Raw genomic sequence first — 57,671 nt, forward strand, 5'->3', positions numbered from 1 at the left:
TCGCTGGTTAGTGGCGTCCTCAAGCCCACATGCTCGGCCGAACTGTGGTCCGCCGGCTGCCTGACCTGCGGGATCTCGGTCATCGAGAGCGCCAGCCTCGGCGAGGCCGAATGGCTGGCCCGCAGGCACAACCGCGACTACCACCACGGCGAGCAGGCCGCCGCGACGTACCTGCGGATCCTGTGCAGTCAGTGCGGCGACCGCGATGCCACCACGGTATGCAGTCACAACGGCACGACACCGGTCGCACTCTGCGAGCCGTGCGCGACAACCAGGAGCTCGTGATGCCCACCAGCGACCCGAACTGGGCCAAACACTGGCGCCTGGATCGCTATCGCGGGATCACCCGGTACATCGACGCCGCACCGACCCGCCGGCACATCGAGCAGCTGCGCACAGCCGGGGCGTCGATGCGGGCGATCGCCGACAAGGCTGGGGTGTCTGTCAGCCAGATCAGCAGGATCGCCGGCGGGCAGGAGCAAGTGCGCAGACCGTACGCAGCCCGCATCCAAGCCGTCACCCCGGCCGCGATACTGGCCCGCAGCGGCGCCGAGGACTTCGTACCGGCAGTCGGTGCTCGTCGACGCATAGAAGCACTTCAGGCGATCGGGCACTCCTCGACGACGATCGCCGAAGCCATGGCCGGCGGAGCCACCGCCGACGTCGTCAGAAACATCAAGGGCCACCCGGGCGCCTGGATCTCCCGAACCAACCACGAGCGGGCACTGCGCGCCTACGAGCGGCTGTGGGACACGCCCGGAACCTCACGCCAGACGCTCGGTGCCGCGCGACGTCTCGGCTTCGCGCCGCCACTGGCCTGGGATGACGACACGATCGACGACCCGGGCGGGCAGCCGTGGAGCGGTGAGGAAACGCACGACCTGGTCGACGAGGTCGCGGTGCTGCGCGCGGTGGCCGGCGACCGGGTCGGCTTGACCGTCACCGAGCGAGCAGAGGCAGTTCGGCGCCTGGCCGCAACAGGACTGTCCGACAACGAGATCGGGGTACGGATCAGGGTCACCAGCCGCACCGTGCAGCGGATTCGCAAAGAGTTCGACATCCCGTCGAGCTGGAAGGAGTCAGCCGCATGAGCGGCAAGCGACTGAGTCCGGACCAGCGGGAACTGATGCTCGGCCTGATGCGCGACGGGTTGCCCAGCCAGGAGATCGCGGACGCCATCGGGGTCAGCACGTCGATGGTCCACTACTACGCCATCCGGCACGGGATCGACCGGTCCCGCAAGTCCACCGCTCCAACCGTGACCGCGGAGGCTGCCGCGCCAGATCCGGTCCAGCCTGCTCTGTGCCTGGGCTGGCAAGCCGACGCCTTGTGCACCCAGACAGACCCGGAGATCTTCTTCCCCGAGAAAGGCGGTTCAACCAAGGAAGCCGAACGCATCTGCCGACGATGCCCGGTCGCAGCCGAGTGCCTCGACCAGGCCCTGGCCAACGACGAACGCTTCGGCGTCTGGGGCGGCGTCTCAGAGCGGACCCGCCGACGACTCACACACGCAACCAATCAGTCCTGAACAAGGGAGATACATGCCATGTCCACCCAGAGTGTCACCAACGAGACCACCCTGACCGTCGTCAAGCACCTCATCAACGGCCGCGACGACACCTTCATCGCCACCGCGACCGGCCTGACCGTCACCGCGGTGCAGGACATCAAAATCAGCCACGGTTACCCGGACCTGTCCAAGATGGAATGGTCCCGCGACATCCTCGAAAGGCGAATCAACGAACCCGCTGCCTCGGCCGCGTTACCGTCGCCGACCATCCGGTCGGCCGCGCCACCAGCCGATCCGCGAGGCACGACGCGGAACACTCCACGCCCGACGGACCCGCGACCGACGGTCGTGAGCGCCCGGGAGGTCAAGCCGTCCGCGAACGAGCTCATCGTCGTGGCCTCCAACTCACCCAAGGCACGCACTCGTGCTCTCGGGGTGAAGGTCGCCGCGTTGATCGGTGACCTAAGTCAGCGGCTGGCGGCCGAGGAACGCGAGCGAGTCGCCCAGGCGGCCGAGAAGGCCGCGAACGCCAAGCGGCTGCAGCGGATCGAGGAACTCGAGGCAGAGCTGAAGAAGCTGCGGGCGAAGACGCGCAGCACCAAGACAGCGCCGCCGCTGGGTGCGCCGGCCGCGAAGGTGCGCGAGTGGGCTAGCCAGCAGGGGATCGGATGCCCCGCGTACGGCAAGATCCCGAACACGGTGCGCGACGCCTACGACGCCGCACACGCCGCGGCCTAAGCACCGACGGCGGCATAGCCATGCGACGTGTGTTGACCGGGACTGTGCTCGCACTCCAGCTGGTATTTGCCGGCATCCTGATGCGCGCACTCTTCTCGGCCGGGTTGGGGTGGCTAGTCCCGGGCGTGGCCGTTGGGGTCGCCATGCTCATCGCGCTCGAGCTGCGGCCACGACGACAGTGGATCGTGCTCGACGCCAACGGGCTGCCGGCCACAGGCCGGGATGCCGACCGGTACGCGCAATGGCGGGCAAGCCTGTGCGTGCATGAGCGGGACGCCTGGGACGAAACCCTTCGCCAGATCGTCGCGCAGAACAAGACCGACCGGAGGGATGAGCCATGATCTGCGTCGGATGCCGCGAGCCGCACCGGGCCGGCGACTGCGAGGACGCCCGACGACACGGTGGCGCGCTCCGATCTTGCTGCTGCCAGCACAAGCCGTACGCGACTGCACAAGGCGAACAGCATACGGAGCTGAGCACGAACGAAGAGCCCGAACCGCCCGGTTCGGTGCCAGACGACGCGAGCTGAGCGAGGAAGCTCAGGACGTGGCGGTCCGCCTGTGCGTGAACGGCCGAGTCGGGACGGAAGATTCACCTCTACGACCGGGTGGTGCTGGCCATGGCCGGGCGGCGAACCGTCTGAGCTCAGATCGATCGATCAGGCGCTCGTGTCACGGCCGGTGAGGTCGGAGGCACCCGCCGCTCTTCGCGTGCACCCTGCGATGGCGTGAACTGGATCGTCTCCTCATCCGGTGCTCGAGCAGGCCCGCTTGCCGGTGGCGGTGGCATCACATCGGATTCGGCATACCCATCGAGACCGGTCAGATCAGGGCCTCCGTAGCCGTACTCGGACGGGTCATTGCCATCGGTCCAGACCTGGCGGGCAGGAACGTCGGCGAACACCACTGGCCAGGCAACACGATCGTCGACGTAGCCGTGATCGTGAGCGTAAGCGCGCGACAAGGTAACCCAATCGCCGCGGTTGATTTCCAGATGCTCGGGGGGAACGGCGCGGTAGATCCGCACCATGGTGTCGGGATCGTCGACCGCAACGGTCATCTGACGCAGGGTCTCGTCGTCACAGGTGCCGTACAAATCGGGCTGGTCCAGGATGTCGGGACCGAAGCGGTCCCGCACGGCCGGCAGCTGGGCGCTGTAGCCGTCGTCCTCGGGCGCGCTGTGGCCCATGCGGTAATCGGTCATGGTGACTCTCTCCTGCCAGTGTCTACCTGAAGGAAACCTTGCCCCCTGAAGGACCAACGCGCGCGGTCGGTGGTCACGAGCGGGAAGTTCTCGCAGTGAGCTCCCGGAGCGAGATGGCGGAGATGCGGCGGCGGCACGTCGTCCAGGTCGGCGTCGAAGCTCGAACGCAACATCAGTGCTTTGCCACCGAACTGTCGGTGTATGGCTCACCGGGGGCGTCGACGTATCGGCGCAAGCCATCTTCGAGGGTCCCTGCTGGCGACCCGAGCGCCAGAGCCTTCAGCAGCGTGTTGAGCAGGGTGAGTCTGCCGTGGACCCACGTGATGGCTCCGGGGCGATCGGAGATGTCGGCTTGCTCGATGCCGTGGAGGACGATGGACGTGTCGTAGGCGAGCCCGAGCAGGTAGCACGGCCCCCACTGGTCTCCGGTGCCGTCGACTCGACCGCTTGCAGCGTGCGACCTGACAGGGTCGTCGGCGAGGGCGAAGCGTTCAGCCGCGGGTGGCGTGCGGTACGCGTACACCTCGTGCGTCGGGACGACGTGTTTCAAGACCCATTCGCCGGCGTCGTGGGGTGCGTCGAGCAGCCGACCGCGAATGAAGTGTGCGCTCCGGCGACGGTCGGGGTCGTCGGCGATGAACGCGGCTTCTGTGGGCCATGAGGGGATGCCGCGGTCACGAGCCACATCCGCGATGGCCTGCACCGTGCGTGGTCCACCCAGGACGTCGGTGTCGACGAGACCGCCGGGCGGTGGGTGCTGCGGGGTGTCTTGGGCGGGAATGGTGCGACGGGTGGTCGAATCGGCCTCCAGGAGATCGCCAGGCGTGCAGGCCAGCGCGACACAAAGGCCGTCGAGAACCCGCATCGTCAATCGCCCAGGCACTCCTCGCACCAGCCGGGCCACCTGCACCGAACTCGGCGCATTAGACCCAAGAACCTCGACGAGTCGGCGATGCAGATCAGCGGCGAACCGCACGTCCCTCGCAGCCATCACCGACCGCAGCCGCCATGCCACAACCTCGAAGTCATGTCCCATACTTCGGACAGTAAACGGTGCATAGTGTCAATGCAAGCATAAAACTGACAGTAAATGACCGATAACCGTGATTATGTAAAGTGGACGCATCACGGGCTCGCGCCGTCGTCATGTGCAAGGGAATTCCCTTGCCCGTCCGGCCAGGATCGTCGCACTGCTAAAGAGCTCGCTAACAACAGACTCGTGTAGAGTCGCAGTCATGCGTCGTCCAGCTTGAGCAGGGTGCACTCCCCAAATCTGATCTCTCGCGGTCTTATCGGCTGCGTCAAAGATCGAGTGCACCGTCACGAAACAGCGGCCGCCCTGTGGCGGCCATGCCGCAGATCCGACGTTCTATTGCGTCGCTTGCTCGCTATCTTCTTCGTGACCCCGCCCACTTGATAAGTGGGGGCTACTGCTCAAGGACACTCCTAAATGTTGTCGTCATACATCGGCCGCCGTCCCATCTCTGCCCGCACCGCCTACCTGTGGTGGGAAGGCTCTTGGTCACTCCTGCAGACCATTGCGTTCACGCTGACTCTGCTTTACCAAGTCCAAGTCGCCCACCTCAGTCCCGCCCAACTCGTGCTGGTCGGTGCCTGCCTCGAAGCCAGTTGCTTCCTGTTCGAGGTGCCGACCAGCATCGTGGCCGACGTCTACTCGCGGCGATTATCGGCCTTGATCGGTGCCGTCATCGTCGGCGTGGGGATCCTGATCCAAGGTGCGATGCCGTCGTTCGTGCCCATCCTGGCCGCGCAGGTGGTGTGGGGCTTGGGGTTCACGTTCATCTCCGGCGCGGTCGATGCCTGGATCACCGACGAAGTCGGCGCTGACGCCGTCCAACCGCTGTTCACTCGCTTCCAGCAACAGCACCTCGCGCTCAACTTCGTGGGCATTATCGCTGCCGGGCTCTTGGCTCGAATCGACCTTCGCGTCCCGATGCTCGTGGCCGGGGCCGGTTACGTGCTGCTCGCAATCGTCATGGCCCCCTTACTGCCAGAGACCGGTTTCAACCGCACCCCCGCCTCAGATCGCTCCACCTGGGCCCAGATGACCGAGACCTTCCACACCGGCTTGGCTGCCGCGCGCCGGCCGGGGATCGTTCGATCGTTCGCGATAATTGCGGTCATCACCGGCGCGTCGTCCGAGGTCTTCGATCGGTTGTGGACGGCGCACATCATCAACGCCTTCACTTTGCCGGGAACCGGCGGAGCCAGCGCAGCTACCTGGTTCACCGTGTTCGCGCTCATCGGCGCGCTCATCTCGTTGGCGACAAGCCTTCTCGCCAACCGCTTCGTGGCCGAACGGATCAATGCAGTGCACCCCCGCACGCTGCTAGCCCTACTCGCGCTGATCCAAGCAGGCGGTGTCATCGGCTTCGCCATGGTCGGGTCCCTGTGGCCGGCACTGAGTTCGATGTGGATCCGCGATGCCGCACGAAACCTGCTCTACCCGGTCCAGGCAGCGTGGCTGAACCGCAACATTGAGTCGACGGCCCGCTCGACGACGCTGTCGATGACCAGCCAAGCCGACGCGCTCGGGCAAGTCGTCGGTGGACCCATCCTTGGGGCCGTGGCCTCCCGAGCGAGCATTCCGGTCGCGATGACCATCGCAGGCCTACTAATGGCGCCCGTCGCAGCGATCTATCACCGCATCCGACCGATGCCAGCGACGGGTGCAACAAGCCGGCATCTCGCATAAATGTCTGTCATGACGAGGGTCATCGCGGCGTCGGCGCGAGAAGGGAGCCGGTCGACGATGGCAAGAGTGCGGCGAACTAGGCTTCCGGACTTGAGATGCCGAACACGTGCGGAAGGTAAAGCTGTTGACGATGCACGCTATCCACGACCAGCCGACAATCTTCGACGAAACGGCGACCACCGGGGACAAGTGCGCCACTGCGCCGAGGCAGCGCGCGCCGATGTTGCCGATGCAGCCTGGGCTGCCCGAGCGGCGCACCCACGACTACAAACGGCATGGGACCTCGCCGTTGTTCGCGGCCTTGGAGGTCGCGACCGGCACCGTGACCGCGGCCTGCAAACCACGCCATCGGCACCAGGAGTTCCTGGCGTTCCTGAAGCAGGTCGCCCGCGCGTACCCCGACGGCGAGCTGCACCTGGTGATGGACAACTACGCCACCCACAAGAAGGCCGAGGTCCGCGACTGGCTGGCGGCAAACCCGCGCATCCAGGTCCATTTCACCCCGACCTCCGGGTCCTGGCTGAACCTGGTCGAGGTCTGGTTCGGGATCATCGAACGTCAGGCCATCCACCGCGGCTCGTTCGGCTCGGTCAAAGACCTGAACGCCAAGATCCGCGCCTTCATCGACGGCTGGAACGACCGCTGCCACCCCTTCGTGTGGACGAAGACCGCCGACGAGATCCTGCAGAAAGCCAACCGTCAGACCACTTCAAACACGGGCCACTAGCTCCAGTGCTGCCATCTCGACAATTGTGCGGCGACGAAGCCTCAGGGGGCCATCGCCAACGCCAGCACCAAGTAGCCACAGTCCGCCACGATTGTCGGAGTGCGCAAGGGCGGAGTCACGGAGCCGGAATGGCATGGGGGCAGGAAGTGCTGCTATAGGGACCGCGCGAATAGGGGCGGCACGGGCATCCGGAGAAAGATGTGAACCCCAGCCTCTAGGCGACTCGGGAGAGAAGGAATAGGAGGAACAATGCTCAGATGCCCTGGAAGGAGATGTCGAACCCGACCATGGATGCACCGATGAGCACCGACAGACTCCGTTGAGTATCGGCCACAATGCTGGTTCGGGATGATCTCGTAGACGAAGCAGCTCACCTCCAGCACCGCTCCTACCGAAGCGAGCTGCAGCAGGAGCGTGGTGAAGGCGCACAAGATCATAGAACCTTAAACCCCTCGACTTCCGTTCACCTGGCCTCGATCCACGAAAGGCGAGCAAGCTGGTCAGCGGTCTCCCCCAGCGCTTCGATCGAGTCAACAGTGCCGTAGACGGTCGCGATTGCCGAGCCGGCACCCTGGTGCCAGGAGACATCGTCGCCGTCCTCCTTGTGTACTAGCACTTTTTGGACTGTTGGGTGATTGCGAACCACCTCGGACCGCACGTTGCCGACCACACTCATTCCCACCGGGGCATAGCAAACGTATGTGTAGCTCACCCGAGTGGCACGGCAGTCGCGCAGCTCGCGATGCTCGAGTCCGAACGCCGCGGACAGCAACGCGCTGAGGGTGTCGAAGCCGTGGCTGCGGCGAACGGCGTCCGCACCCCAAGCGCCCAGCCGTCCGTTGACCTCGATCACCCGCGGACCCTCGTCGGTGAGCTTCAGTTCGACGCATCCGACGTTGTTAACCAAGCCGACCGCCCGACATGCACGCATGGCCACCTCGGTGACCTCGTCAAGGCTGGACGGACCGAAGAAAGCAGGAGGTGAGAAGCCGCCACGTTCCCGGTACGGCGCGACCAAAGTGAACTTACCCATGGTACAGATCAACTCTTGGCGGCCGTTGAAGTTCGCAATGTCCACGCCGACGTAATCACCCCACGGCTCGGGAAACGCGGCGCCGATCAGGAGCTGCTCCACGACCAGACCCAATTCACCTGCACCCTTCAGGGCGGCCTCTATCGTCGCGCACTCCTGATCCATCTCATACTGGCTCGCAAGGCTAAGGGTGTGCCGGCTCCCTGTGCCCACGCGGGGCTTGAGGATGACTGGGAAGCCGAGCCGTTGCGTGGCCCGGCGGACCTCATCGAGCGAGCACGCGACGGCGAATCCTGGGGATGGCACTCCTGCGGTGACGAGGCTGGTGCGCTGCCGGTCCTTTCGGATCAGGTTCTCGACGTCGGACAACTCGGTGTAGGCCAGCCCCCTTGCGTGCGCGATCTCGGCGGTCTCGCTCAAGAGGTGCTCGCAGAACGTGATGATCATGTCGAACCGGTATGACTTAACTGCTCGCAAGCATGAGTCGACACCCGGCTCCGCGGCAGCGGCTACCTCGCCGAAGCGCGACAAGACATCGTGCATGGCGAGGTTGTGCGGGGTGCGTGGGAGGACAAACAGGAGCCCGATGTCGAGGGACTGTGCAGCGCGGTAGAGGTCACGAGGCACGACGCTGGCGTCGGCGTCGTACATCACCGCAAGGGTGTGGTGGGGCAACGGATCACTCCGCGACGTACTTGTGCACGCGTGCGGCGAGTTCGTCGGCTGCGGCGTCGACGTCAGTGAGCGCGATCTGGGCGTGGTCGAAACCGAGGACGTCACGCATGATCTCCAGTGCCCAGTCTTCGAAGTGAGCAGTGCCGGTTTCGTCGATTCGGGTGATGCCGTCCTCGCGTTGACCAGCGAGATTGGTCGCTTCCGCGACTGATTCTGGGAGGGAGTCGGGAAGGTCAATGGTGAGCGCGCCCTCGCTGTGCCTCACGGGCCAGCCGCCGGTGCGACCCAAAACACCAGGGGCGTGGAACCGGAGGTCGCGACCGTGCGCCAGGGCCTCGACGGCACCGGCCGCCGCAGCCGCAACGTTGGCCTCACCAGGTACGCCCGGGATGCGGTCGAACTCCTCGGACAGAGTGGCGCGCAGAATGTCGAAGTCGACCTGATCTGTGGCGTCCTTCCCGTCGACTGTGACCCGGAACTCCACTGACCCCGCGAAGTCGGGGCGGCGCAGCCGGGTGCTGGCTGAATGGTGACCGACCAAGGTTACGGCGACGTCGTCATAGGAGACGTCGAGGACCTGCGCCGCACCGAGCTCAAGCGCGGGCACGTTAAGACCGATGTTCCCGATGCCAACCTGGGGTGCGAGGCCCTCGGCCGCCAGCGCAGGGTGCACACTGTCGGGAAATGCAGCGTTCACGACGTGTGGCGACTGACCGGATGAGCGGATCTCCCGCATCGCTGCACGAACCGGTGAGAGATGCATCGGGAGCCACGGCCCGAAGCGCGCAGGTTCCAGCGCCGCGCGCTTATGAGGGGGGATCCGGTACAGATAGGACCATGTCTGCCGACTGACCGCGAGCAGCACTACGTCAGGTCGGAATCGGTCAATGACCTCGGCGAGCTGGCCTGGAACGTAGACGTTTGCGATCCCCCAGCTGACCTCAGGCAGCTTCCCACGTTGGGCGGCGCTAAAGCGCGCCGTGTTGGCTACCTGCCGCGTCGTGACCTCGTCTCGACCAAGGAGATGCAGGACCGAGGGCGTCTCCGCGTTGGCCAAGTAGTGAAACGCCCTCCCCCCGACAGCGCCCTTGCCCACGACCAGGATTCGAGGGGCCTCGCCGACTCGCGCGCTCATGGTGCCCACGTCGCGATCAGGGCAGGAAGGTCGAACAGTGTATCGATCATAGGTACTCCGTAGGATTCGAGCCTATCGGCGTGAGGGTTGAGGTGACGGACGCCGACCCCGAACATTCCGGCGCTCAGAGCTGCTTCGATACCTGACGCGCTGTCCTCAACGACCAAGCACCTATCGGGACGAGCGTCGCACTTACGCGCCGAGTAGTGGAAGAGGTCCGGAGCCGGCTTGCCGGCCTCGACGTCCTCGGCGGAGAAGACACTACCGGCGAAGTACGAAGAGAGCCCGGCCCGGTCGAGCTTCTCCTGGGTTGCGGAGCGGCTTCCGTTGCTGGCCACGCAGATGCGGGTTTCCGCGAGGGTGGACAGGACCTCCCGCGCTCCCGGCATGGAGGTGACGTCGTCAAGGATGGCGTGGTACCAGTCACGGTAGGCCCACTCCCAGCCCTCCGGCAGGGAGTGGCCGACGTGCTGCTCGATCTGGTCTTGGAAGTACTGGTGGGATTGGCCACGGAAGCGTGCCGACACCTCAACGGTCGTCAGCTCCCAACCGAAGTCGGCGAGTACCCGGCGGTCCACCTCGACTCCCGCAGTCTCAGTGTCTACCAGGGTGCCATCGCAGTCGAAGATTATGAGCTCGAGACCCTGCCCACTGGGTCTCTGGTCCACGACAGTCGCCTCACTGACTAGGTGTCCGCGCCCTCGAGATAGACGCCTCTCGTGAACCCTGGCAGACGGTTCGGGTCTCGGCAACCCCCTTACGATAAGGTCGGGGCGATGACGAGCAGCTCCTTGCGGACGTCGCAGGGCGATCCCCTGAACCAAAAGGTCTCGTGGTTGTCCTCGGCGACCACTGACCACTCCGCAGGGCGTCAGCCCAGCCACGCCCTGAACATCGGAATCCTCGCGCACGTCGATGCCGGGAAGACTAGCCTGACCGAGCGACTGCTGTTCGATTGTGGCTCAATCAGCTCGATGGGTAGCGTCGAGTCTGGCAACACCACGACCGACACGCACGCGATCGAGGTGTCGCGCGGCATTACCGTACGCTCGTCAGTCGTCGCCTTCCAACGACCCGGACGTCAGTACAATCTCATCGACACCCCTGGCCACACTGATTTCATTGCGGAGGTCCACCGCTCCCTCCGAGTCATCGACGCGGCGGTCCTGCTGGTCTCAGCGACGAGCGGGGTTCAACCGCAGACGCGTGAGTTGATGCGCCTCCTGCGTAAAGAGGAGGTCGCAACGGTCATCATGGTCAACAAGATCGACGCGGCCAACGCGCGCGACAACTCGGTCGTAGACGAGATCTGCCACGATCTCGATGTCCTGCCTATCCCGGTCGGCCAGCTCAGCAAAGGAGGTACCAAATCGGCGCACTATGCCGTGCCGTACGACGACGCGGATGAGCAGCAGCGCTGCGCGGAATTGCTGGCTGAGGTTGACGAAGGCATCCTTGCAGCCCTCGTCGATGACACTCCGATCACGGGGTCCGAGCTTCGAAAGACGCTGCGGAGACGGACGCAGAGCGGCCAAGTGTGTCCTCTGGTTTTCGGCTCGGCCCTCACCGGTGCCGGTATTGCCGTCTTGCTCGACGTCCTTGACGCCGTGTTGGTGCCGCGCCCTCCGGAATCGACCACACGGGCGACGGTCTTCGCCGTTGAGCGTGACGAGCGCGGACGCGCTGAGGTCCTGGTCCGCAGCTATGGGGGGTCACTCACGACCCGTGATCGGATCGAGGTCCATCGGGCGGTCGGGGGTTCCGAGGAGCTGACCATCACGTCGCTCGGGGTCGTGGGGCCTTGCCACGAGCTTGGCGATCCGTTGACGAGCGGGTACGTCGCGCGGGTGCGTGCGTCTGAAGAACTCCACGTCGGGGACTCGCTTGGCACCCCGGCGGCTTCCGACGGCCACGAGCGACAGCAGGTTCGAGCCGAGCCAGCGCTGACGGTCACCGTACGACCTCGCGACCCGCGTCAGCACGGTGCACTCCACTCCGCGCTGGAGTCGCTGTCCGACGAAGATCCTTCGCTTGCTGCCGACACTGACCGTAGGGGCGAGGCTGTCCTCCACCTTCACGGCGAGGTGCAGCGAGAGGTTGTTGAGACCACGTTGCTCGAGCGCTTCGGACTTGCGACCGTCTTTGCCGAGCCCTCGATCGACTACGTGGAGAGGCCACAGGGTACCGGCACTGGCCTGGAGGTCATTGGTGGGGACTTCCTGGCGACTGTGGGCCTCCGAGTCGAACCCGGTGAGGGCTACTCATATTCGAGGGAGGTCGAGCTCGGATCGATGGCATTGGCCTTCCACGAGGCAGTGGAGGCGACCGTCGTCGAGGCCCTACAGCAAGGGTGCTACGGCTGGCCCGTCGTGGATGTGCATGTCACGATGACGCACTCGGGGTTCTGGCCGCGTCCGTATTCGGCGGCCGGTGACTACCGGGACGTAACTCCGTTGGTGCTCATGCAGGCACTGGGTCGCGCTACCACACGTGTCTATGAACCCGTGCATAAGTTCTGGATCGAGGTTCCTACCGAAAGCCTGGGCTCCGTGACGTCCGTCGTGGCGCGCCATCGAGGGCAGGTAACGGATACCCAGACCAGGGTCGATGGCTGGCTTCTCGAGGGTCGACTGCCCGCAGCTGAGGTGAACGCGCTGCGACGCGCGCTGCCCGCGTCGGCCACCGGGGTCACGTCATGGGTCTCACGACCCGACGGCGACCAACCAGTGATCTCGAAACCGCCGCCTACGCGTCCCAGAAATGACGGGAACCCGTTCGACCGGGTCGAGTACCTTCGCCACCTCTCTCAGCGGTAGCTCTTAGTCGGTCAGGTCGTCAGCGGTCGCGATGCCACCAAGGACACGGAGGTGGTGCTGAGTGAGGTCGGCCGAACCGGCCACCAACCGGTGCCGCTGCAGTCGGCTTTTTGAAACGTCGAGCCGGGTCGCAGAGAGCGTCTGCGCGTAGCTGTTCTCAATGAGGGCGTTGCGAGCCACTGCGTAGTCGCGCAACCCGGCGTCCGTGGCCTCACGTGACGACAGCCGGCCAGACAGCGAGTGGCCCAGCGACTCGGCCTGCCGAAGCGCGTCCGTGATTCCCCGCGCAGTTATGCTGTCCTTGTGGTGGCCGGCGTCGCCAACCAGCGCCCACCCCGGACCGCACGGGCGGCGCACGAAGTTCTTCTGATCCCCAGACCCGTGCAGGCGCACTACCGGATCGCGCCTCTCCAGCTCCCGCCACAGCGCCAGATCGAGCTGTCGCACGGTGTCTAGGTGGTGCTGTAACGGGTTCCGACGTGCCTTGGCGAACGCGGCCTGTGCACCGTACGTCGCCACTAGCCAGGTGCGATCGTGCGTGGGGATCACACTTGCGTAGCGTCCCGACGCCTCGTGGATCTCAACAGCGGCGCGTCCAAGGTCTCGCCACCCCGTATAGTGAACGAAGGTGCGCCGCCCGTCGTCACGCTGTATTGGAGCGCTGACTGCCTTGGCGACCCGGGATCGCATCCCGTCCGCACCGACGAGGACCGCGCAACGCACGTCGTACACCTCGTCCCCGGCGAGCCGAGCGCCGACCACGCGACCCCCGTCCCAGAGTGCCCCAACAAACCGAGTGCGCTGCCGGAAATCGACTCCCAACTCACGCGCCTTGGCGACCATGATCGAGTCGAGGACGTAGCGCCGCGGCGCGAGGGCGAAACCCACCCCATCGAAGAGCGGCAGTGAACCCGAAACCGTCACACCACCCACATGGTGGTTGAGGCTGATGATGGTGGGACATCCGGACGCCAGCACGTCGTCGAGTACCCCAACCCGCGCGAGCTGCACGACGCCCGGCTGGTGGATATAGAGGGTCGACATCGTGTCCGACGGCCACCGAGCGGCCTCAACCATGAGTACACGGTGACCGGACTCGGCCAGGCTGAGCGCGGTTGCTGCCCCTGCGCACCGACCCCCGACCACGATCGCGTCGACATTACTCACCACGGCGGCTCGCCACCTGGGCTCCCAGCGCTGTGCCACGGGGCCAACCACCACTCAAGGGCGACCGCGCGATGGGACCGGAGCGCAAGGGCACCGACAAAACCCGCGGCTCCCGGACCTAGCAATAGATCCAGCACCTGAATCTCGTCTGGCGGTCTTGCGAGGTCTAGATCAAGCATCGATCCGCTCAGGCCCACCCCACTCGCTTTCAACACGGCCTCCTTGCGGACCCAGTATCGCAATAGCTCGTCGTCCGCTGCCTCTTCGGCAGGATGGAGAATTAGGTGCCGGAGCCGGCTGAGGTCTTGGTCAGCCAGCTCGACGTCGACGCCGACGCTACCCACCGTGCTGACGGCGACCACTACCAACCCCGCTGTGTGTGACAGGTTGAAGTCCACGTGAGGTGCTGCGGGGAGCCACGGCTTGCCGTGCCTAGGGTCCCCACACAGGCGGCAGACACGATCCACTACCAGGGCGTGGGGCCGAACATCCAGCTCGACGGCTAGTGCGGTCCTGGCCAGTGTCCACGCAGTCACGAACAGCTCCCGGTCCTCAAGCCGTCGCAGGCGGGCGTTCCGCTGCCATTCGTCGTCGGACAGTACCCTCGACGTCACGCCATGGGCGCTCCCCCGGGTGACCCGTGTCGCCCACAGCTTCACCACCATCCAGACTCACGCCGTACGACGGTACTCACCTCTCGGTGGTGCGTATGAAGCAGGTCATGAGGACCAGGAACGACGTGCACCGTGAAGCGGCCTCGTGCATGTCGCGACCAACCCCGGAGCTGCTCGGCCGAGAGCAGGTGATCCTCGTACCCGACCACGGCGATGACGTCGGCGTCGACGGCAGCACCCTCGTCCACCTGGTAGGTCTCGAGCGCCTGATAGTCGGCGCGGATCGCCGGCACCACGAGTTCGAGCAGCTCGTCGTCGGCCATCACCTCCGCGGGGATACGGCCCTCGCAGGAGACGAGGTCGACGAGCTTTGGCGTGGGCCACCGCCATACACCCCTCCGGACGATATCGGACGGGGAGCAGTGCGCGCTGACTACAAGGCGTGATAAACACGAGGGGTCAAGGCGACGCGCCACCTCAAAGGCGATCACCGCACCAGAACAGTGGCCAAGCAGAGTGACCCGCCGGCCGCGCGCGTGCGCCACGATGGCCTCGCACGCACCGTCGCTCAGCATTGCCAGGTCGGTCAGAGGGGCCTCGTCTAGACGGGCTTCGCGGCCGGGCAGTCGGACGGCGGCGGTCGCTGCCGGCCAGCCGAGGTCGGCGCAGAGCGGTCGGACCGCGGCTGCCCCTGCTCCCGCCTGGGGGAACGCATAGACGACATCCTCAGAGTCGTCCCCCAGGCCGAGGTCGATGTCGACCAGCCAGGGGGCAGCACGGTCACGCACGGTTGCCTTCGAGGGCGAGGGCCTCTAACGACCGCAGATCCACCTTGCCGGCCGCAGTGAGCGGAAGCGCAGCGATGGGCGAGAGGAGCTCGGGAACCATGTACGCCGGGATGCGTGATCGCAGGTAGTCCCGGACGACTCTCACGTCGCCGGGACCTGTCCCGTCGGGCACCCAGAACCCGGCGAGTCGGTTGCCTGCGGGGCCGGATACCGCGACCACGCTCGCTGCGCACACGCCTGGTGCGGTCGCCAGCGCGCTCTGCACCTCGCCGAGCTCGACCCGGTAGCCTCGAACTTTAACCTGGTCATCGAGCCGGCCCAGAAACTCCAGCCAACCGCCTGCCCGCCACCGCGCGCGGTCGCCGGTACGGTACATCCGCTCGCCCGGTCGTGGGTCGAACGGGTCGGCTGAGAACTTCGCACCGCTGAGCGTCGGATCACCGGCGTATCCGACTGCGACGCACTCACCAGCGATGTACAGCTCGCCAGGCTGATCGACCGAGCACTGGCGACCGTCCGCGTCGAGTACGTAATAGCGACAGTTGTCGATCGGCACGCCGTAGGGGATGCTCGCCCACGTCGGATCGATATCGGTCACCAGGAAGTGGTTGGACCAGACGGTGCATTCGGTGGCGCCGCCCAACACGACAACATCGGCCGTGGGCCAGGCCTCGTGCAGTGCGCCAGGCATCGCCATAGGCACCCAATCGCCGCTGAGGAGCACCAGGCGGAGCGTCGAGCCACGCAGGTCATGTAGGGGCAGGAACGGGGTTACCGTACCAAGCATCGCGGGTGCGGAGTCCCACACCGTGATGCGGTCCTCGACTATCACCTCGATTAATGTGTCTGGTTCGACGATCTCTTCCTCAGCGGCCACCCGAATCCGAGCCCCCGACGCAAGCGATCCAAAGATGTCGAAGACCGACAGGTCGAAGCAGAAGGACGTTACGAACAGCAGATGGTCCCGATGGGTGACGTTGTACGTACGCTGAAGCCACCGCACTAGGTTCACCACTGAGCGGTGCGTGACTACGACGCACTTTGGGTGCCCTGTGGAGCCCGATGTCGAGATGGCGTATGCCACCCGCGTAGATCCGCCCCTGACGACGGGGGCGACGGGTGCGACGCGCTCGATGTCCGCGGACGTCAGGACCCTCCGTCGCAGGTCCGGCGGGGATGCCTCGATCGAGGCATCGATGTCGTAGCGCCACCCGAGTGGAATTGGGAACGACTGTTCGTCGCGTTCGTGCACCGTGACGTGACAGCCGTCTCCTAGTACCTCGCGAATCATGGCGGTCATCGTCTCCTGACTGAGCGCCAAGCCGGCTTGGGGTTCGCGTATCGGGTCGATCAAGTCAGCCAGCACGAGCCGCCCTCCGGGGACGAGGAGCTGCGCGGCCTCGTGCAGCACCACTCGCAGGTACTCGACATCTGGGAAGAACTGGACAGTGCTCGCCAACAGCACCGTCTCGAACCGCAAGGGGAAAAGATCGGAGAGGTCGTGCGCAGCACCGACGATGCACGTGAGGTCGGGGAGATCACCGCACTCCCGGCGTACCCGGTCCACGGACGCCTCGGAAACGTCAAGCGCAACGTAGCGCGAAGATCGCGGCGCCAGCGCTCGGACCAGCTCCCCTGAGCCGCACCCGAGCTCAAGCACGTGGCCCACGTGGCCTTCCGGGTGTCCCTGAGCCACGATCGAAGACACCCGCCCGACGTAACCCTCGAGGTCAGTGACGTCAAAAGCTCTGCCGCCGCGCGGCGTGAACCCAGCGGCATCGATTCTGGACTGACTCTCCACGACGAAGTCGAACAGGGCTCCGACGCCCTGCTCCTCAACGAGGCGGCCAGCGTTCCACGCCCGCTGGTGCGCAGGGCAAACCGTCGCTCGGACGCTCGGTACGATCGCGGCGAGTTCCTGGGCAAGCCCGAGTTCTCGCTCGCCGCACACGATCGCAGTGACCTCAAGGTCGGTGAGTAGCGCCAGCAGTCGTTCACGCGGCCAATGGGGGTCAAGGGGCAGGTAGGCGGCCCCCCGTCGGTTGATTCCGACCAGGCTCGCGACCGCCCAGGTGTCACGGCTGCTCAGCAGGGCGACGTACGACGGCTCACCGACGCCAATCGACGCAAGCAGGGCCGCCATCCGGACGCTCCAGTCATCAAGCTGCTCATACGTCATGGACGTGCCGCGGGAGTCTGAAACGGCCAGCGCCGTCGGATTGCGCCGGGCGGCCTGCACGAATAGGTCGTCCAGGGTGGCGTCACCATCGAACTCGACGTGCGTGTCGTTCCAGGACGGGTCGAGAGTCGAAGTCATCTCACCAACTCCCCCACCAGGTCGACCATATGCTGAGGTGTGGGACCGGCCATCAGGGCGCGGATCGAGATCCGTACCCCGAACTGCCGAGACAGGGCAGCCGCGACACGCGCGAGCAGGACCGAGTTACCACCCACGGCGAAGAAGTCGCTGTCGTCGCTGAACTTCTCGTGGTCAAGGACGTCGATCCAGGCACTCCGCACAGCAACCGCAGGATCGGGGGCCGCACCGTCTCGCGGAGGCTTTTCAGAAGAGGCGGCGGTGCTCGGGCGACCAGGCCGCATGGTCAGGGTCATCCGCGCGCGCAAGGCTGCGGTGACGGCGTTGGCGCCCGACACGGTAGTGGGAAAGAGATGATCCCCGTCAACTTCCACGAGGCTGAAGCCTGCAGTCGTGGAAAACGCCCAGGCCCCTACGTCGGCCGTCGTCGCGGCTGCGTCGTCGGTCCCGGCGAAGCCGACGACCGGGCACCCGACCGGCGGCCGCACAGTCAGTGCGTAGATTTCGGCCGCTCGGATGTCCGCTCGGAGCACGGGGGCCACGAGCGCGACGAACTCTGGATGATCGAGTGCGGGATCCCGGCCGTCTTGCAGGCCGCGAACCGTTTCGATGAATTCTCGGTCTCCGAGGTGCCGCATAGCCAACTCCGGGTGGTCGTGGCCTGGCGCCACCGCCCCGCTCACGCCGAGCAGGGCGGGCGGGAGCCCGCGCTCGCTCAGCCGCAACGCGCACTCAAACGCAACCAAGGCGCCCAGGCTGTGGCCGAAGAGGGCGAACGGTCGGTCTACCTCCTCCGACATCTCCTCGATGATCCCGTCGGCGATCTCCTCGACGCTCGTGCACAGGGGCTCCTTGATCCGCCGCTCCCGGCCCGGGTAGGCGAGTGATACGACCTCCACTCCCGGGCCTAAGAGCGCGGGCCAAGATCTGAACACGCCAGCACCCGCTCCCGACCACGGGCAGCAGTACAGACGCCACTCGGCGTCCGGGTTCGAGCCCGATCGAGTCAGCCACTGGTTGGTCACGACGTCACTGCTCCATCCTTGGGTGCCACACGAGATCGACGGTCACCGGCTGACCGCCTACGAGAGACGCCTCGACTGCCAGCTCCTCCCTCAGAGCGGCCGCTGTCGCTGCCGGGAGGGGCGGCTGGGCGTATGGTCCGCGGGCCTGCATCCGCGGCCAGGAAAGGCAGAAGTGGGCGCCGGCCGCCGGCTGTCGGCTGGCGGTCAGTACCGACATGTCCCGGCCGGGCTGGCGCCCTATCCACCACACCTGGCCGAGTTCCGTCGCGGTACGCCACAGATGCTCGGGATCGACGGCAGTGGGAAAGCGGCCGAACCGACTGCTGTCGAAGGTGTTTACCACGGCGCCCTCGACGTCGACTGCAAGCCGCTCGACGACCGTGTCCATGTCGCGGGCACCCTCAACGACCGGGTTAGGCAACGGGGGGACTCGGCAGCCTACGTGGAGCAGCACGTCGTACCGGTAGCGCGTCATCTCGGTGGGTGTCACACCCCGCCGCGGCGAGACCTCCGCAGCGGTGACCCGATCCACCAGCCGCGGCAGGTCATCGGCGAAGTCGGCCGACACTGCGAGCTCGTGGTCAAGCCTCTGCTCGGACAGCACCGCCCCTCTACCTCGGCTCCGCGCGCGCTCACGGTAGAGCGCGGGAAGGTGCAGGGGGTCTCGGACGTCGCCGACGAAGATGTGGCCACCGGGGACGATCTTGCGGGCAAGCGCGCGCAGGATCTCGACAAGGTAAGCAACGTCAGGGAAGTACTGCACCACCGAGTTCAGGACGGCCAAGTCGAATGTACCAGTGACTAGTTCCCCAACGTCGTGCGCTGCCGCGCGCAGCACGTGCACGGTGGACTCTCGGCCTTCCACGGCCGCAAGCTCGCGCAACCGCAGGACGCTGGTGTCAGCAACGTCGCTGGCGACGTAGTGCTCAACGCCCGGGAGTCTCAGCACCTCGCGCATCACCAAGCCGCTGCCTGCACCGACCTCGAGGACTCGTCGCACTGGGAGCGTCTCGAGACGGCCCACGGTCGCCGCCACCCACTCGCGCATCTGCACCTCAGGCACAGCGACTCCTGTAAACCCGTCAATCCAGCCGACGAGGGGGTCATCGGACTCGTAGAGATCCTCAAAGAGATAGGCCCAGTCGTCGAGGCCCATCCGCGTCGGGCGTGGGACCACCTCGATGACCATGGGTGAGTGCGACAAGAGCCGCGAGGAGAGGACCCGCGGATGAGACTCGAGGCGGGACCTTGCCGCCTCGGCGGCTGCTCGTAGCCCAGCCGGGATCTCTGGCGGCGTGCTGATCGGGCCGTAGTTCATACGGGAGCCACCCGTGTCCCGGGCACCACCGACGAGGAGGCCGCACCATCCAGGATCGTTCCCACTGCTGCGAGTGTCGCAGGATCGACCAGGAAGTCGCTACGGTCACTGGCGACGGACACTTCGGTTGTCCCCACGACACCGTCGGGCCCGCGGCCGTCCGGGACGACCACGAGGTCGACCGGGAAATCCTGGCGTGGCCACGCCTCGGCCGCTGCCACAAGAAATGTCAGGTAGTCCCGGAACCGGGTCGCGAGACCCTCGACCAGCCGGCCTGGCCAGCGCTGCGCCTCGGCGGTCTCGGCCAGCATCTCTCGGTGAACGCTCGCGAGGATAGACGCAGTCTCGCGGATGTCGGTGGCATCGACGGCGGACCGGATGATCGACTCCGGCGGGCTTGTGGCACCAAGCTTCACCAACCGTTCGACCTGCGAGGAGAAATCGTTGACGGCCAGTTGAGGGGTCGGCCGCCGCGGATCGAGGGCGATCGTCCGCACCTCACCAAGGTGGATGGACATCCTCTCCACAAAGCCGGTGCCGGCACAGAAGCTAAGCACGACGACAGTGCCGGTTGCAGCGTCCGGTAGGGTCGCGGTCCAAGTCATGGGGTAAGAGGCTCCGATGCTCAGCCGTTGTACACCAAGGGGCTCGGTCTGCAGGACACGCTGGGCCGGATCCAAGCGCCGCATCATCGAGGCGAACGTCGTTTCGTCCGACCGTCCGCCGAAGTCAACGACGAGGACCAGCCCCCCTCCTCGTCCGTCGTGGATCGTCCTCCACACGTTCACGAGCTCCCTGCTTGCCTGGCGGGCACCGACGCCCGCCCCTTTACCAGGGCCACCAGAGCGGTTTGGTCGACTTTGCCGTTGGTCGTCACCGGAAGCAGGTCGACTTGGAGCAGGATGTGCGGAATGGAGTAGCGCGGCAGTGTCTTGGCCAAGCCGTCACGGATGTAGCCCTCCTGGATCTCGTCGTTTTCGACGGTGAAGACCGCCGCCAGCCGGTCATCTACGACAAAGCAGGCGCCGTCGACCACGCCCCCGAGGCCTCGCAGCGCGGTCTCGACCTCGGTGAGCTCAACACGGAAGCTTCCCACCTTGACCTGGCGGTCGATCCGTCCCAGGTGCACTAGTCCGTCGGCGGTCTGCACCACCCGGTCGCCGGTGCGGTACCACCGCGCTTCGAGGCCGGCGGCCCCGTCCGCAAAGCAGGTGGGCGACTCCTCCACGTCCAGATATCCGTCGAAGACCTGTTTTCCTCCGACCCACAGCTCACCGGTCTCAGCCTCGTCACCGTGGGCGTCGGTAACGCGCAGGGTCGTACCCGGGTTCGGCTGGCCGATCGGCACGGTGTCGTTCGATGTACGTGGGCACGGCTCACCTGGCTGCAGGCTGAAAGATGTGACAGTGATGGTCGTCTCCGTCGGCCCGTAGGCGTTGACCACCCGGCACGCCGGTGCCGCACGTCGCCACGCCTCGGCTGTCTCGCGACGTAGCTGGTCGCCCATGAACACGCCGTACTGCAGAGCTGGCATCGAGCCTGGTGAGAGCGTGCGGAACCGGCGCGCGACCTCGGCGACCGAAGGTGGTGACGCCCAATGAGTGATCTGCGCGGACGCGATCCACGCTGCCGGGGCGAGCGCGGCCCGCCCCGGCGGTACGACGAGGGTCGAGCCCGAAGACCACGCGAGGAACAAGTCGTGCACCGACGGGTCGAAGGTGAGGCTGAAGACTTGGGAGACCCGACTGTCCGTCTCCGCGGCGTACTGCTCTACGGCGAAGTCGAGATACGCCGCTAGCTGCTGTCGCCTGATCGGAACGCCCTTAGGACGCCCCGTGCTTCCAGAGGTGAACATGAGGTACTCGGCTGTAGGAACTCGAAGGGGGCGCCCGGCAGTATCGGGCGGACCGCTCCACGTCATCCGCTCCGGCCGCGCGTCCAGCACCGGCAGGCCGGGCAGCACTTCACCCAAATCGGAGCCGTCGCTGACCACCCCGACGCAGCCCGCAGCGATGAGCACCTGCCGAAGTCGCTCTGCCGGCCAGTCTGGGTCGACGGGCACCAGCGTGCTGCCGCTCTTCAAGATGCCGAGGTATGCAGCGTAGGTCGCCGCGGTCTTCTGCCCACAGAGCGCGACAGCCCCGGCGCCATCGAGGTGTGTCTCGACGTGCGAGGCGACCGCGGCGGCCTCGGCAGCGAGGGCACAGTAGGTCACACGCTGATCACCCACCTCCAGGGCGGTCGCTTCCGGATGCGCACGGGCACTTGCTTCGAACCGCTTCCACAACACCCCAGTCGAGGAACCGATGGTCATGCGACCGCCTGCGCTGCACGCGCCCGCATCGCGGTCAGCCACGGCTCGTTGTCCATACCGTCGGCGGCGAAATAGGACGCGGTCGCGTCGAGGGCTGCCTGGATGCTGCGGTCGAGTCGGTCGAGTGACGGGCTCTCAATCGCAAACTTCGCCGTGCGAAAACCGCTGTCGGACAATGGGGCACCGTGGACCGCGACCTCATCGACCGCCTTCACGTCCGGCAGCGTCCGCAGCTGGCGTACGTCCACATGAGAGCGCACGAACCCGTGCCGACGGCCGAACGGGACGTACAGGCACGCCGCGGCACGTGACGCCTGCGCAAAATGCGTGGGCACATCGGGCGACCGACCCAGCGCTAGAAGAAGCGCGATCGCGATCATGTCAGGACCTCCACGCATCGCGAACATTCGAGCTATGTCGCCACCCAGGCGACCGTTGACCTCGATCGCCTCTACAGCAGCATCGCTGACCTTCACCTCGGTGTGGGTGATACGGTCACGCACACCGAGTGCGTCAAGCGACCGTTGCACGCACTCGAACACAGCCGCTGACTGCTCGCCGGGAACCCTGGACGGATATAGGATGCCGGTCTCGCGGACGGCGACCGGCCCAGGATCGGACGCCACCGCAATCGGTAGCTTGTCCACGATCGCCACATGGGTGCGGCTCGTGCCGATACTGACAGTCTCGACGGACACGTAATCTGCGAGGGTCGGCACTTGCGAGGGATGGGCGCCAGAGGGGATCATCGTCTCCAACACAAGATCACCCCATGCGGTGCGGGTGGACACCTGAACTGCCACGTCCACGGGCGTGTGCAGGAAGGCGACACCCGTACTTGAGTCGCTGCACCGCGGTTTAAGAACCGCGGGCAGCCCGAGGCTCTCGACCGCGCTATGCAAGGCGACGGGACTATCAACAGCACGGCATTTGACCTGCGATCCCGCGCGGCGCAGCGCCTCTCGCTGGTGCAGCTTGTCCCAAGGAAACGGAACGTCCGACGGGCCGGGGAGGCCACACCGCCGAGCGATCTCGTCCGTGCTGGTCACCTCGGCGTCGTGGAATGTCGTCACACCGGCAGGCGACGATTGACACACCACGTCTACCAGCATGTCGTCCGAGACGACGTACGTCGGAAGGAGGACACGAGCGGCATCCACGAGCGACGGCGCAGACGCTGCCACGGACTCGCGGATGTAGAGCTGCATAGGGACGACGGTGTGCGACGCGACCACTAGCTGACGCAGAGTGGCTGCTCCGCGGGGACGGTGGACCACTGCGAGCCGCCTTCGGTCACAAGCCATTTTCGGCGCACCGCTTCTTACACGCCTCGACCACGGCGCCCAGGGTCCCATCCAGGAACATCACGTCGATCGGGAACTCGATCTGCAGACGTCCTTCGACGCGGTGAGCTAATTCGACTGCCAACAGGGAGTCGCCACCCAACTCGAAGAAGTCGTCGTCCGTGCTGGATGTGACGACGCCCAGGGCAGAGCTCCACTCCTCCACAACGACGCTCGAAGCATCCTCACTCATGGTCACTGCTGCCTTCCAAGGACGGGTATATCGGTCGTGGCAAGAAGCGAGCCGAAGAGGTCGTCCATCCGATCGAGCATATGGTCGACTTCTTGCGGCGAGAACCGGTGCGAACTCCATGTAATAGCGAACTCGAGCACGTCGTCGACGATGATCGCACCAATCTCGAGCTCGTGAGGTCGGGGCATCTCCGGAGAGCGGTCGTGCCCCGGCGAGTCGACCAGCACCAACGGCGGTCGGCCGACTCCTGTCGTCGCCTCGGTGGACGTCCGACCGAGGTACGTCACCCCCACGCTGCTACTGTGCGCTCTGAGGCGATGTGCTCCGAAGGCTAGGTGGCCGTAACCGATCCCGTTGCGAGGGACGGAGTCCAGCCTCGCCTGAGCGAGGGTCAACCGCTCGGCAGGATCGAGCATGGAGTGGCACGGGGCTATGACGGGGAATTGAGCTGAGAACCAACCGACGGTCCGAGAGACATCGGCGCCGGGAACAATGTCCTCGCGGCCGTGGGTCTCGAAGTCAACCAGGACCTCACCGCCTATTACCATGTCGACTAGGGCGGCACCCGCAGCGGCGAGCACCGTTTCGGTGAGCGAATAGCCGCGGCGGCGGAGGTTGACGCGGAGGCGAGTTACCTCGTCCTGGCCGAGATAGCGGCTGGTCGTCTGTTGCGACGCCACGTCGTTCACTCCGTCCGCGTGGGTGACCATGAGGTGCCCCGTTGCCGTGTCGACGACGTTTCGCCAGTAGGGCAGCTCGTCATCGAATGCACCCTCCAGAGTCATGGCTCGGAGCGCCCGCGCCCATGAAGCGTACCGGGTGGATACCGGGAGTAGCTGCACGGGCAATTCCTCACTGAGCTGCTGCGCCGCCATAGCGACGTCCTCGGCGAGCACCCGCATCGATAGCGGATCCATCACTAGGTGGTGTGCCGCAAGCAGTACCTTGTGGGAACCGTCGGGTAGAAGCACACTGCATGCCGCGAAGAGTCTGTCCTTATCGAGTGCCACATCGGCCTGCGTCAGGCGCACGAGGCGGTCCAGGGCTCGGGCCGGGTCGACGTCTCGGTCTCGGAGGTCGACAGCGCGGACGAGCGGCGCCAGCGAGGCCGTGGTGGCGTTCGGCGGTCGCTGACTCCAGGTCCCATCCTCGCCAAGCGCAATTCGAGTCCGCAGCGCGTCGTGGTGGTCGGCGGCCGCTCCAATCGCCTGCACGACGACAGCAGGATCGAGGCGGATGTCGACGTCGTAGAGGCTTGCGAAGTTGTAGTGGCCTTGTCGCAGCTGCTCCATCTCGAGCAGCCAGAGCTGGATAGGAAGTAATGGCACGTCGCCGCCGACCGAAGTACCCGCCGACGCCACGACGGGCCCCGAGGGCACGGGCGCGGCCTCCGCTCGCTGGCTTAACTCCCTCACCGTCTGGGCGAGGAAGATGTCCCGCGGCCTCAGGCACAGTCCCGCGGCCTTGGCACCCGCCACGACGCGCAACCCAAGCAGCGAGTCACCGCCAAGGTCGAAGAAGTTTTCGTCAAGCCCCACGGAGTCCAGGCGCAGGACGCCTCGCCAGATCTCGGCGAGGATTGCATCCGTCGACGTAGCAACGGTACGCACGGGGTGAGCTGGCGCGGGCAGCCCGCCCACGCCAGCCGACGCATAATCGCGGACCGGTGACCTGAGGACGATCGACTCCACGGCCACAGTGGGATCACTGCTGCACGCCGTCAAGACCGAGCCGAAGTCTTCGAGCAACGACGCGGCACTCTCGGCGTCCCACAGGTCTGACGAGTAATCCATCACCACCACGAATTCGCCGGCCTCCTCGTGGACCGAGAGCGACAGGTCCAGGGCACTGCTCTCGCCCCCGAAATCAAGGTCGCTCACCTGTACCCCTCGAAGTCGGACGCCGACCGCGCCGTTGTCCGGTTGAAGCGTCAGAGCGTGCTGGAAGACAGGGTGTGCCGACAGCGAGCGAGGCGGCGCTACCGCATCAACCACCAGCTCGAACGGGATCTGATCGTGGCGATAGGTCGTAAGTGCACTGCGCCGAACATCCTCGAGCAGTTCGTCGAAGCCAATGCCGGACCGGTAGCAGGAGCGGAAAACGACCTCATTTACGAAGTGACCGATCATCTCGTGGGTCGCCGGGTCCTGCCGACCTGAGGTCCCTCCACCGATACAGAAGGACTGTTGGCCAGACAGCCGACCGGCCAGCAGCTGGAACGCAGCGAGGAGGAACATATACGGCGTCGCGCGAGCCGCACTCGCTTGGGCGCGCAGACTCGCGGACAGGTCGACCGGCAGGCGTAGACGCTGGCGGCCTGTGCGCCCGCTTAGGACCTCGGGTCTTGGTCGGTCGGTCGGCAGTGAGAGCAGCGGGTCCGCTCCGGCGAGATGACCGACCCAGAACCGCTTTTCGGCCAGAAAGTCGCCGTGCTCGGCGGAGGACTGCTCACGCAGAGCATGCTCGTGGTACTGCGGCGCCGGGCTGTCTGGACCGACACCCCCCACACCGAGGTGCCGGTCGTAGGCCGCGGCGAGCTCGTCCGCGAAGATTCCGAACGACCACCCGTCGAATACGATGTGGTGGAAGTCGAGCAATAGCAGGTGCTCATCCACGGCTCGCACCAGCGTGGCCCGCACCAGGCATTCGGCAAAGTCGAAACGCTCGTCGCCTTGACGGGTTGCGATGCCGGCGGCAATCCGGCGCCGTTCCCCCACATCCACACGGGTGAGATCGACCACAGCCACCGGGAACGTGCGGTCGCGGTGCAATAGCACTGGCCCGGAGTCGCCCTGCGTGATTGTCGCTGTGAGGATCGGGTGACGCCGACCAACATCGTCCAGGGCATGGAGCAGGGCGCCTTCGTCCAACTCTCCCTCCAGGCGCACGTGTACCGGGAACGAGTACGCACCAACGCCGAGTTCCTGAATGAAGTGCAGGCGCCGCTGGGCGAACGACAGGGGGAAGCCCTTCGCCGTGGCGATCACCCCGTCGCTCATGCCCGACCACCTACTGACGCGGAAAGCCTTTTCCTGGTCACCTCAGCCGCATAGCCTTTGAAGGACATCACCTCGACGGTGAGCTCTACCGCCTCGTCGGCCGATGCGGCCCGAGCGGTGCCGTCCTGCGGTCCTGCGGTCAGCAGGTTACGCAGTGCTGAGAGGCAGTGCTTTCCTCGCTCAAGCTGAGCGGCGGTCATCTCGACGGTGGAGGGGGTGCTGGCGACCAGGCGGAGGCCCGCCGCAGCGAGCTGACGGGAGTCTCCGCTCGGCTGCCGAGTCGGTGCGACAATCGCCTGCACCGCAGGCAGACCGTCCGCGCCGACCGACACGGCCTCCACGCCATCGACCAGCGCACGGACAAGGTCACGGAGCACGGAACCAGCCCCAAGCTCCACAGCTGGCCGCTGCCCGTGCGCGACGGCCCGGGCCACGGCAAGCGGCCAGTCGACCGGCTCTAGCAACGCCCCGACCACGCGGTCCCGGACGTCGCGCTCATCGGTGATCACCTCGCCGTCAACGCACGAGATCACAGGAACGGTCGAGGTCTGTACAGGGATCGACTCGACCATGGCTCGCAGCGGCAGTACGGCATCGCGCATCAGCGGGCTGTGCGCCGCGACCGTGATGGGAAGCATGTGCGTCGTCGCGTCGAGCCGGGCGACCTCCGCGCAGACCCGCTCGACTGCTGCCACTGCTCCGCTGATCGTGCACTGACCGGTCAGGTTGCGGGTGGCCACAGCGACCTCGCCAGCATCGCCCGCGCATACATCGTCGACCGTGGCGTGGCCCAACCCAAAGACGACAGCCATCGCCCCCGGTTCGCACCTGCCCATGGCCTCGCCCCGACACCTCGCAAGCGCGATTGCATCAGCTGCCTCGATAGCTCCGGAGGCCGACAGTGCCACCACCTCGCCCAGGCTGTGGCCGAGGGCGACAGCGTGCGCCAGACCGGTCCACTGCCGGACAGCGGCGATCGCGGCCAGACCGAAGGTCGTGATCACCGGCTGGACGATCTCTGGCCTGCTCAGCTCGCCGTGACGATTCTCCGCCGCGCGCAGGAGATCGATCCCAAGCACGTCGCCAGCCAGCTCGTACGTCGTGGCGGCTGCCGTGCTGAGTGCGACCAGTTCGCGCCCCATCCCGGGTCGCTGCGACCCCTGTCCCGAGAAAAGAGCCAGGTAGCTCACGGGGATTCCAGACCGGCAGGGTCCGCCAGAAGCTCCGCTGCGCTGGACGCTTCCAGTTCCCCACGGGCTACCAGCTCGATGATGCGGTCGAGGTCGCCAGTGTCGCCCCCGCCATCCTGCGCCGCGGGTACGTCCACGGGATCCGGGGTGTGCAAGGTTGCGACCAAGTCGTCGTACACCGGTGAAGAGTAGAGAGTCGCAACGTCCAGCCGCAGGCCGGGCGCGGCCTTGGCGACCAGGTACACGAACCGGATGGCGCTCAGCGACGAGCCGCCGGCCGTGAAGAAGTTCGTCCGCGGTTCCGGTGGACTGCCGAGGGTGTCAACCCACGCGTTACGCAGAACTCCCTTGACGTCCGCAAGGACGGGAAGCTGCGACCCGAGGTCGGGCGCCGGCCTCGCCTCATTGGGAAGCACGTCGTCGGACAGCGGGATGCGCAGCACCGGTCGCAGGTAGCGCACCTCCTCGGGGTCGAAACGTGCGACGACGTCCAAGGCGTGCGCATCGTTGAGGAACCGGCGTAACACCTCGCGGAACTCGCTCAGATCGATGGGCGGGATCGGGCTGCGTGCGACGAAGTCGGACTTGTCGCCTAGGATCAGCGGCAGATTGATCGTGTAGGCCGGGATGACGTGCCGGCTGAGCCAGGCGGGCGCGGAGTCGAGGAAGAGGTTAGCGCCACAACACTCCGCGGCACCCTTGGTGCCACTCATCGACGAGATCGAGGAGAACATCACCAGGAATTCGGACTGAACGCGGGCGAGTTGGTGGGCGAACGCCGTTGTCCCTATGAGCCGGTTTTCGAGGCCAGCGGCGTACTCCTCGACGGTGAGATCAACCACCCACTTGTGAAACAGCTGCTTCGTGAGCATGAACCCGCCGACCGGCGGTCCGATCGTGGCAACGATATGGTCGAATGCGCGGGAGAGCGAGTCGCAATCGACGACATCTGCGACCACGGCGTGGACGCGGACCCCCGTACGTTCCGCCTCGCGCAAAGCCTCCACCAGCCTGGCTTGGTCCTCGGTCAGCTCTCCTGGGCTGTCCCAGAGGGTCCGGTCCGGTACTCCCGAGCGCGACAACATCACCACGTCGCGGGCCCCGCGCTCCCCGAGGACCCGCGCGACGTGCGGCCCAAGGTTCCCTGTTCCCCCTGCGATCACGTAGACGCCGTTCGTCCGGATCGGCAGAGCATGACCGGTGCCGGGCTCACGTCGCCGAACGAGCTTGCGGTAACGCTTCCCCGAGCGGTACGCGACCAGAGGGATGCGGTCGGCCGGAGGAACCAGAAGCTCGGCTGCGATGTCGGACGCGAGGCCGTGACCGTCATGGTCGAGGGAGAGTTCCCGGACGTGCGGGTTCTCCTGCGAGAGGACGCGGCTGAGCCCGAACGCTGTGGCCCGCGTCGGGTCGAACCGGTCCTCGGGCACGACGGGGTGCGCGGGCTCGGTAACTACTACGAGGTCGACGGGCGCGTCCATATCGAGGACAGCCAGTGCCCGACCCAAGTGGAACAATGCAAGCGCGCCCCATTCCTGCCCGGCCCGCACGTGCGAGGGGGAACTCGCGCTGACCTCGTCGCGTCGCACGACGTGGACCACGGCTCCGAGGCGACGACTGCGCTCACCGAGCCGGTCGATCAGTTCCTGGTACGAGTTCGGGTCAGCCAGGGACACCTCGGCGCCGCTGGCGGATCGGTCGTGCTGGTCCGTCACCTCGGCCACAACGACCTCGAACCCGACGTCGGCCAGGGCCTGGCTCACCTCAGGCCCGAGCGTGTCACCGACGCGCACTAGGACAAGCGCGACCTCACCGTCTCGCCGTGCCTTCAACGACACGACCGGCTCCGTCGGCTCCCAGTCCGCTGCAAAGAACAGATCGTCCACATCGGTGTGATTGGGTCGTCGAGCGGACTCCGGCCAGATCCGGCGGGTCGTTAACGGCTCGGGCGGCAGGATGATGCCGGCAGAGTCAGGCGCTGAGATCGTGGCTCCGTCGCCGCAATTCTCGTCCCCCGCAGCCCAAGCGGCGATTGGGTTCCCCATGCCTCGCCCGGCGACATGGCTGCGGATCCGCTTGCGGTTCTCCGCGCAGTCGCCGACCCAGATGCCCTGCTCCGGGAAGTGGTCGGGCACTCGGTCGAAGGCGCGCACCTCGCCAAGCCGGTCGAGTTTGACCGTGAGATCGGTAAGGTCGGTCGCCTCGATCGCGACCCGTGCCTCCCGCTCCGGTCGCATCGCCAGGGTGTGAGCCACGTCGACCAAGCGCACCGGTACTCGCTCGATCGCCGCACGCAGTCGGCGCACGGACTCCCAGACCGCCCATCTGGTCGGCGCGGATAACTTTACGACGCTCGGAAGGTCCGCACAGCCCTGACCGTCGGGCGACCACTGCGGCACCCACTCCTCGAGGATGACGTGGACGTTGGTCCCGCTCAACCCGAGTGAGGAGACCGCGGCCCGGCGAGGATGACCTGCCCGGGCAGGAAAGGTGCGCTCGTCGTGGTGTACCTCCAGTGGCGTCGAGGCCCAGTCGACGGTCGCGCTCGGGCGATCAAGCCCTGCGAGTCCCGGGAGTCGGCGGTACCGAAGTCGAAGGATCGCTGCCAGGCAGCCGGCCAGGCCCGCGGCATCGCCCAAGTGTCCGACGACGGTCTTGATCGAGCCCAGACTGATCGACGATGCTACCTGGGGGTCAAGGTCGAGCCCGCGCGTCAGCGCGTCGATCTCGACCACGTCACCGAGAGGGGTGCCAGCGCCGTGTCCCTCTACGTAGCCGATCGACTCCGGAGTGATGCCAGCCTCAGCCAGCGCTGCCTGCACCGCGGCGCGGTGGGCGTCGGGGTTGGGTGCTGCCATTCCTATCGAGGTGCCATCGTTCACCATCGCTGAAGCGGCCACGACGGCACTGATCGGAGCGTTTCGTCTAACCGCATCGGCCTTGCGACTCAGGACGACGCACACGCCTCCCTCCCCCCATACGATGCCGTCGGCGCGATCGTCGTACGCGCTGCACCGGCCACGCGGGCTGCGAACGAAGTGATCGGCACCATCGTCCTCAAAACCGAACATACTTAGGCTGATGCCCGCCACGATCGCCAGGTCACAATCGCCCACCTGGAGCGCTCTACGCGCCAGGTGCAGTGCCGACAACGAGGAGGAGCAGGTGCTGTCGACGTTGACGACGGGACCTCGCAGGTCCCAGGTATAGGCAAGCCGGTACGCAGCGTTCGCGGGGATTGCGGACAGGAACGCGCGTTCGTCGGGGTCGCTGAGGAGGCGCAGGTAGTCGAACCCACCGTCGGGTTGGTAAGCCAGGAAGACACCGGTCCGGCTGTGCGCCAACGTCGACGGATCGATGTTCGACGAGGTTAGGGCCTCGTGGCCCAGCATCAAGGCGAGCCGTTCCACCGGTCCGAGCATCTGAGCATCGAAGGTGCTTATCCCAAACGCTTCGTTGTCGAACTGCTCGATGCCGTCCAGCCACGACCCCACGCAGCTCTCCAGGTCGACGTACGAGGGGACGCCCACCGCGCCCGCCACCAGATCGAACCGTGAGCGGGGGAATGAGCCGACGAGATCACGTCGCTCAAGGAGGGCCTCCCAGAGCTCGTCGTTGCCGTTGATGCCGGATAGCCGGACCGAGGTTCCGAGAACGGCGACAGGTTCGGCGGCGACTCCCAGGATCTCGGGGGCAGCAGCCGGGCGGGGCTTGGCTCTGGCTTCCGCAGCCGGTTCTCCCAGTAGCTGCTCGGCGACGCCGGACGAGATCTCGCCGGAGGAGAGCCAGCGCAGCACGTCCTCGGAGTCGATCCTGATCGTCATGCCTCTACCTCTCTCAGCGCGGCACTCCTTTGGCGATCGATGAATTCCGCGAGCTCGGCGAGGGAATCGGCCGCCAAGATCTCGACAAGCGGGACGTCCCAGCCGTATTGCGAGGACAAACGCGCCCGTACCTCGAGCGCTGCCAGGGAGCTTCCTCCCAGGGCCACGAAGTTGTCATCGGCGTGGACATCGTCGACGCCGAGAACTGCAGAGGCCACGACTCGACAGCAGGTGACGGTGTCCGCGTCGTCCGACACCGGCTCACGCATCGTCAGCGCCGACGTGACTACGGATCGGGCACCGCCGACGGCGAGCCAGTAGGCCTGGTGGTCGAACGGGTAGAGAGGCAGGGGGGTGACACGTCCTTGGGTCGGTTGGTCCAGCAAACCCGACTCCACCCAGATCCGGGCCCGTGTGCCTGCCTCACCGTCCTGGAGCATGCCTCCCGGCGACGCCGTAACCACTCCGGGGACCTCGGCCCACTGGGCAGGTTCCTTGCCCGCAAGTGCACGGCACGCGTCGCGGAACTCTTCATTGTCTCGAGCCACAACGACGACCCGGTGCCTCTGGGTACGGCGGCCGACCGCCAGCGTGTGCACCACATCGGCTGGCGACGCCGTCAGGGTCGCACGGGCGTGGGCCGTGACCAAGCGCTGCAGTGATGCCATGGTCGCTGCGGAGAGCCGGTAAAGGAAGGGCAGCCCCGTGGCATGCTGGGTACTCGTGTCCTGCTCGTCGGCGCGGGGGGCCTCCTCCATCACCACGTGGACGTTGGTGCCGTTGAACCCGAAGCAACTGACCCCCGCCCGCAGCGGACGCGTTGCCTTCCTGAGATCGAAGGGCTCGGTCGGCACGAAGACCGGGCTGTCAAGAAAGTCGATGTGCGGGCTGGGCAAGTCGATTCCTCGGGTCGGCGGCACCACGCCCTTCTCGAGGATCAGCAGGGCCTTGAGAAGCCCAGACAGCCCCGCGGCACCATCCATCAGGTGCCCAATGTTGCCTTTGACCGAACCGATGGGCAGGAACTGACGCCGGGAGGTCTCCGCGTTAAGTGCCAGCGCGATGCCTCGGACCTCGATCGGGTCACCCAACTCAGTCCCCGTCCCGTGGGCCTCGAGGTAGCTCAACCCGTCTCGTCCCAGCCCGGCGCGTCGCCACGCATCGATCAGGACCGCAGCATGCGCCTCAGCTCGCGGAGACGTCAACGTCGCGCTAGCGCCATCATTGTTGATCGCCGAGCCGCGGATGACGGCGCGCACGCCGTCGCCGTCGGCCACGGCGCGATCGAGCGGCTTAAGGAGCAGTGCGATGACTCCCTCACCTCGACCGATCCCGTCCGCGCCCTCTGCGAACGGCCGGCATCGCGCCCCAACCGACATGATCCCGGCCTGATCCATCTGCCACCCCTCTCCGACGAGGGGAAAAGCGAAGATGTTTACCCCGCCGACCAGTGCCATCTCGCAATCCCCAGCTCGGAGCGAGGCGCACGCGTCGTGCACGGCGAGCAGGGAGGACGCGCACGTTGCGTTCACGGTATACGCCGGGCCGCGAAGGTCGTAGAAAAATGACAGCCTCGATGCGGCGAACGCCGAGACATGGCCCGGCACGGCCGACGGAGACGTCGAGGGATCGGCGGCGGCGTAGTCGTTGTCGGCTATGGCGACGAAGACCCCGGTGCGTGAACCGTCGATCCGACCCGCCCAGCCCGCGTCCTCTAGACAGTGGTGGGCGACCTCGAAAAAGCGCCGCTGTTGTGGGTCCATCGAACGTGCGTCTGCGGGGGTGACCCCGAAGAAGGCCGGGTCGAACTGATCGACACCAGACAGCCATGCGCCCTGCTGATAGGTCGGTCGTGAACCGAACCGGACCACCGGCTCGCATAGCTCTCGCCGCGCGTCTGGGAGAGGCCCAACCAAATCGTCCCCTCGGAGGAGGACATCCCAGAACTCGTCGATTGAATCACAGCCGGGCAGATCGGCGCTGACGCCGACCACCGCAATTGGCGACTGGAGGTCTCTGGTGTTCGGCGACGGATCGAGGGAAGGCATCCTCATCGCCCTCACGAGGCAGAGGGCGGTCTCTCGGTCGAGAGTGCCGGCCGCGAGGAGCTGCATCACCTGTGCAATGGCTTCACGCATAGAACCAGTCCAAGGGATCGGGATCGGGATCGGGAGGGCGATCGGCTGTGGCTAGCCGGTATCAAGGCGAGATAGCGCATCGCCCACCGACAAGCGACCTGCGGCTACCTCTGCGAGGATAGCGCGCCGGCGTGCTGCGGTGCGGGCAGTCGCGGCCAGATCAGCGTCGGCTGCCTCGTCGAGCTGCAGGAATCGCACGAATGAATCGATCGTCGGGCAACGGAACAGATCAGGAACCTCGAACCGATAGTGCGCGAGGCGCGCACGCAGCTTACGGTAGAGCGAGATCACGAGGATCGAGGTGCCCCCATGATCGAAGAAGCTCCGGTTGTCGAGCACGTCGCGGCCGAGCACCTCGGTCCACGTAGCTCGCACGATCTGCCTCAGATTGGTATCGGCCGGGGGGTCGTGCACCTCGGACGAGGCAGCTACCTGCTCCGCGGCGGTCGTACGGCGCGTGGACGCATCGCGCAACCCGACGCGGTCGATCTTGCCGTTTTCGGTCCTTGCTAAACGAGGGGCGACATCCACGAACGCGGGCACCGACGGTGCCGCGAGCACCGTGCCGAGCATCGCACGTATCTCGGGCTCAGACAGCAGTCCGTCACTTCCGACGAAGGCGTACAGCTGGACACCCCCGCCGTCCGGACATCGCACACGAACGCTTCCTCGATCCCGGGCAGAGCGAGCAGAGCGTTCTCGACCTCGCCGATCTCCACTCGGTGTCCCCGGACCTTGACTAGGCTGTCCTCACGACCGTGGAACAGCACCTCACCGTTCCGGCTGAGCGACGCCAGGTCACCAGTCCTGAACTCGTGGCTGAACCCATCGCCGGATCCGAAACCGCCCACTCTTACGACGCGACCGGCCTCGACGTACCCGAGTCCGACCTGAGGGCCGGCCACGACCAGTTCCCCCACGGCCCCTGGAGGCAGAACCCGTCGCCGGGCGTCCTCGACCCAAACACGATTGCCCGGCAACGGCCGACCCAACGGTGTGAGCGGGGTAACCGCCGGTACGCCGGGTGTGCACTTGTACACCAGGTTCTCGATCGTGCACTCGGTCAGCCCATACCCGTTGACGACGCTCACTCCCGCCGGGCACGCCGCCATCAGACGGTCGTGCTCCTGAATCCGGAAGGCATCCGAGCCGACGATTGCGGTGCGCAGGGACGCGGGAGGTGAGGCTCGTAGGTGGTCAAGCAGTTCGAGCATGAGGGCCGGAGTCGTCTCCACGAGCGAAACCCCATGCTCCTCGATGAGCGCGGCGAGGTGGTCGAGGTCCACCCGACGCTCGTCGGGGCAGATGACTAGGCGACCGCCGCTGTCGAGCGCCTTGACGACGTCGCCCACGAAGACATCGGCCGTCCAACTGCCGAGCTGCAGGACGTGGAGCCGGCTGCCCCGGGCATAGATCTCGGCCCACGCGTCCCGCACAGTCGACAGCCCGCTGGCTGACAGTGCGACGACCTTGGGCGTGCCGCTGCTGCCCGACGTAGCGACGTAGTATGCGGCCTCATCGGCTGACAGCGGCGGCGCCAAGCCGTCCTCCAGCCTGCCGCTCGGCTGCCTGTTCTCGATGACTTGGCGCATCTCGTCGAGGTCGACTACGAGGTCAGGTTCGAGCTGGCGCAGCAAGAGCTCGCGGCGCCGGTCGGGGAGTTGCGGATCCAAGCTGCACCACGCGGCCCCCGCTAGCCACACGCCACAGATGCCGACCACGCTCATCGCGCTGCGCACACCGCGCAGAAGCACTGTCGCACCCGGTCCGACGCCGCGACGTACGAGCTCTCGGGCGAACACCTCGCTCCATGCGGTGAGCTCTGCATAGGTCAGCGTGGTCGTCGAGTCTACGACGGCGAGCTCGTCCGGCGAACCGTGCAGCAGCTGACGGACGTCCCAACTCCTCGCGACGGCTGTCCCCTCGATCCCCGGGTCACCGAGGATCGAGCGCGAGTGCTGCGCCGGAGTCGTCCACCCAACGCTCGTGTCCCGCTCGTCGAGCCAGGTCGGGTGCTCCAGCCAGTGCTGCAGAGCCTCAAGGAGCTCGACGGCTGTCTCCTTCGTTAGCTTGCGCGCGTCCCACTCCAGCAACAGATCGATCGAGGCACCGGTCGTCACGGTGAGCGACAGCGGGTCGTTCGTCCCTCCCACCTCGACCAGTAGCGCCTGTCGATAGCGCTCGGATCCGGCGAAATTCTCGAACACCACGGTGGAGGTCACCCCGAGCTCCGCAGCGGGTCCGCCCCGGAGTATCTCGCCCGGCGGTAGGTGCGCGTACTCCGTGCCGCGAGCGATCTGGTTCATCAGAGCGCGGCATGCGACGGCGGCATCCGCGTCGTCGTCGTTTACGACTACCGGGACCATACCCAGCAGGCACCCGCTCACCCGAGTCGCGTCAGGCATCCCGCTCGCACGCAGGTTGACAGTGAGTCCGAGGACCACCGGGCCGCCGCGGACGTACTGGGCTAGCACCTGCGCCCAGACATAGCTGACCGCGGCAGCCGTAGTGAACCGCCTGTCCCCCGCAAGATCCGCTAACCGCGCTGAAGCGATGGGTCCGACGCGGCGGGACGCCGCAGCCCTCGCAGCCGCGCGCGGAGTGCTATCGGGCGCACGTTCGCTCACGCGGAGCTCGCCTGGACTCAGGGCACCCACTGCGTCGCGCCAGTATTCTCGGGACCGTTCCTGGGCAGCCGTGGCGGAGCACCAGTGCGCGTAGGACGCCACGCTTGGATGTGGCGAAGGGAGGTCCGCACCTGAGAGCAGCGCAAAGAAGTCGTCAACCACCTGACCCAGGGTCGTGCCGTCAAATACGACGTGGTGGATCACCAGAGACCAGACAGCGACCTCGGGTTGCGCGCGATCCTGAACGTACGCCGCGAACGCGAGCGGGCTGATACCCACGGTAGCCTTCGAGCGACGCTCCTCGACCAGTCGCTGCAGATCCCCGGTCGACCCGAGGGGTGCCACGCGACGCTCTAGCGACCGCCCCACGGTAGATGATGCGGACCGCACGGCCTGACGGGGCGGAACGGCGTCGAGATCGAGCACGGTTCTCAGGGCAGGGTGGAGAGCGACGACGCCGGCCCACGCACTCGCCACTGCCTCGAATTCGACCCCGCGCGGCAGCTGGTAGAGCTGGGAAATCCAGAAGGGGTCACGACTCTCCCGCTGGCCCTCGACCAGAATGGCGGTCTGCAGCGGGGTCAATTCGCACTCAGGCTCGTCGCCAACCCGGGGTTCGGCGAGAGTACTACCGCCCGTCCCGACGACGGTCGAGCATGTCGCCTGCGCACTGATCGTCGGTGAGGCGTAAAAGTCGCTCAAGGACAGCTCGATGCCAACATCGGCGAGGTCCGCGAGGACACCGAGCGCCTTCAGAGAGTCCCCACCCAACTCGAAGAAGTCAGCCCGGGAAGACGGAATTGCTATTCCCAGGTGAGTTGACCACGCCTCCGAGATGGCGTCTGTCAAGTCCACAGACCCAAACCTAGTGGTCTCGCCGTGCGGGTGGGCGAGGCAAGGGCGATCGTTTTCGTAGAGGGTGCCGCCGGAACCAGCAGGCGATTGTGAGCCCACGCAGGTGCCTGGTCCATACAGTTCTCGAGAAGACTCTCAAGAACTGTATGGACGGTGGTGGTCGACGCGCCACGAGCAGCGCACGGGTCGCAAGGGCACTCAATCCGTCGGGGTGACCACGGCCTCGCCCCGGAGCACCGCAGCCTCCCACCACTGCCGACCCTCCAAAGGCAGCGTGTGGATCGGGTCGAAATATCGGTACTCTTCGGTCGGGTCCTGGGCGTCGTCGAGCGGCGTGCGATACCCCTTCGTCCAGTACGAGATGCCACGCTGCCGGTCGTACTCGGCCACCTGGTGAACCCACCGCTTGCCAACCAGGGGGACGTCGCACACGACCCGCGGCGTTGCGAATCCTGGGAGGTAGCCCATGATGTCGTGCTGGATCTGCTGGGCAGTGCCGAGCGAGGTCCGCCAGTGCTCGCTGAACGGCACCATGTCGCACATATAGAAGTAGTACGGAACGATCTTGGCGTCGTCGAGCAGCCGGAAGCACAGGTCAAGAATGGCGTGGGCGTCGTCGTTAACTCCTGCGAGCAGCACGCCTTGATTCCGCACGTCACGCACCCCTGCCTCGAGAAATGCCCGAACGGCGGAGGCCACCGAGGGCGTCACCGATTGCGCGTGGTTGGCGTGGGTGTGCACGGACAGACTAACCCCCCGCTCTCGGGCCACACTGGCGACTCGTTCCACTCCGGCGACAACCTCAGGCTGGAGCCAGTGCTGCGGCAGTCCGACGAGCGCTTTGGTCGCGAGACGGATGTCGCGAATACCGTCGATGTCCAGCAGACGCTGCACGAACGACTCGAGCCGCGGCCAAGGAAGATTGGCGACATCGCCCCCCGACACGACGACATCTCGGACCTCGGGAGTGCCACGTATGTAATCGATCATCCGGTCGAACCGATCATCCGGAGCGGTCAAGAATCTCAATTTGTCGACGGAGGGCGTCGAAGTGCCAACGAGATCCATCCGCGTGCAGTGCCCGCAGTACTGGGGACAGGTCGGCAGCACCTCCGCGAGTACCTTCGTTGGGTAGCGATGAATCAATCCCTCGACCGCCCACATTTTCTGTTCGTGCAGCGAGTCGCGGCTGGCGAGGGGGTGGGTCGGCCAGTCAATGCGGCGGTCGCTGAACACCGGAATCATGTAGCGACGGACCGGGTCAGCGTAGAACTCCTCCGTGACCGTAGACCCACCCGACGCCCCATTGGGGACCATCGTGTTGAGCATTTGCGGTGTGACGAGCAGCGCCATCGTCGCCCGTTCGGCGTGGTCGCGCTCCAGGTCCTCGTAGAGCTGGTCCGCGAGAAGTCCACCCATGACCTGGTGCAGCTGACGCACGTTCTTGACACAATGGGCTCGCTGCCACCGAACGTCCCGCCACTGCGTGGGAGTGACGTCACGCCACCCCGGCAGCCGCGTCCAGTCGGGCTCGACGAGCCCGACTCGTCGGTAGGAGTACGACGGCGCAAGAGATGTGGTCGACCGAGACGGATCGGGGCTCTGCACGTCGACGCTCCCGTAGTTGTCACGTCAGATGGACGCCTCCAACCGAGGGTCTGAACGGCGGCGCGAAACACCGCACTCTGCTCAAGCACCTGAATGAAGGCACCTCGTACTGTACCCCTGCAACCGACCGGTGCACTGGGCGCTGGCGTGACGTGTATTTCGAACCGTCGTGTGATCTCAGCTTGGTTATGGGCACCGGTCCGAATGTGGGGCACGCCGTGCTCTGCGAACAGTTCCTCAACGGCGTCCTCCAGCAGATCACCTCGCTGGGTCGAGGTGGCGCGAGGAATTGGCGGAACGCTCCCCTGGAGTGCCGCCGATGCAGGAATGCCTCGTAGGGGACGCCGTTGCGCGCCAGGTGTTGCACCGCCGCTACGAGTGTCGTACTTGTCCTGCTTGGTGCGCAGGTCGCCGGGTGGATCACCGAACAGGCTGCGTAGGCGGAAACGTCCCCAACCTCGTCCTCTGCCCTCTTGAACGTGGCCCCTACGGATCGCCACCCCTTCGGCTGAGAGACGAGGGTAAACCGGGCTGTCAGCGCCCATATCTAGTCTCAACGACATGAGCGGATGCACAGCGCCAAGGGACGGTCACCGCACGGCCAGTGGCCGCGCCCGGTGCCCTGTGCATGGCAGCGGCTCAGCGAGGGCCTTCTACCCCGCCGCCCGCACCTCAAGGTCGGCTACCTTCCCGCCGGTGCCGCCATCCCCAGGACCTCGATTCCCGGCCACCGCGCCACGACCGGCCACGCCTTCGCCAGCGACTGCCCCTGCTCCGAGTCGCCGGTGGAAGTCAGGAACGGCCGCGAAGTGGACGGGTGGTGCCGCCGGCAGCGACTCGTTCGCCTGGTGGATCACGCTGCTGTTCTGGGATCGCCAGATCCACTGGTGGCTACTGGTGGCTCTCGGGGTCGCCGTAGGAGTGCCAGCTGCCCTGGCCGCGTATTGGCTGCGCACCTGCTCCGCATGGCGCACCACGGAGGACAAGCGATGCCGACAGCCGCGCCCGGGATTCATGCACCGATGCGCTGCGCACGCCGGCTTCAGACCCACCGCATACGATCTGTGCGGAGGTCTGGCCGCAGCGCTGGCCGTCGTGAATCTGGCGGCCCTTGTATACGTCATCACGTCCTGAAGACCACGCGCGACCGTCACGAACCGACCTGACGGCGGCGGCGCCGGTCGCCTTGTGGAACCTGTCCCCCATCCCAGCGAGCAAGCTGCGCACCTATTGCGGGGCATGGCAGCGCGACTATCCACAGGTCTGCCACACAACGCCGATCCTTGTCGGCGGAACAGAGCAAGATGGTCTGGCGGGTGCAGGCACACCCGCCAGACCTCGACCGGGGAGGAGCCCCAGCCATGACCGATCCTACGAATGAGCGCCCACCAGCGGCGCGGCCGGAACAACGCGACTACGGCGTCGTGATGGCTGATGCGATCCGGGTGCTCACCGAGGCTGCACGGCTGCGCAGAGAGGTCCTCGAGCAAGCAGAAGACGGCTCCTGGGCGCCGAGCGTGACCAAGACCGAACAGGCCGACTGGGCCGAGTTCGTCACCCTCGCTGTGGCGGGAGCGGCCGCGAACGTCGGCAGCATCGAGAAGGCCCTGGCCGGGCGGCCCGGATCATGGGAGGCCGAGTCGGTCCGCACCATGCTCACCTCCACCGTCGGCGACGACCAGGCCGAGCTGCTACGCCATCGCACCGAGCCCCTGCGGATCGAGCTGTGGCCCGAAGAGATCCTGATCGACCTCGGCTACTCCCCCGCCGCGTACGACGAGTCCCGGCGAGCCTTGGAAGACCAGCGTCAGAGGCACCAGTGGCGCTACCGATTGGCCGAGGACACCGCCGCCGGCGGCCGGGGGACCTGGGAGGCCCTCGACGACGCTCCCCCATTCGAGGAGCCGAACGGAGACGGACGAGGCGAGACGTGGGACTTCCCTAAGACCGCCGGGAGCGAAATGCGGGTCCCGCGGACCGCCGCCGATGAAGCAGAACTGGCCCGTGTCGACGACCTTGAAGGCGCGGTCGAAGACCTCGAATACGAGCGTGATCCACGTGCCTACGGTGAGGCGTTGCGCGCCGCCGCGATCGCCAAAGCGGCCGAGTTGTTTCCCGGTCGAGACATCGTCGTGGAGATCCAGTTGAACGTGCGACGGGACCTCGGTGGTGAAGGCGATGACTGGTACGGACCGGAGGATCAGATCGTCGAGGCGATCCGGGAGGAGACGGCGCTGCCCTGGTCCGGTATCGCTCCCAAGGACTACGCCGCTAGTCCGAGGTCGATGGTCGACATCGAGCGAGATGCTGGCCGGCTCCCCCACCAGCGCGTTGACCTGGGTCAGTACCGCGACGATCTTCCCGACTCCATCGACTGATGTGGAACTGGCTGAACGGGTTCGTCCACTCCTCGGGGTTCGGTGGGCTCGCCGCAGTCGTCGCGGCCGCGATCGCCTACGTGGCCGCGACGAAAGGGGCCCGGGCTCAAAGTGAGCGAGCCGACGAAGACCGCTGGTGGGACCAGGCGAAATGGGCAATGGAGCGACTCGCTGGCGACGACAGCGAGGTCGCGCTCGGGATCGCCACCTTCCAGTTCCTCGTCGAACACGCACCTGACTCACAAGCCGCCGCATTCGTCACCAGCGCCGTGCTCCCGGTGCTCGGCGCGCCCGACCTGAGCGACATAGACGGCGAACTGCCGATCGGGGCACACTTAGATCAAGGACAGGAGGTCGACCATGGCGACTACCCCTAACGGTGCCGCAACGCCGAAGCGCGCTGCGGTGTCCAAGGCCAACAAGACGGCTGCTGCGCGGGTCTACATCGCGGCGAGCAAGAAGTCTGGGCAGCCGGTTCCCGACTGGATCAAGACGATCGCCCGCGAAGGCGCTGCCTAGACCACTACGCCAGGCAATCCACAGGCCCCTACTCCCCGGCCACGGGCGTAGGGGCCTTCCTATAGCGTCCTGCAAAGCACTAGTGCATATGACTGAGATTTCCGGACGCTGACCGCCGACCAGACACCACTCCCCCTCTGGGGGAGACAAGCGCTACAGGAGAGGGGCACGGGATGAGTGAGCCGTTGGTGATCGCAGGACCTGGGGACATCGTCGCCGTGATCCCGCACATGTTGGGTGCGCGGCCAGAGAACTCGGTGATCGTTTTCCCCGTCGACCAGGATCGACCCCGGCCGGTCGCGCGACTGGACATCCCCGAGGACCTGGCCGAGCACCGCGATGTCGCTGCTGCACTGGCGGACTCGTATGCGTCGTACGCGGGTGGCCAGCTGATGGTGGTGGCGTTCACCGACCGCCTTGAGCGGGCGACGTCGATCTGCGAGGCAGTAACCCAAGAGCTCGAGCCGGACAGCACCGTCGTCGGGCAAATCGCGGCCCAGGGCGATACCTGGCTACGGCTCGGGTCTGGCCTGCCGTCAGCGATCGCGCAGGGCACGATCACCCAGGCCGACCGCGACCGCATCGCGGTGGCCTACGTCGGCGCCGGCGCCCGTCCGCCGTACGACTCTCTGGATCAACTACGAGCGTCTTTCAATCCCACCGGCGAGGATCTTTCCGACGCCGTCGCAGCAGCGACCGATCACATCGAGACCGGCGGTGTTTGGGAACCAGTAGTGGCGGCCGAGGAACGTTGGATGAGTCACGCGATCGAGGGATTCATTGCCACCGGAGGGCCACTGTCCAGCACCGATGCGGCTCGCCTCATCGCCGATGTGCAGACCGTACGGCTGCGTGACCACGCGTTCATGGCGATGACCCGCGAAGAAGCCGGCGCCCACGCCGCACTCTGGAAGGACCTGCTCACCCGCTGCCCGGAGGAGCCTCGTACGCCCGTCGCCTCACTTGCGGCGTTCGGCGCCTGGCTGCGGGGCGACGGGATGGGAGCCCGACATGCACTCGAGCGCGTGACAGATCCGACCAATCGAATGGCCCAGTTGGTGCGAGCGATGGTCGAGCTCGGCGTGAACCCCGCGAACTATACGCCGCCAGAACCCGCAAGCCGCGGGGATGCGGTACGCGACGCGGACATGCCCCGTCACGACCCTCGCCGAGAGCCGCCGGTGACAGGTGGCGGCACTCTCGATCGCGGGCCACGACGATGAGCCGCGCGGCGATGCCGGGTGAGACCTACTGGGCCTTGGTTTCGGATCAGGGGCACGACGCGGACGGACCGTGGGTGACGGTGCTGGGCAGCCACTTCGGCGTATCCGTCGACCCGGGTCCAGACGAGACCCACGGCCGTGTCTACACCACTCGTGATCGCGCCGCGCAGTGGCAGCAAGGGCTACCCGATCACGCGGCGGGCAAGGCGCTGGAGATCACCCAGGTCGACTACCACGGATCTGGATACTTCAAACGTCATCTCGGCGACCCGCCCGCCACAGAACGCAGCGACCCAGTCAAACCGGACCCGCGACCCGAGCGACTGCCGCTTAACAGCGCCAGCCCGGGTCGCGGGCCGGCACGGTAAAAGGAGAAGTGATGAACAAGACGTCCGAGCAGTCCCCCGTTGAAGCACAGTTCCAGGCGGCCGTCGCCCGCACGCTCGTCGACGCGAACGCCAACCGAGGCATCACCGCATCGACGAGTTCACCCAACGATCGAACCCTTGACAGCCAGCGACCCGTCATCGACCTCGTCTTCCTGGAGCCGCAGCGCCCCACCATCTGAACGCATATCCGCTATCATTTGTGTATGGACATGGAGACGCTCGAGCGGTTGGCGGGGCCGACCACGAGTCGCGACATCTGCTCATGGGCTGGCAACTTGCTGCGCCGGGCCCGCACCAACGCCGCGCTGAGTCAGCGTGCCCTTGCGGAGCTCGCTGATGTCCCGCAGTCCACGGTGGCGCGGATTGAGTCCGGCGCCATGCAACCGACGTTGCCGATGATCAGTCAGCTGCTCATCGCGATGGGGAAGGAGCTGCGCATCCGGGTCGAGGACTTCGATGATCACGATCGAGTGCTGGACGAACGAGCTGTACAAGCGCCCGAAAGGCACGCGCGAATGGAACGAGCACGTGATCAGCTGCTTGACGCCGTTCGGGAACACCCAAGTGCGGGCTCTGTCGCGCGATGACGGAGGGCACGTTCGACCCCGGGCCGATGCTCGAGGTCCTGAACCGGCATCACGTGCACTACGTCGTGATCGGCGGATACGCCGCGCAGATACACGGCTCCTCGCGACCCACCACGGACCTAGATGTGACACCAGGGATGGACGACGACAACCTCAGTCGCCTCGCGGACGCTCTCCGAGATCTCGACGCACACATTCGAGTGCCCGGCATCGATGAAGGCCTGCCCTGGAGCACGGACGCCACGGCGCTGGCCGGGCTCCAATTCGCGAATCTCACGACCGCACATGGCGACCTCGATATCTCGTTCCACCCTGCCGGCACGGACGGGTACGGCGACCTAGTGCGCAGCGCCGCGACCAGGTACGTCGGCGACGTTCAAATCCAGGTGGCCAGCCTCGAAGACATCATCAGGTCCAAGACCGCCGCAGCACGTCCAAAGGACGAGCGCGCACTCCCCGAGCTGGAGGACCTTCTGCGACGCTCCGATACTGAGCACGCTCCACCAGCCCCTCCCCGAGCGGACGCTGGGCGGCGGGTGCAGGGTCTACCAGGAAGGTCACCAGGAGAATCCGGTCCACGCCGCTGACCGCCGACACGAACGCGCCGGTCTTCAGAGGGGTATAGGCGAGTAATCCCATCCATCTGGAGGCGGCTCGATGACCGAGATCACGCAGCATTCCCTGAACTACCCCGACGTCCTGGACGCTCCACCGCACGTAGCTTTGCGGATGGGTGTCGAGGGCCAGGACCCCGCAGCCAACCAAGCACGACTAGCGACCGCTGAACGAATCGTCGAGCAGGCTCACGCGGCCAGCGACCAGGCGTACGCATCGGCTCACTGGATGGACGAGCCAGACATCCCGGAGCCGCGGATTCGCGCAGGCGTTGGCGGCCCACGGCGGCGACATGGCCAGGGCGGTCCAAGACCCCAGGGTGGTGGAAGGAGTCCGTGATCAGCTCGGGTATCGGCCGCAGTGGAAGGACGTCTTCGACTACGAGGACGACATGATCCCCTCGGGCCAGCACCTGTTCAACCAGCTCGAGGTCGACGACGACGCACTGGGTGAAGTCCGCACTGCAATCAACGAGCTGCGTGCCGGCGTCGGAGTCGAACCCATCGATGAACGGCACCTCCTGGCGGCGGTCGGGATCGGACCCACAACCAGCCTCGATGCCGCCGAGGCTCGCAGCGTGGCCCCCAGTCACGGTCGCGCGGAAGAGCAGAACATGTCGGCGGCCGACCTCACTCCCGCTCGACGACCCGGCGCGCCACCGTTCTAGATCATCCCTGCCCGTAGAGCCGATTCAAGTCGGCGCGCACCGGGCGCAGCATCGACCCCGGAACCCAGCGCTGAACTACGACTGGATCCGATGATCCTTCGACCTCGACGGCTTCTACGACCAACGCGAACCAGCGGTAGGAGTGGCGTCGCCAGGACAGCACGTACACCTGCCGGGGTACGTCATGCGGATGACTGCCCTCCCGCAACCACGCATGCCGAGTGCGAGAAGGCGCCGACCAGGTTCGCTCACGTCGGGACTGCCCCACTGACCGAGTATCGAACAAATGTCCGTATTCGGGAAATGCCGGACCGATGACCGCCGCAGCCGCTCAGGCCGCCTTAGGGAGATGACCAAGGCTGACCTGCCTCATGGCGACCACACACAGGAGAGCGATCACCATGCCGAACATCACAGCCAACGTGCAGGCCCAGCGCACCCCTGACCCCCTCAACTCGCTCGACCCGACCTGCTCGGGATCGGAGTCGCCAGACATCGGCCGAGTTCGGAGCGGATGCGGATCGGTCGTACACCTCGACGAGATCGCAAACTGCCTCCCACTGCCGCGAGCCGTGCTTGAGGCGTTCACCCGCAACTTGCAGCGGACCCCGAAGGCTGAGACCCACTGAAACCGCTGGCGGGGCTGACCGCCAGCGGCCGGCATCCAGCCTTGGGGAGAGTGAGGAGCCCGCAGCCAGGCGGGCCACGAACCCGAGCGGAGACCACCGACATGTGCACACCTGAGGCCCCGCTGGACAGCACGCAGATGCGCGAACACCTTCAGGCGGCCAACGACGAGCTCGACCAGCTCCTCAAGCGCTTCGTGGAAGAGCTCGGCGACGACGACACGGGCGCAGACTCGTGGTGAACGGGGACATCGACCAGGTCGTTGACGATCTGCACCGAACCCGCATCGACCTGCGGGCCGCCGCCGGCATGATCGAGGAGCTGCGCGACGCCACCAGGTCAGCACGGCGACTGCTGGACGACGCGACCCTGGACGTGGCGAAGACCCGCATCGTCGGCGAGCCCATGGCCAGCGGATACATGCGCAACGTCACACACCAGATGGAACAACTGGTGGGGCGGTGCGCAGTCACCGAAGCGACCGGCGCCGACCTCGGCGACCACCTACAGCACGCGGCTCGCCGGGTCGAGCGGGCCAAAGAGGTCCTCGACACCGTTGACCTCTCGGGCGCATCGGTCGACGATGTAAAGCTCGCCAGTCGAGCACGTGCACACCTGGACGGGATCAGCGACCTTCTCGAGATGGCCCACCCTGCGGCGGTCGCAGCCACTGGCCACCTCACCGCGGTGAAACACATCGCGGCGCAACGCATGAACGCGGACACGTCACTCAGCTCCCGAGTCAGCGTCGACCAAGGCCTGGGTGCTACCGGCGACGTCTTAGCCCGAACCGAGACACGGCTACAACAGTTGGGCGAACTGGTCGACCACAGCGACCGCAGTACCCGCCGATCACTGCACGAAGCCGACGAAGTCACACAGAACGCGCACCGACGCCTCACGACACACCGACCAGAGCTGGCCGGGGCGCCCATGCCAGCTCTGCAAGGGACACCACGGCCATAACGGCGGGCGACGCCGGTCCCGACACCAGCGGACCGGTCGCGACTGGATCGGGCAATGGCGGCCGGGGGCCCCCGGCAGAGCCCGGCTCGGCAGCGAGCAACCCATGAGCGTCGGCGGAGGGATGAGATCGCTGGCAGACGCAATCACCAGGGAAGCAGCTCGCCGAGCTGGGCGTTCCCTAGGCCCCGGTGACCGCCAGGCGGTCGAGCCGCACCTTCAGGCAGGCAACAGAACCCTGACGGAGGTGCCGGGCAATGGGTTACCGCACCAAGGCCGACGAGGTGGCCTACCAGCTAGACCGCGCACGCGGTCTGACCCGCTACGTGCCAGCCGACCCGATCCGTCGCAGACTTCAGCGTTTCGTCGACGCAGATGTGCCAGTGAAAGCCTTAGCCCGCAGTACCGGGCTGAGCGCACCAGCACTACAGGCGATCCTCAGCGGAGATCGAACCACCGTTCAGCGCCGAACCGCCACCCGGGTTTCCGGGCTGACGCTCACGGACGTGTATGACCAGCAGCAGTCCGGCCATGTGCCCAAAGTTGGGGCGGTGCGCAGGGTGCACGCACTCATGGCGATGGGCTGGACCAAGGACCACATCGCCGAGGCCGGCGCCACCAGCCTGCCTAGGGTGCTCAGCGGTCCGGGCAACCTCATCACGCTGGAGAAGTGGCGTGAGATCAAGACCGTCTACGAAGAGCTGAGCATGACGCCTGGTCCGTCGCCGGCGACTAGGGCGCGCGCCCGCAACCGCGGTTATGCACCCCCACTGGCCTGGGACGACCACACCATCGACGACCCTCGCGCCGAACCACAGACGGACGTCTCGGTCGCCGCCGGCGCCGAAACCATCGACATGGTCGCTGTCGATCGGGCGATCGCTCGCACCGGTGAAGCAACCAGTCTGACGCCGGCGGAACGGACCGAAGTCGTACGAGGCATGGCTGCGCGTGGAGCATCCGACCGTCAGATCGGCCAGCACCTGGACATCGTCGACCGGACGGTGCTGCGCAGCCGCCAGCGGCACAACATTCCCAGCCCATTGAGGCCGCCAACCGCCCACGACCAGACCGACTGGGACTGCCTGGAGGCCCGGGCAATCACGAGTGAGGCGACCGGGCGGGCGGGTCGTACGCGGCGTTCCGATGAGGTCGGACTCCGTCCCAGCCCGGCGCCGCGGCGGTGAAAGGAAACAGCCGATGACTGATCAGCCAACCGCTCGTCCGGACGCAACCGGAGGCGATCTTCTCGCCGAACGTGTGCAGCTGGCGATGGGCAACATCGAGCACTATCTGGAGTGCGCGACCCACTACCTAGAGGGCGCTGACCGGGGGCTCCAGCAACGGAAGGAGGACCTCGGTTCGACGACCGGCTGGTCAACCGGCGTCCAAGAATCCATCATCGGGCTGATCAACTGCTATCGGGACACAGTTGAGGAGTCTCTCGTCCATCTCGGCCGGGCTGACGACCACCTGCGGGACGCCTACCGAGACGCGATGACCATGGCGCGACCACCACATCTGACCCCTGCGAACCACGACCAGGTCGTCGACACGCTGACCGACACGATCGAGGTCACCGTGGCCATCCAGAAGGCGCGGCCGCACCTCGAGGACGCGGCCGCACAGCTGCGCGACGACCCATCCTCAGGCGCCCGGATCACAGCAGCAAGAGAGCAGATCGCCGACGCACTCCCCTACCTGCGCCATGCTCGCAGTCACGCCGCAGCGGTGGCCGGCGCACCGGATGACCACGTCGAGGGCGTCTCCAGCCGGACACCGCGACGAGAAGCATCGTCGACGGTAGTCGGGCCGACCCTCGGCGTCGCCCGATGAGAGCAATCACCGCGGCGCTAGTCCTAGCGGGTGCCCTCGTCGCTTCCATCGCGGTAGGAACCCGGCACGACGACCGTCACTCGGCTGCGCAGCAGACCGCGAGGGTCACGTACGTCCTGGACGGCGACACCCTGAACGTCGATCTCGATGGGACTGCGCGGCGGATCCGACTGCTCGGCATCAACGCACCAGAGATCGATCACCCCGGCCGGGTCGGACAATGCTTTGGGCAGCAAGCCCGAACGGAACTTCGCCGGCTCGCACCTCGAGGCACCCAGATCCTGCTGACAGCAGACCCGGCAGCGGCCGACCAGGACAGCTACGGGCGGCTACTTCGCTACGTGAGCATCCGCGGCGTCGATGTGCAGGAGGCGTTGCTGCGCGAAGGGTACGCGTGGGCGAGGCCATCCACCCCGCGCGTTGCTCGGGCCGACCGCTACGTCGACGTCGCCGGAACCGCTCAGAAGCGGCGGGTTGGTATGTGGCGCGACTGCGCGGACATCAGCTGACCGCCAGCAACGCTGTCTGCACCTTCTGGGGAGACACGGGACGAAAGGAAGAGTCATGAACGACGCATCAGCAGCTGACGACGCGAAAGAAGAAGGCCTGGAAATCCAGGCAGAGCGACGATCGGCAGCGATCGGTGCCGCCGAGGCCGCGGAGGACCAGCAGCGCATCGCGGTCAGAGAGAGCAGTGTGGCTGCACGGACGGGCGCTGAGTACGCCGAGGCAGAGGCCTGGGCGTACGACGACCCCTCAACAAGTGCGGGCCCACGCCGCTGAACATAGGAGTGAGGTCCGGTCGCAAACGTGCAGCGACCGGACCTCACCCTTGCCCGAGGCCAGAGTCGGTGCCGAGACGGTGACCGGCCCGCCCAGATGGGCGGATTGCTGCCCCCAGGAGTCATGACATGAGGACAGGACGCTGAGGCTCATGCACCGTCGCGGCTCGCAGCCTGTGCACCCGAAGAAGAACACCAGGCGTGCGGCGGCCGCGTTCCAAAAATCGTGAGAGCGCGTCCCCGAGGCCGGCATCCGCAACGAACGCATCAGCCTCATCCTCGGACGAGAGCTCAGCCTGCCGCGCCGACCACGGCACGACATACGACGCCGCCACGACGACGGTGCCGATCACGCCGAACAGGCCGCGGCCCTCGGCGAAGCCCTGCACCATCGCGACCAGGCCCATGACGAAACGCAGACGCCAAGCCAGCCCAGTCAGCGGGAACCAGCCAACAGCTCGGCCGACACCACGCGCGAACGACTGGAGTACCCGCCACGGCAGAAGCCAGAACTCGAGCGCAGCGTCGTACTTGGTCTGTCCAAGCCGGACCCGACCGAGGGCGTGGGCTAGCAGAGCAGCGACCTCGTCCGGTCGGACTCGTCTGGACGCAGCGGCCTCGATCAGGCCCTGCGACACCAGGACGGTTCGGCGTCCAGCGCCTCCGACTCGGATGCCCGTTCCATCACGGACCAACAGCCGGATCTCCGAGGCGAGGTCGTGCTCCTGGAGTACAGCGATCGCCGGCCGTAACGCGGCCAGCTCGTAGGCCTGCGGGCGGCGAGCCCTGGCCAGCAGTCGAACAGCGAGCTCTTCGCCGCGGCCAGCGAGCAGCGCCGCGGACACGACAAGCCCGGCAACAAACAACGCCAGCCCCAGTGCTGGGTGCACGACGGCACCCAGCATGCAGGTGACGAGCGTGCTCACCAGCACGCCGGCCCCGTCGCTCAAGGCGCGGTACAGCCTCCGATGACTGCTCATCGCGATCACTACTCCTGCTCCCTCGAAAGGGCACTAGTGCAAGTGCCTCGACCTGGTGGCTTGGTAGCCGCCAGCGCAAGCCGCGCTCCTTAGGGCTTGCAAGACCAGTTTCACCCGTCCCGCAGACAGCCATCGAGTTATCCACAGGCACCGACTGGTCGGTGCGGGCAGGACCGGCGACCTGGCTGGATTGTCGCCAGACCGAATCAACCGGAAGGAGACGCGCCGTGACCACACCCACCCTGTTGCCGCACGACACGCAGGAGACGATCGCAACGATCGCGAGAGTGCTGCACCACGCGGCCGCACAGACTGGCCGACAGGCGGCCGCCGAAGGACCACGATCGGTCAGACATGTCCTCAGCCTCGGGCTCCAGCTGGCCGCGGCCGAGACCGCGCTCCTCGTGCCCTCGCAACTGGACCCCTATTGGCCGGCGCCGACCCAGGATGACCCCCTGGAACTCCTCCGGATCGCCGAGCGACTTGCCCGCAACGTCCCGATCGAGGATGAGACCGCGGGGTTCTCCAAGATCGTCGTCAGCATCACAGACCTGCTGCGCGAGGCCAGCTCGTGAGCACGTCGTCGACCCCGGTGGACGGACGCTCGATCGGCGAGCTGCTGCTGGACGCCGACTTCCAGAGCCGGCAGCTGCTCCTCGATGTTGACGGAGATGATGCCGCGGCGATGCTGCGCACCTGGGGCGAGGTGGTGCAAGCGGCCGGGGAGCTGTGGTCCGCGCTGCCACCACACCGGCTCTCAAGTCCGGTCGACGGCGCGACTATGCAGCGACTGGAGGCGATGAGCCAAGCGCAGCACAGGGTGCAGCTGGCGCAGGGCTGGCCGGGTGACGGGCCGCCCGACGAGCGGCTGCTCAGCATCGCTGGCAACCTTCAGCGAGCGGCCGAGCTGGCCGCCGGCCCTGGGCGACACGTGAGACCTCGAACGGAGGCCGGCCGCAAGGACCTCGATTCTGCGCGGATGCGCGTGATGCACACGCTCTACGTCGGCGCGCACGCCGTGGGCGTGGCCGTGCATCAGCACGTCGACGACGTGCGAGCAAGATCAACTAAGCGCGCAAGCGCGCGGGAGCTGCGGGGCATCCCTCGAGGCCAGGACGCGGCAACCCGAATCACAGCATTCGAGCAGCTCGCCGGCGGTTACGTGGGCAACGGTTTCAGCCGAGTGCTGGCCGGTGAGCACTACACCCCACCGTGGGGCACCGGCCGGCTCCACCAGGCCTTCGTTGCTTGGGACATCCAGGCCCACCGCACGCTCGCCGCTGCACCGAGCGCAGCGAATCTGAACCTGGTTGCCGGAACTCAGGCCATGATCGCCACGGCAAGCACAGCGCTCCTCGGCGCGGCCGCTGCTGCTGGTCGTGTCGACGGAGATGACTACCAGCACCGGCTCGCGCCCGCGCTCGACGCCAACCAACAGTCATGGGCCCGAGGAGCGAATCGGTGGGGAACGTTGAGCAGTAGGGGCGAACGAGCCGACCCTGCCCTCGTGCACGCCGCAGGCGAGTGCCGAGCCGCAGTACACGAGATCGCCTTTGACCGGACACGATGGGCTACCCCCGACGTCATGGCGAGCCGTGTCGACCTGGCCGACGCAGCGGTGACCGTCCAGCAGGCCATGATCGCGACGGCAGAGCTGGCCTGCGTCTACCGAGATGTTGTCGATCAGGAACCGGAATTGCAGGGTTCTGCACGCATCATGGCCGCATGGACCCGAGAGGTCGATCAGACCGACCCGAACAGGGCCAGCACCCACGACTTCAGCGCCCCGGTATCCCCCGCGGATGTGCACGCCAACCGGGCAGTCAAGATCCCCGACATCGTCCGGCAGTCACTGGTTTCGGATGCTGACGAGGTCGTGGAGGTGAGCCGAGCCGCCATGTCCGCGACAGGAGCGTTGACGAACGTCGCGCGCCCGCCGGTCGACGAAACCCAGGGCTGCGCACGATGTCGCCCGGAGGAAAAAGACCGCGTTGCGACACCGGCGCCTGGCCGGCAACCTGCTCCCACTCTGTGACACGCCGCAGTACGGAGCATCCGGGAGCGGTATGCATTCGGCTGGCAGTATGTCAGCCATGGCAGCGGTCAGAGGGCGCGCAAAGCGCGCGGTGCCGGCAGGTACGCCGGCCGTTCTGCTCCAGGGACGCGTATCCCCGGAAACACGTGACGCGGCGCGAGCCGCAGCGGACGCAGCAGGCATCAGCATCGCTGCCTATATCGAGCTCCTGGTTCAGGCCGACGCACGGGAACATTTCGTGCGCCCGGAGAGCCCCCTCTGTCTCGATGAGGAGGCGTTCGCGCAGGGAGCCTGATCGGGGCATTGCCCTGAAACGACGAAAGCCGCCGCTTGCCGGCGACGGCCTTTAGTCGAAAGTGACACCGGATCTGTTTGCCGCAGATCCGACGTGATGAAAGTCCCAACTCTTCCCAAGTAAGGAGGCTTTGCGCTGCCTACTGTAGCAACGGCAGCCGACATCGCAACCCCTACACGCAGGGGTCGGCGTGTCTTGGCTGCTTCACGAGCACTCGACGAGGCCGTGTTCGACCCAACGGGCTGGTTCGCCATCGACGCCGCGAACGCCCGCGTCGCTGGCGTCGTCGTCCCGTCTCTTGATGCGGGCCTGGCCCTGCTCGGCCGAGGACGGGTGGCGTCAATCGTCGGCCGGCTGCGTCTCGGGATGTCCGCCGTCGACGTCGACGTCGACGGTATCCACGGTCACGCGATCACTGAGGAGATCGCCCGCTGGTGCGCTCAGCACGACACGTGGAACCTCGTGCGGCCCTCCGGCCCGGTCGACGGCCGGAACCACGTCTTCATCGCTCTCCCACCGGAGCACAAGCAGCTGCGCGAATACATCGGAGCGTTGCGGGAGAAGCACGCTGTCGCGGCCAGGTCCATTGACCTACGGACCGCCATCCGACCGCTGAGCGCACCACACCGCACCGGACCCCACCCACAGGCGCTGGGAGATCTCCGAGAGGCACTACGCACACTCCCACGACTGGCCGCAGCTGTCCCAACGACCACGAACCGAGCAGAAGCGCCGGGCAGGGCACCGTTGAAGCCGCGGCCGCGACGACGGATGGATCTGCCGCCCGAATGGGCGGCGTACCTGCGAACCGGGGAGCGCCCGGAGATCGGTGGCCACGACCACAAGGTGAAGCCGTGGGGGTCGTCCTGGGAAGCAATCGCCACCGCATGGCTGCTGCGCTGCGGTCACGACGCCGCATCAGCTTGGCAGGAGATTTCAGGATCCCACCCGAGCGCCATGGGCAAGGCCAAAGCGCGAGGTCGCTCCTGGTGGATCCAGTACGTGTGGAACCGGGCGGTCCGTAACGACGACGCGTTCGAGCCCGTCCGCCAAATTGATCCCGCGGTCGCCGCCGCGGTCGCGGCGGCCCGCGACGTCCTCGATGACCTCCAATGGCGTCACCCGGCGCGGCGGCGTCCGTCGCTGCTCCTGGTTGGTCACCACATCCTCGACCGGATGGAGCGCACGAACACATTGAGAGTTCCCGTGCCCGAGCGTGACCTGGTCTTGGACACAGGCGTCAGCGATCGAGCCACCATCCGCCAGGCCCTGCGCGATCTCGACGGCCGGCTAGGGCGGCTCGATACCTCGACCTTCAGCACCACGAAGTGCGACAGCTCGAGTTTTGAGTTTGAAGTTCCTCGTCTGGAAGGGGTGAGGGAAATCCTCCCACCTGGTCTTCACACCCCCGGGCCCAAAGAGGTACGAGGGTTATGGAGCACCCTGCCCCGCGCTAGCCACCAGCTCTGGCGAACCCTCCAGCGCACCTCGAACCCCCAGACAACTGGAGAGCTTTGTGCAGCGGCGGCGATCGTGGAGAACAGGGCGGACGAGCCCTCAGCCAGCCAGCTGCGGACGACGAGAGCTGCCCTCACCGCACTCGCCCGGGCGGGTCTGGTGCAGTGTGACGAGGCCGGCCAGTGGATGTGCCTGACTAGCCCGCCGACCGTGGCGGTTCGGGAGGAGGCAGCAGCCCGCCACGCCGAGGCATGTGAGCGGATCGAGGCCGAGCGCGCGGCGTACCGCGCCGGCGCACGCAGTGACTGGAGTGTGGCGCGTGCGGCGGCGCTCAAGGCGAATCGGGCGCGCGAGAAGGCATGGTGGGACCAGCTTGAGCGATCGGAACGACTCGAGCGAGCCGCGTCGCTGTCGGACCGGTTCCGATCGCAGTCGATCGACGAACAAGAGCGGCTCAAGTCGGCCTGGGCGGATCGCCGGCGGCGGGCGGGCGTCGACGAGGCCGAGCGACATGACCACTGGGTGGATCACCTCTCCCCCGCGACACTGGAACGCGAGTCGGCCGACAGAGCGATGTGGTTCGCTGGCCTTGCCCCTCCGCTCCAGCAGGCGTACGTGGCCGCTTGGCGTAGGCACCGCGATCGGTACGGCATCAGTCAGGCGACCCAGGGTGCTGAGATGCGCCGCGAGAGCACGCGCGTCTTCGGGGCGCCCGGTGCGGGTCGCGACCAGGCCTTCCTCGAGAGTCAAGCTGCTCTTCCCGGCTTCGACCGAGACTCCGTCATCGCCAGGTGACGGAGAGGGAGCAGGAAGTAGCGATGACTATGACGCGGTGGATGAATCTACGGGACGAGCAGCACAGCAAGCACGAAACATGTATAAACTTCTATACATACGTTAATACACGAGCGAAGCGGCAAGGTAGGCGTGATGAAGATGCACGACGCTAGCGCGTGTCGCAGCCGTAGTAGACGGCAGGAGGCGGTATGAATACACACATGGATGACTGGACGGATGTGCTGAGCCGGGTCGTGCTTGTGGCGAATCGCAAGGGTGGGGTCTTGAAGTCGAGCCTCGTCCGAGCGATCGCCGCTGTGCTGACCGCAGCGGGCTACCGAGTGCTCGTGGTCGACGGGGACCCGCAGGGGAACGTGAGCAAGATCGATTTCGGCCTGGAGACTGATCGCGGCCGAGCGCTGGCAATGGCGATGCAGTACGGAATCGACCTCACTCCGGAGACCGTGAGGGGAGTAGACGTGATCAGCGGCGGACCCGAGCTCCAGGGCGCACTCGGCGCGGCCGTCAGCCCGGGTTCAGGGGTTCGTCTTGAATCGAATTTGCGGGGCGCGCTCGGCCGACTGTGTGCCTCACAGAAGTACGACCTGGTGCTGATCGATTCGGGCCCCGGCGATACGGCCCTGCTTGACGCGTACTTGCTAGCGGCCCGCTGGCTCATCGTCCCGACGAACAGTGATGAGGCATCCCTCGACGGGCTCGACAAGATGGGCGCCCGATACGCGGACGCAGTCTCGAACAAGGGCGCGGAGATCGAGTTCCTGGGAGCAGTGCTGACGATGGTCGACCACCGCGCGACCGTACGGAACCAGGCGATCCGGGCCGAGCTGACCGAAGCGCTCGGGGAGGCTGGTGCGCCGTTCGAGGCGATGATCCGTTACAACGCGGCCAACGCCATTGATGCACGTAGACATGGTTTGTCGGCCCAGGAGGTGGCGGCCGAAGCAGTGAACCAGCGCAAGAGTCGGCTTGCCGACCTTCGTGAGCGGGCGCGCGGCGCGGCGCACGCCGTGAAGGGAGACCAAGACGTGTGGTGGTCGCGCAGTTCTGGGGACGCGTTGGCAGGGGACTACGAGCAGCTGACGCGCGAGATCCTCACGAGGATCGGTGACCGAGAGGCGGCCAAGAGTGCCTAGGCGAGTAGGAAAGAACGTGTTCGACGTCGCGCGGCAGGACGCCGGCGACCAACCGACCGCTCCGGCAGCCCCGGAACCTGAAGCCGCACCCCTCGGAGGGCTGCTTCGGCGGGTTTCCGAGGAGCGCGAGGGAGTCGAGCCAAGCACGCCGCAGCCACGCACTGACGTGCCCCGGCCCGCCGCCGGCGGGGCAGTTGTCGCTCCCCGTGGGCAGGGTGGGCGACCCGCCGGCAGCGACCGGGAGCCGGCCGGCATCACGGTCATCCCCGCCCGCGTCCCAGCGTCGCTGTACAGCGGAGCGCTCGACCTCGTAAAAGGCCGCGGCAAGCCGTCGTGGGGGCAGCTGGTGAGCTGGACGTGCCAGGACCACTCAGAGGCTGTCCTAGGGGCCATTGCTGGGCTTGTGGAGGCGGCGGAAGGTCCACGCCGTCTACGCGGACAGAACCGGGAGGGCGGCCCGACGACACAGGTCACGGCGCGGGTGACGGACGAGGAGCTGGAGGCAGTGGAGGCTCTACGCGCCTCCGCAGCCGACCGTGCTCAGCGCGACGTGACGCGCACGCTGGTGGTGATTGGCGCACTCCAGGTGGCCACCAGGCAGACCAACGCCGTCGTCTGACGCGGACAGGGGTTTCGGCCCCTTCGCCCACGGGCTCCCAACAGGGCCCATAAGGTTCCTGGGTGCCTAATCGTCTCGCCTTCCGCGCAAACGCATTGCGTGATGCCCGCGAAAAGGCTGGGTTGACCCAAACCCAGCTGGCCCGCTTGATCGGGGTCGCCGGTGGGGAGCGAGTGTCGCGGTGGGAGTTGGGCTCCTCGACCCCAAGGGCAGCGACGATCGGCAAACTGGCCAAGGCGCTGGGAATACGGGTCGTAGATCTGCTCGATGGTGTCGACGGGGCTGCTGACTTGCGCCTCCTGAGACTGGAGGCCGGGTACGACTCGCGGGAAACCGCGCGCAGGGCACATCTCGCGGCCGCGACATACATCCGCTGGGAGGCCGGCGCGTTTCGGAAGATGCCGCACGACGCTGACCTGACACCTCTAGCGAGTGTTCTAGGAGTCAGACTGGCGGAGCTAAAAGAGGCACTGGAGGTCTCGCGCAGTCGCCGCGAGAGCGCGGACTAGTCGGTTCCCTGCCCCAGATCGATGGTCCACAGTGCGGCCGTGGTGGCGTTGTCCAGCAACATGGGCTGGCTGGTGACCTTGACCGGGAGCCATGGGGCGTCGGTGCCGCGGAGCCGGATTGTCGCGGTCGCTGCGCCGTCGACCAGCCGATTCAGGCCCTGGACGCGGCTGGCGTCGTCAGGGTGAAAGATGTCGACGCCCGGGACGGCCCAGTCGATCACGGTAGGTGGCAAGTCGACCCACTGGATGATGTGTCCGGAGCGAACGTCGACGATCGCGCGGTGGGTGCCGGGCCGAACTGCGGCGTCGAGCACTCGCCGCTCGAGAACAGCCAGCTGAGGGGCCTGAGGAACGTCGTCGGCGGGCCCGATGTCGTGCGTGATGC

At 66.4% G+C, this 57,671-nt stretch carries 55 protein-coding genes (2 of these 55 only partly in view); 30 read left to right on the forward strand and 25 right to left on the reverse strand.

All coding sequences use genetic code 11. The features are described from left to right. The 5 genes in view from DR843_RS20205 to DR843_RS18825 are tightly spaced (at most 29 nt apart) and all read left to right on the forward strand, a layout consistent with a single transcriptional unit that may run on beyond the window. A protein-coding gene (locus DR843_RS20205) for a hypothetical protein (protein WP_170119954.1) crosses the window boundary here: on the forward strand, window positions 1-285 show its end. 291 nt of this gene lie to the left of the window's left edge; the window shows 285 of its 576 coding nt (coding positions 292-576); its start codon lies beyond the left edge, outside the window; the stop codon is at window positions 283-285. Further along, entirely contained in the window at window positions 261-1,091 is an 831-nt protein-coding gene (locus DR843_RS18810) for a helix-turn-helix domain-containing protein (protein WP_170119955.1), read from the forward strand. The genes DR843_RS20205 and DR843_RS18810 overlap by 25 nt, the downstream gene beginning before the upstream one ends. Further along, window positions 1,088-1,528 carry a WhiB family transcriptional regulator gene (locus DR843_RS20825; protein WP_281268898.1) on the forward strand — a complete coding sequence of 147 codons (441 nt, stop codon included), beginning with the start codon at window positions 1,088-1,090 and terminating at the stop codon, window positions 1,526-1,528. Before DR843_RS18810 ends, DR843_RS20825 begins: the two co-directional genes overlap by 4 nt. A gap of 18 nt (window positions 1,529-1,546) precedes the next feature. Then, a complete protein-coding gene (locus tag DR843_RS18820; RefSeq protein WP_109689291.1) occupies window positions 1,547-2,248 on the forward strand; it encodes an Lsr2 family DNA-binding protein in 702 nt (233 codons plus the stop codon). Between the two features lie 29 nt (window positions 2,249-2,277). Further along, window positions 2,278-2,589 carry a hypothetical protein gene (locus DR843_RS18825; protein ID WP_109689293.1) on the forward strand — a complete coding sequence of 104 codons (312 nt, stop codon included), beginning with the start codon at window positions 2,278-2,280 and terminating at the stop codon, window positions 2,587-2,589. Window positions 2,590-2,893: 304 nt separating this feature from the next. On the opposite strand, the gene DR843_RS18830 is transcribed toward DR843_RS18825, so the two are convergent. Further along, window positions 2,894-3,451 carry a hypothetical protein gene (locus tag DR843_RS18830; protein WP_109689295.1) on the reverse strand — a complete coding sequence of 186 codons (558 nt, stop codon included), beginning with the start codon at window positions 3,449-3,451 and terminating at the stop codon, window positions 2,894-2,896. A 172-nt stretch (window positions 3,452-3,623) separates the two neighbouring features. Then, complete coding sequence (locus DR843_RS18835; RefSeq protein ID WP_109689297.1) at window positions 3,624-4,487, reverse strand: helix-turn-helix domain-containing protein; 864 nt, start codon at window positions 4,485-4,487, stop codon at window positions 3,624-3,626. 414 nt (window positions 4,488-4,901) lie between these two features. Here DR843_RS18835 and DR843_RS18840 point away from each other — a divergent pair, with 414 nt between their 5' ends. Both DR843_RS18840 and DR843_RS18845 read left to right on the forward strand, forming a co-directional pair. Beyond that, window positions 4,902-6,167 (forward strand): MFS transporter, encoded by a 1,266-nt coding sequence (locus DR843_RS18840; RefSeq protein WP_109689299.1) that lies wholly within the window; start codon window positions 4,902-4,904, stop codon window positions 6,165-6,167. Between the two features lie 130 nt (window positions 6,168-6,297). After that, on the forward strand, window positions 6,298-6,894 hold the full coding sequence (locus DR843_RS18845; RefSeq protein ID WP_281268899.1) for an IS630 family transposase: 597 nt from the start codon (window positions 6,298-6,300) through the stop codon (window positions 6,892-6,894). A 463-nt stretch (window positions 6,895-7,357) separates the two neighbouring features. Here DR843_RS18845 and DR843_RS18850 read toward each other — a convergent pair whose 3' ends face one another. The 3 genes from DR843_RS18850 to DR843_RS18860 all read right to left on the reverse strand — a co-directional run bounded on the left by DR843_RS18850 (window position 7,358) and on the right by DR843_RS18860 (window position 10,621). Further along, the gene (locus DR843_RS18850; RefSeq protein WP_109689301.1) at window positions 7,358-8,578 is read right to left on the reverse strand and encodes an ATP-grasp domain-containing protein; all 1,221 of its coding nucleotides are present in this window, start codon (window positions 8,576-8,578) and stop codon (window positions 7,358-7,360) included. A gap of 28 nt (window positions 8,579-8,606) precedes the next feature. After that, window positions 8,607-9,365 (reverse strand): hypothetical protein, encoded by a 759-nt coding sequence (locus DR843_RS18855; RefSeq protein ID WP_146202641.1) that lies wholly within the window; start codon window positions 9,363-9,365, stop codon window positions 8,607-8,609. Window positions 9,366-9,733: 368 nt separating this feature from the next. Further along, window positions 9,734-10,621: an HAD family hydrolase gene (locus tag DR843_RS18860; RefSeq protein WP_342767201.1), complete on the reverse strand. Its 888-nt coding sequence runs from the start codon at window positions 10,619-10,621 to the stop codon at window positions 9,734-9,736. On the opposite strand from DR843_RS18860, the gene DR843_RS18865 reads away from it, so the two are divergent. Next, a complete protein-coding gene (locus DR843_RS18865) occupies window positions 10,514-12,553 on the forward strand; it encodes an elongation factor G (RefSeq protein WP_146202642.1) in 2,040 nt (679 codons plus the stop codon). The genes DR843_RS18860 and DR843_RS18865 overlap by 108 nt on opposite strands. A 3-nt stretch (window positions 12,554-12,556) precedes the next feature. Here DR843_RS18865 and DR843_RS18870 read toward each other — a convergent pair whose 3' ends face one another. The 17 genes from DR843_RS18870 to DR843_RS18950 all read right to left on the reverse strand — a co-directional run bounded on the left by DR843_RS18870 (window position 12,557) and on the right by DR843_RS18950 (window position 38,618). After that, window positions 12,557-13,774 (reverse strand): FAD-dependent monooxygenase, encoded by a 1,218-nt coding sequence (locus DR843_RS18870; protein WP_109689309.1) that lies wholly within the window; start codon window positions 13,772-13,774, stop codon window positions 12,557-12,559. Further along, entirely contained in the window at window positions 13,717-14,385 is a 669-nt protein-coding gene (locus DR843_RS18875) for a 4'-phosphopantetheinyl transferase family protein (protein WP_109689311.1), read from the reverse strand. Before DR843_RS18875 ends, DR843_RS18870 begins: the two co-directional genes overlap by 58 nt. After that, window positions 14,376-15,122: a thioesterase II family protein gene (locus DR843_RS18880; RefSeq protein ID WP_109689313.1), complete on the reverse strand. Its 747-nt coding sequence runs from the start codon at window positions 15,120-15,122 to the stop codon at window positions 14,376-14,378. Before DR843_RS18880 ends, DR843_RS18875 begins: the two co-directional genes overlap by 10 nt. Beyond that, window positions 15,115-17,439, reverse strand: a complete 2,325-nt coding sequence (locus DR843_RS18885) for an AMP-binding protein (RefSeq protein ID WP_109689317.1) — start codon at window positions 17,437-17,439, stop codon at window positions 15,115-15,117. Before DR843_RS18885 ends, DR843_RS18880 begins: the two co-directional genes overlap by 8 nt. Next, window positions 17,436-18,464: an alpha/beta fold hydrolase gene (locus DR843_RS18890; protein ID WP_109689319.1), complete on the reverse strand. Its 1,029-nt coding sequence runs from the start codon at window positions 18,462-18,464 to the stop codon at window positions 17,436-17,438. Before DR843_RS18890 ends, DR843_RS18885 begins: the two co-directional genes overlap by 4 nt. A 4-nt stretch (window positions 18,465-18,468) precedes the next feature. Then, window positions 18,469-19,653 carry a class I SAM-dependent methyltransferase gene (locus DR843_RS18895; RefSeq protein WP_170119959.1) on the reverse strand — a complete coding sequence of 395 codons (1,185 nt, stop codon included), beginning with the start codon at window positions 19,651-19,653 and terminating at the stop codon, window positions 18,469-18,471. Between the two features lie 125 nt (window positions 19,654-19,778). Continuing rightward, window positions 19,779-20,300, reverse strand: coding sequence for a hypothetical protein (locus tag DR843_RS18900; protein ID WP_146202644.1), 522 nt, complete (start codon window positions 20,298-20,300; stop codon window positions 19,779-19,781). A 266-nt stretch (window positions 20,301-20,566) separates the two neighbouring features. Beyond that, window positions 20,567-22,096: an AMP-binding protein gene (locus DR843_RS18905; RefSeq protein WP_146202645.1), complete on the reverse strand. Its 1,530-nt coding sequence runs from the start codon at window positions 22,094-22,096 to the stop codon at window positions 20,567-20,569. After that, window positions 22,093-23,304 (reverse strand): ATP-grasp domain-containing protein, encoded by a 1,212-nt coding sequence (locus tag DR843_RS18910; RefSeq protein ID WP_109689326.1) that lies wholly within the window; start codon window positions 23,302-23,304, stop codon window positions 22,093-22,095. The genes DR843_RS18905 and DR843_RS18910 overlap by 4 nt, the downstream gene beginning before the upstream one ends. Window positions 23,305-23,389: 85 nt before the next feature. Further along, window positions 23,390-23,632, reverse strand: a complete 243-nt coding sequence (locus tag DR843_RS18915) for a phosphopantetheine-binding protein (protein ID WP_170119960.1) — start codon at window positions 23,630-23,632, stop codon at window positions 23,390-23,392. Between the two features lie 2 nt (window positions 23,633-23,634). After that, a complete protein-coding gene (locus DR843_RS18920) occupies window positions 23,635-26,631 on the reverse strand; it encodes a condensation domain-containing protein (RefSeq protein ID WP_109689330.1) in 2,997 nt (998 codons plus the stop codon). Then, window positions 26,628-27,821: an ACP S-malonyltransferase gene (locus DR843_RS18925; RefSeq protein WP_109689332.1), complete on the reverse strand. Its 1,194-nt coding sequence runs from the start codon at window positions 27,819-27,821 to the stop codon at window positions 26,628-26,630. Before DR843_RS18925 ends, DR843_RS18920 begins: the two co-directional genes overlap by 4 nt. Then, window positions 27,818-31,645 (reverse strand): beta-ketoacyl synthase N-terminal-like domain-containing protein, encoded by a 3,828-nt coding sequence (locus DR843_RS18930; RefSeq protein ID WP_109689334.1) that lies wholly within the window; start codon window positions 31,643-31,645, stop codon window positions 27,818-27,820. Before DR843_RS18930 ends, DR843_RS18925 begins: the two co-directional genes overlap by 4 nt. Beyond that, a complete protein-coding gene (locus tag DR843_RS18935) occupies window positions 31,642-33,783 on the reverse strand; it encodes a type I polyketide synthase (protein ID WP_109689336.1) in 2,142 nt (713 codons plus the stop codon). Before DR843_RS18935 ends, DR843_RS18930 begins: the two co-directional genes overlap by 4 nt. 51 nt (window positions 33,784-33,834) lie before the next feature. Beyond that, complete coding sequence (locus tag DR843_RS18940) at window positions 33,835-34,356, reverse strand: phosphopantetheine-binding protein (protein ID WP_109689338.1); 522 nt, start codon at window positions 34,354-34,356, stop codon at window positions 33,835-33,837. Continuing rightward, window positions 34,293-37,265 (reverse strand): AMP-binding protein, encoded by a 2,973-nt coding sequence (locus DR843_RS18945; RefSeq protein WP_146202647.1) that lies wholly within the window; start codon window positions 37,263-37,265, stop codon window positions 34,293-34,295. Before DR843_RS18945 ends, DR843_RS18940 begins: the two co-directional genes overlap by 64 nt. Window positions 37,266-37,463: 198 nt before the next feature. Then, on the reverse strand, window positions 37,464-38,618 hold the full coding sequence (locus tag DR843_RS18950; protein WP_211310352.1) for a KamA family radical SAM protein: 1,155 nt from the start codon (window positions 38,616-38,618) through the stop codon (window positions 37,464-37,466). 1,616 nt (window positions 38,619-40,234) lie between these two features. On the opposite strand from DR843_RS18950, the gene DR843_RS18955 reads away from it, so the two are divergent. From DR843_RS18955 to DR843_RS18990, 10 genes are all read left to right on the forward strand, one after another. Then, a complete protein-coding gene (locus DR843_RS18955; RefSeq protein WP_109689344.1) occupies window positions 40,235-41,251 on the forward strand; it encodes a hypothetical protein in 1,017 nt (338 codons plus the stop codon). Next, complete coding sequence (locus DR843_RS18960; RefSeq protein ID WP_109689346.1) at window positions 41,251-41,628, forward strand: hypothetical protein; 378 nt, start codon at window positions 41,251-41,253, stop codon at window positions 41,626-41,628. The genes DR843_RS18955 and DR843_RS18960 overlap by 1 nt, the downstream gene beginning before the upstream one ends. Further along, window positions 41,612-41,770, forward strand: a complete 159-nt coding sequence (locus DR843_RS20210; protein WP_170119961.1) for a hypothetical protein — start codon at window positions 41,612-41,614, stop codon at window positions 41,768-41,770. Before DR843_RS18960 ends, DR843_RS20210 begins: the two co-directional genes overlap by 17 nt. A gap of 173 nt (window positions 41,771-41,943) precedes the next feature. Further along, on the forward strand, window positions 41,944-42,993 hold the full coding sequence (locus DR843_RS18965; RefSeq protein WP_109689348.1) for a DUF4192 domain-containing protein: 1,050 nt from the start codon (window positions 41,944-41,946) through the stop codon (window positions 42,991-42,993). Next, complete coding sequence (locus DR843_RS18970) at window positions 42,990-43,361, forward strand: hypothetical protein (RefSeq protein ID WP_109689350.1); 372 nt, start codon at window positions 42,990-42,992, stop codon at window positions 43,359-43,361. The genes DR843_RS18965 and DR843_RS18970 overlap by 4 nt, the downstream gene beginning before the upstream one ends. 11 nt (window positions 43,362-43,372) lie before the next feature. After that, a complete protein-coding gene (locus DR843_RS18975; RefSeq protein WP_109689352.1) occupies window positions 43,373-43,561 on the forward strand; it encodes a hypothetical protein in 189 nt (62 codons plus the stop codon). Window positions 43,562-43,585: 24 nt separating this feature from the next. Next, window positions 43,586-43,969: a helix-turn-helix transcriptional regulator gene (locus DR843_RS18980; RefSeq protein WP_109689354.1), complete on the forward strand. Its 384-nt coding sequence runs from the start codon at window positions 43,586-43,588 to the stop codon at window positions 43,967-43,969. After that, a complete protein-coding gene (locus DR843_RS18985) occupies window positions 43,966-44,556 on the forward strand; it encodes a nucleotidyl transferase AbiEii/AbiGii toxin family protein (RefSeq protein ID WP_109689356.1) in 591 nt (196 codons plus the stop codon). Before DR843_RS18980 ends, DR843_RS18985 begins: the two co-directional genes overlap by 4 nt. Window positions 44,557-44,626: 70 nt before the next feature. After that, window positions 44,627-44,923 carry a hypothetical protein gene (locus tag DR843_RS19875; RefSeq protein ID WP_146202648.1) on the forward strand — a complete coding sequence of 99 codons (297 nt, stop codon included), beginning with the start codon at window positions 44,627-44,629 and terminating at the stop codon, window positions 44,921-44,923. Then, entirely contained in the window at window positions 44,904-45,251 is a 348-nt protein-coding gene (locus tag DR843_RS18990) for a hypothetical protein (RefSeq protein WP_146202649.1), read from the forward strand. Before DR843_RS19875 ends, DR843_RS18990 begins: the two co-directional genes overlap by 20 nt. A gap of 1 nt (window position 45,252) precedes the next feature. Here DR843_RS18990 and DR843_RS19880 read toward each other — a convergent pair whose 3' ends face one another. Further along, the gene (locus tag DR843_RS19880; protein WP_146202650.1) at window positions 45,253-45,519 is read right to left on the reverse strand and encodes a hypothetical protein; all 267 of its coding nucleotides are present in this window, start codon (window positions 45,517-45,519) and stop codon (window positions 45,253-45,255) included. A 462-nt stretch (window positions 45,520-45,981) separates the two neighbouring features. Here DR843_RS19880 and DR843_RS20215 point away from each other — a divergent pair, with 462 nt between their 5' ends. The 6 genes from DR843_RS20215 (at window position 45,982) to DR843_RS19015 (ending at window position 49,460) form a co-directional block, all read left to right on the forward strand. Then, a complete protein-coding gene (locus DR843_RS20215; protein WP_170119962.1) occupies window positions 45,982-46,119 on the forward strand; it encodes a hypothetical protein in 138 nt (45 codons plus the stop codon). Continuing rightward, a complete protein-coding gene (locus DR843_RS18995; RefSeq protein ID WP_146202651.1) occupies window positions 46,116-46,844 on the forward strand; it encodes a hypothetical protein in 729 nt (242 codons plus the stop codon). The genes DR843_RS20215 and DR843_RS18995 overlap by 4 nt, the downstream gene beginning before the upstream one ends. Before the next feature lie 254 nt (window positions 46,845-47,098). After that, entirely contained in the window at window positions 47,099-48,028 is a 930-nt protein-coding gene (locus DR843_RS19000) for a helix-turn-helix domain-containing protein (protein WP_109689362.1), read from the forward strand. A gap of 13 nt (window positions 48,029-48,041) precedes the next feature. Beyond that, complete coding sequence (locus DR843_RS19005) at window positions 48,042-48,677, forward strand: hypothetical protein (protein WP_109689364.1); 636 nt, start codon at window positions 48,042-48,044, stop codon at window positions 48,675-48,677. Beyond that, window positions 48,674-49,186 carry a thermonuclease family protein gene (locus DR843_RS19010; RefSeq protein ID WP_109689366.1) on the forward strand — a complete coding sequence of 171 codons (513 nt, stop codon included), beginning with the start codon at window positions 48,674-48,676 and terminating at the stop codon, window positions 49,184-49,186. The genes DR843_RS19005 and DR843_RS19010 overlap by 4 nt, the downstream gene beginning before the upstream one ends. A 55-nt stretch (window positions 49,187-49,241) precedes the next feature. Continuing rightward, window positions 49,242-49,460 (forward strand): hypothetical protein, encoded by a 219-nt coding sequence (locus DR843_RS19015; protein ID WP_109689368.1) that lies wholly within the window; start codon window positions 49,242-49,244, stop codon window positions 49,458-49,460. 121 nt (window positions 49,461-49,581) lie between these two features. Here DR843_RS19015 and DR843_RS19020 read toward each other — a convergent pair whose 3' ends face one another. Next, window positions 49,582-50,439: a M48 family metalloprotease gene (locus DR843_RS19020; protein WP_146202652.1), complete on the reverse strand. Its 858-nt coding sequence runs from the start codon at window positions 50,437-50,439 to the stop codon at window positions 49,582-49,584. A gap of 227 nt (window positions 50,440-50,666) precedes the next feature. On the opposite strand from DR843_RS19020, the gene DR843_RS19025 reads away from it, so the two are divergent. The 6 genes from DR843_RS19025 to DR843_RS19055 all read left to right on the forward strand — a co-directional run bounded on the left by DR843_RS19025 (window position 50,667) and on the right by DR843_RS19055 (window position 57,286). Next, entirely contained in the window at window positions 50,667-51,014 is a 348-nt protein-coding gene (locus DR843_RS19025; protein WP_109689373.1) for a hypothetical protein, read from the forward strand. Beyond that, on the forward strand, window positions 51,011-52,474 hold the full coding sequence (locus tag DR843_RS19030; RefSeq protein WP_109689375.1) for a hypothetical protein: 1,464 nt from the start codon (window positions 51,011-51,013) through the stop codon (window positions 52,472-52,474). Before DR843_RS19025 ends, DR843_RS19030 begins: the two co-directional genes overlap by 4 nt. A 490-nt stretch (window positions 52,475-52,964) precedes the next feature. Further along, on the forward strand, window positions 52,965-55,022 hold the full coding sequence (locus tag DR843_RS19040; RefSeq protein ID WP_146202653.1) for a hypothetical protein: 2,058 nt from the start codon (window positions 52,965-52,967) through the stop codon (window positions 55,020-55,022). A 191-nt stretch (window positions 55,023-55,213) separates the two neighbouring features. Further along, the gene (locus tag DR843_RS19045) at window positions 55,214-56,158 is read left to right on the forward strand and encodes a ParA family protein (protein ID WP_211310353.1); all 945 of its coding nucleotides are present in this window, start codon (window positions 55,214-55,216) and stop codon (window positions 56,156-56,158) included. Between the two features lie 481 nt (window positions 56,159-56,639). Beyond that, a complete protein-coding gene (locus tag DR843_RS20220) occupies window positions 56,640-56,777 on the forward strand; it encodes a hypothetical protein (protein ID WP_170119963.1) in 138 nt (45 codons plus the stop codon). 62 nt (window positions 56,778-56,839) lie between these two features. Further along, complete coding sequence (locus tag DR843_RS19055) at window positions 56,840-57,286, forward strand: helix-turn-helix transcriptional regulator (RefSeq protein WP_109689385.1); 447 nt, start codon at window positions 56,840-56,842, stop codon at window positions 57,284-57,286. Here the strand turns inward: DR843_RS19055 and DR843_RS19060 are convergent. Then, window positions 57,283-57,671: the 3' portion of a GAF domain-containing protein gene (locus DR843_RS19060; protein WP_170119964.1), read on the reverse strand. The gene runs 610 nt beyond the window's last position; 389 of the gene's 999 nt are visible here — the last part of the coding sequence; the start codon falls outside the window, past its right edge — the gene reads right to left on this strand; it ends in the stop codon at window positions 57,283-57,285. The genes DR843_RS19055 and DR843_RS19060 overlap by 4 nt on opposite strands.

This window comes from Branchiibius hedensis (genome assembly GCF_900108585.1).
Lineage (GTDB): Bacteria > Actinomycetota > Actinomycetes > Actinomycetales > Dermatophilaceae > Branchiibius > Branchiibius hedensis.

What these genes read in the sequence shown, in the direction of transcription:
- DR843_RS20825 (WP_281268898.1), top strand. Translation starts at nt 1,088, where the DNA reads ATGAGCGGCAAGCGACTGAGTCCGGACCAGCGGGAACTGATGCTCGGC.
- DR843_RS18820 (WP_109689291.1), top strand. Translation starts at nt 1,547, where the DNA reads ATGTCCACCCAGAGTGTCACCAACGAGACCACCCTGACCGTCGTCAAG.
- DR843_RS18830 (WP_109689295.1), bottom strand. Translation starts at nt 3,451, where the DNA reads ATGACCGATTACCGCATGGGCCACAGCGCGCCCGAGGACGACGGCTAC.
- DR843_RS18835 (WP_109689297.1), bottom strand. Translation starts at nt 4,487, where the DNA reads ATGGGACATGACTTCGAGGTTGTGGCATGGCGGCTGCGGTCGGTGATG.
- DR843_RS18840 (WP_109689299.1), top strand. Translation starts at nt 4,902, where the DNA reads ATGTTGTCGTCATACATCGGCCGCCGTCCCATCTCTGCCCGCACCGCC.
- DR843_RS18845 (WP_281268899.1), top strand. Translation starts at nt 6,298, where the DNA reads ATGCACGCTATCCACGACCAGCCGACAATCTTCGACGAAACGGCGACC.
- DR843_RS18850 (WP_109689301.1), bottom strand. Translation starts at nt 8,578, where the DNA reads ATGTACGACGCCGACGCCAGCGTCGTGCCTCGTGACCTCTACCGCGCT.
- DR843_RS18855 (WP_146202641.1), bottom strand. Translation starts at nt 9,365, where the DNA reads ATGCATCTCTCACCGGTTCGTGCAGCGATGCGGGAGATCCGCTCATCC.
- DR843_RS18865 (WP_146202642.1), top strand. Translation starts at nt 10,514, where the DNA reads ATGACGAGCAGCTCCTTGCGGACGTCGCAGGGCGATCCCCTGAACCAA.
- DR843_RS18875 (WP_109689311.1), bottom strand. Translation starts at nt 14,385, where the DNA reads ATGGTGGTGAAGCTGTGGGCGACACGGGTCACCCGGGGGAGCGCCCAT.
- DR843_RS18885 (WP_109689317.1), bottom strand. Translation starts at nt 17,439, where the DNA reads ATGACTTCGACTCTCGACCCGTCCTGGAACGACACGCACGTCGAGTTC.
- DR843_RS18895 (WP_170119959.1), bottom strand. Translation starts at nt 19,653, where the DNA reads ATGGTCATCGAGGTGGTCCCACGCCCGACGCGGATGGGCCTCGACGAC.
- DR843_RS18900 (WP_146202644.1), bottom strand. Translation starts at nt 20,300, where the DNA reads ATGTCCATCCACCTTGGTGAGGTGCGGACGATCGCCCTCGATCCGCGG.
- DR843_RS18905 (WP_146202645.1), bottom strand. Translation starts at nt 22,096, where the DNA reads ATGACCATCGGTTCCTCGACTGGGGTGTTGTGGAAGCGGTTCGAAGCA.
- DR843_RS18910 (WP_109689326.1), bottom strand. Translation starts at nt 23,304, where the DNA reads ATGCAGCTCTACATCCGCGAGTCCGTGGCAGCGTCTGCGCCGTCGCTC.
- DR843_RS18915 (WP_170119960.1), bottom strand. Translation starts at nt 23,632, where the DNA reads ATGAGTGAGGATGCTTCGAGCGTCGTTGTGGAGGAGTGGAGCTCTGCC.
- DR843_RS18920 (WP_109689330.1), bottom strand. Translation starts at nt 26,631, where the DNA reads ATGAGCGACGGGGTGATCGCCACGGCGAAGGGCTTCCCCCTGTCGTTC.
- DR843_RS18930 (WP_109689334.1), bottom strand. Translation starts at nt 31,645, where the DNA reads ATGACGATCAGGATCGACTCCGAGGACGTGCTGCGCTGGCTCTCCTCC.
- DR843_RS18935 (WP_109689336.1), bottom strand. Translation starts at nt 33,783, where the DNA reads ATGCGTGAAGCCATTGCACAGGTGATGCAGCTCCTCGCGGCCGGCACT.
- DR843_RS18940 (WP_109689338.1), bottom strand. Translation starts at nt 34,356, where the DNA reads ATGCTCGGCACGGTGCTCGCGGCACCGTCGGTGCCCGCGTTCGTGGAT.
- DR843_RS18950 (WP_211310352.1), bottom strand. Translation starts at nt 38,618, where the DNA reads ATGGCGCTGCTCGTCACACCGCAAATGCTCAACACGATGGTCCCCAAT.
- DR843_RS18955 (WP_109689344.1), top strand. Translation starts at nt 40,235, where the DNA reads ATGACCGATCCTACGAATGAGCGCCCACCAGCGGCGCGGCCGGAACAA.
- DR843_RS18960 (WP_109689346.1), top strand. Translation starts at nt 41,251, where the DNA reads ATGTGGAACTGGCTGAACGGGTTCGTCCACTCCTCGGGGTTCGGTGGG.
- DR843_RS20210 (WP_170119961.1), top strand. Translation starts at nt 41,612, where the DNA reads ATGGCGACTACCCCTAACGGTGCCGCAACGCCGAAGCGCGCTGCGGTG.
- DR843_RS18965 (WP_109689348.1), top strand. Translation starts at nt 41,944, where the DNA reads ATGAGTGAGCCGTTGGTGATCGCAGGACCTGGGGACATCGTCGCCGTG.
- DR843_RS18970 (WP_109689350.1), top strand. Translation starts at nt 42,990, where the DNA reads ATGAGCCGCGCGGCGATGCCGGGTGAGACCTACTGGGCCTTGGTTTCG.
- DR843_RS18975 (WP_109689352.1), top strand. Translation starts at nt 43,373, where the DNA reads ATGAACAAGACGTCCGAGCAGTCCCCCGTTGAAGCACAGTTCCAGGCG.
- DR843_RS18980 (WP_109689354.1), top strand. Translation starts at nt 43,586, where the DNA reads ATGGACATGGAGACGCTCGAGCGGTTGGCGGGGCCGACCACGAGTCGC.
- DR843_RS18985 (WP_109689356.1), top strand. Translation starts at nt 43,966, where the DNA reads ATGACGGAGGGCACGTTCGACCCCGGGCCGATGCTCGAGGTCCTGAAC.
- DR843_RS19875 (WP_146202648.1), top strand. Translation starts at nt 44,627, where the DNA reads ATGACCGAGATCACGCAGCATTCCCTGAACTACCCCGACGTCCTGGAC.
- DR843_RS20215 (WP_170119962.1), top strand. Translation starts at nt 45,982, where the DNA reads ATGTGCACACCTGAGGCCCCGCTGGACAGCACGCAGATGCGCGAACAC.
- DR843_RS19000 (WP_109689362.1), top strand. Translation starts at nt 47,099, where the DNA reads ATGGGTTACCGCACCAAGGCCGACGAGGTGGCCTACCAGCTAGACCGC.
- DR843_RS19005 (WP_109689364.1), top strand. Translation starts at nt 48,042, where the DNA reads ATGACTGATCAGCCAACCGCTCGTCCGGACGCAACCGGAGGCGATCTT.
- DR843_RS19010 (WP_109689366.1), top strand. Translation starts at nt 48,674, where the DNA reads ATGAGAGCAATCACCGCGGCGCTAGTCCTAGCGGGTGCCCTCGTCGCT.
- DR843_RS19015 (WP_109689368.1), top strand. Translation starts at nt 49,242, where the DNA reads ATGAACGACGCATCAGCAGCTGACGACGCGAAAGAAGAAGGCCTGGAA.
- DR843_RS19020 (WP_146202652.1), bottom strand. Translation starts at nt 50,439, where the DNA reads ATGAGCAGTCATCGGAGGCTGTACCGCGCCTTGAGCGACGGGGCCGGC.
- DR843_RS19045 (WP_211310353.1), top strand. Translation starts at nt 55,214, where the DNA reads ATGAATACACACATGGATGACTGGACGGATGTGCTGAGCCGGGTCGTG.